Below are 54,559 nucleotides of genomic sequence, written 5' to 3'. Positions count from 1 at the left end.
CGTCGTCGGCCCACATGTAGTAGTCGCCGTACGGACCGTCGGGGTTGTTGCGCGACTCCTGGAACCACGGGTGCTGGTCGCTGGTGTGGTTCATGACGAAGTCGATGATGACGCGCATGCCGCGCTGGTGGGCGGCGTCGACGAACTCCACGAAGTCGGCGAGGTCACCGAACTCGGGGAGGACGGCGGTGTAGTCGGAGACGTCGTAACCGCCGTCGCGCAGCGGTGACTTGAAGAAGGGCGGCAGCCAGAGGCAGTCGACGCCGAGCCATTGCAGGTAGTCGAGCTTGGCGGTCAGGCCCTTGAGGTCGCCGACGCCGTCGCCGTTGCTGTCCTGGAAGGAGCGGACGAGTACCTCGTAGAAGACGGCGCGCTTGAACCAGTCGGGGTCCCGGTCTTTTGCCGGGGTGTCCTCGAAGGTGTCGTGGACGGGCTCGTTGACAGTCATGACGCGCTGGACCCTCCGCTCTGCGGTGCCGACGGCTGGACGTGGAGCACGTGCGCGGGTGCCCGGCCGGGGGCCAGGCGCACATAGTTGCTCCTGCCCCACTGGTAGGTCTCACCCGTCAGTTCGTCGTGCACCGACATGGATGCGTTCCCGTCCAGGCCGAGTTGCCGCATGTCCAACGAGACCGTGGCCTCCTGGGTGTGGTGAGGGTCGAGGTTGGCGACCACCAGAACCGTGTCCGAACCGGTGCGCTTGCTGTACGCGATGACGGCGTCGTTGTCGGTGGCGTGGAAGCGGATGTTCCGGAGGCGGTGGAGGGCCGGGTGGCGGCGCCTGATCTCGTTCAGCCGGGTGACGAGGGGGGTGATGTTGTCCTTCTCCGTCTCCCAGTCGCGGGGGCGGAGCTGGTACTTCTCCGAGTTCAGGTACTCCTCGCTGCCCTGCCTGAGCGGGGTGTTCTCGCACAGTTCGTAGCCGCTGTAGATGCCCCAGGTGGGGGAGAGGGTGGCGGCCAGGACGGCACGGACCTCGAAGGCGGGCCGGCCGCCGTGCTGGAGGTAGGCGTGCAGGATGTCGGGGGTGTTGGCGAAGAAGTTGGGCCGCATGTAGGCGGCCGCCTCCCCCGACAGCTCGGTCAGGTACTCGGTGAGCTCCTGCTTGGTGTTGCGCCAGGTGAAGTACGTGTACGACTGCTGGAAGCCGATCTGCCCCAGGGTGTGCATCATCGCCGGACGGGTGAACGCCTCCGCCAGGAAGATCACGTCCGGGTCGGTGGCGTTGATGTCCGCGATCACCTTCTGCCAGAACACGACCGGCTTGGTGTGCGGGTTGTCGACCCGGAAGATCCGCACCCCGTGGTCCATCCAGTGCCGCAGCACCCGCTCCGTCTCGGCGACCAGACCGTCCAGGTCCGCGTCGAAGGCGATGGGATAGATGTCCTGGTACTTCTTCGGCGGATTCTCCGCGTACGCGATGGTGCCGTCCGGACGGTGATGGAACCACTCGGGGTGTTTTTGCACCCAGGGATGGTCCGGGGAGCACTGCAACGCGAAGTCCAGCGCGATCTCCAGGCCGTGCCGTCCGGCTTCCTGCACGAAGTGGTCGAAGTCCTCGATCGTGCCCAGGTCGGGGTGGATCGCGTCGTGGCCGCCCTCGGGCGAGCCGATCGCCCACGGCACCCCGACATCGTCCGGACCGGCCGCCAGGGTGTTGTTCGGGCCCTTGCGGAACGTCGTCCCGATCGGGTGGATGGGCGGCAGGTAGACGACGTCGAAGCCCATCGCGGCGATCGCCGGCAGCCGGCGCGCCGCGGTACGGAAGGTGCCGTGCGGGCGTTCGGGGGTGCCCTCGGAGCGCGGGAAGAACTCGTACCAGGACCCGTACAGGGCCCGCTCCCGCTCGACCAGCAGGGGCAGCGGCCCGGAGGCGGTGACGAACTCCCGCAGCGGATGCGCCGCCAGGACCGCGTCCACCTCCGGCGTCAACGCCGCCCCCAACCGGGCCGACACGCTCAGCGAGTCGTCGCGCAGGGCGTCCGCCGCGGCCAGCACCAGCGCCTGACCGGAAGCCTCGGGCACTCCGGCGGCCGCCCGTTCGTAGAGGTCGCCGCCCTCCTCCAGGACGAGGCCGACGTCGAGACCGACGGGGATCTTGATGCCGGCGTGCCGGCGCCAGGTGGCGATCGGGTCGCCCCAGGCCTCGACATGGAAGGTCCAGTGGCCCACCGAGCCGGGGGTGACGTCGGCGCCCCAGCGGTCGGTGCCGGGTGCGAGCTCACGCATCGGCGTCCAGGGGCCCGGCCGGCCCTCGGGGTCGGTGAGGACGACGTTCGCGGCGACCGCGTCATGTCCCTCGCGGAACACCGTGGCGGTCACCTGGAAGGTCTCGCCCTCGACCGCCTTGGCCGGGCTGCTGCCGCCGTCGACGGCGGGCCGGACGTCCCGTACCGGGATACGGCCGATGATCTCGCTCGCACTCATGGGTCTCGCCTCCGCCGTGCCGAGGGCCGGGCCATGGGGCCCGGCCGGGGATCCAAGCTGCGCCGGAAGGGACTACCTCCCCGCGGGAGAACGGGTGAGCTCCACCGGCGGGCCCCGGTGCACCGGGGCGGTGGCACACAGCTGCGTGTCCTGCTCCTGGAGGTACGTGACGACGCCCATCCGCAGATAGCGTTCGGCGGCGTCGGCGGCCTCTCGTGCGCAACGCTTCCCCATGAGCACGCAGAGGGTGTAGCCCGAGTCCTCGAAGGTGGCCCGGACCGTGCGGTCGGCTGGGGAGGCGAGCATCACGCGCTCCCAGGCCCGGTACCGCCGCAGTTGCCGGGCGACTTCGGCCTTGGCCGGTAGCAGCATGGCGCGGTTCACCTTCCGTGGGGGGGGTCTCACTCATGGTGCACGTGCGACGACGCAGCGTCTTGTTGGATCTTCAACCATCGCGCATCGGACGGCGATCCAGCCGTTGATCTGCTCGTGTTGCACGAATGGCGTAGCGACCGCACGCTTGAGGTCACTCAGGAGCGATCACTGCTCACGCTGCGCGTTCGGGGCTCGGCCCGCCAGGGTCGAGGTGAAGGCGGAGCTTCGCCGGTGAGGAGCGAACGAAGATGAAGACCGCAGTGCCCTGCTACTACCACCTCGACGTGGAAGTCACCCCGGAACGGGTCGGCCAGGTCAAGCGAATTCTGGCCGCTCATCTCCGGTACTGGGATCTCGACACCCTCGTCGAGCCCGTCTGTCGCGGTGCCGAAATGCTGCTGAGGGCCATCGACGAGCACGCGACCGACAAGGAGACCTCGATCGAGATGTGGTGGAACGGCCAGCATCTGATCACCGCGATCGGTGACAACGACCGCGACCTGCGCCCGGACCAGGACCTGCGCAGCTGCCTGGCGCACATCGCCGCCATGAGCGACGGCTGGGGCTGCTGCGCCACCGAGACCGGCAGCAAGGTCATCTGGTTCTCGCAGCGCGCCCGCGCCGGCGAGCGTGTCCCGCTGGTGCCGACGGCCCCCGCGCCGAGCCTGCGCGAGGTGCTCCAGGTGCCCCGCGAGGAACCGGTCGTGGGCGGCGTCCTGGAGGACGCACGGTGACCGCGAAGCGCCGACGCACGGCAGGGGTGCCCGTCTGGAACGGGCACCCCTACCCGTTGGGAGCGTCGTTCGACGGCAAGGGCACCAACTTCGCGCTGTTCAGCGAGGTCGCCGAGTGCGTGGAACTGGTCCTCGTCGACGACGACGGCAGTCACCACAGCGTCCCGCTCGCCGAGGTCGACGGCTTCGTGTGGCACTGCTACCTGCCCGGGATCGGTCCGGGGCAGCGCTACGGCTACCGGGTGCACGGACCCTGGCATCCGGAACTCGGCCACCGCTGCGACCCGGCGAAGCTGCTCCTGGACCCGTACGCCAGGGCGGTGGACGGCGACATGGACAACGACCCCTCGTTCTACGCCCCCGAGGCCGACAGTGCCGGGCACACCCTGCTCGGCGTGGTCACGGACCCCGCCTTCGACTGGGGCGCGGACCAGCCGCCGCGCCGGCCGTACGCCGACACGGTCATCTACGAGACCCACGTCCGCGGCCTGACCCGCACCCACCCCGACGTCCCCGCCGAACTCCGCGGCACCTACGCCGGGTTGGCCCACCCCGCGGTCGTCGAACATCTGACGTCCCTCGGGGTGACCGCGGTCGAGCTGATGCCCGTCCACCAGTTCGTCCACGACGGCGTCCTCCAGGACCGCGGTCTGTCCAACTACTGGGGCTACAACACGATCGGCTTCTTCGCCCCGCACAACGGCTACGCCGCCCACGGCACCCGCGGCGGCCAGGTCGCCGAGTTCAAGTCGATGGTGAAGGCGCTGCACGCGGCCGGCCTCGAAGTGATCCTGGACGTCGTCTACAACCACACCGCCGAGGGCAACGAGAAGGGCCCCACGCTCTCCTTCCGCGGCATCGACAACGCCTCCTACTACCGTCTGGTGGACGGCGACTGGAGCCACTACTACGACACCACCGGCACCGGCAACAGCCTGCTGATGCGGCACCCGTACGTCCTTCAGCTCATCATGGACTCGCTGCGCTACTGGGTGACCGAGATGCATGTCGACGGCTTCCGCTTCGACCTCGCGGCCACGCTGGCCCGGCAGTTCCACGAGGTGGACCGGCTGTCGGCGTTCTTCGACCTGATCCAGCAGGACCCGGTGATCAGCCGCGTCAAGCTGATCGCCGAGCCCTGGGACGTCGGTGAAGGCGGCTACCAGGTGGGCAACTTCCCGCCGCTGTGGTCGGAGTGGAACGGCAAGTACCGGGACACCGTACGGGACTTCTGGCGCGGCCAGCCCGGCTCGCTGGGCGAGTTCGCGTCCCGGCTGACCGGCTCCTCCGACCTGTACCAGCGCAGCCGGCGCCGCCCGCGCGCCAGCGTCAACTTCGTGACCGCGCACGACGGTTTCACGCTGCGCGACCTCGTCTCGTACAACGACAAGCACAACGAGGCCAACGGCGAGGGCAATCGCGACGGCGAGAGCACCAACCGCTCCTGGAACTGCGGCGCCGAGGGGGAGACCCGCGATCCGAAGATCCTGGAGCTGCGCGCCCGTCAGCAGCGCAACCTCATCGCCACCCTGCTGCTGTCCCAGGGCATCCCGATGCTCAGCCACGGCGACGAACTCGGCCGCACCCAGCGCGGCAACAACAACGCCTACTGCCAGGACAACGAGGTCTCCTGGATCGACTGGCGGCTGACCGGCGAACAGCGTGATCTCGCCGACTTCACCCGCTACGTCGTCGCCCTGCGCGCCGCCCACCCCGCACTGCGCCGCCGCCGCTTCTTCCGCGGCGAGACCGTGACGTACGCGGGCCAGCCACTGCCCGACCTGGTGTGGTTCGCGCCGGACGCCCGCGAGATGACCGACGGCGACTGGATGCGCCCCGACGCGCACTCCGTCGCCGCCTTCCTCAACGGTGACGCCATCGCCGAACCCGACGCGTGCGGCCGTCCGGTGGTCGACGACTCCTTCCTGCTGCTGCTGAACAGCTACTGGGAGCAGGTGGACTTCCGGCTGCCGGAACCGGCGTACGGCGAACGCTGGACGACGCTGATCGACACCGCGCAGCCCCAGGGCGCGGACGAGGCGGAGCACAAGGCGGAGTCGGTGGTGAGCGTCGGGGCGCGCAGCCTGGTGCTGCTGTCGCGACCCTCGGCGAGCGCTCCGGTCAGCGGGCGGGACGCGACGTCACGGTGAACTGGGCACCGTCGGGGTCGCGCAGCACCGCCTCGTCGCCGGTCTTCGACAGGACACTGCCGCCGTGGATCTCCGCGGCGCGGGCGCAGGCGGAGACGTCCGACACGGCGAAGTGCACCTGCCAGTGCGGACGGATGGTCGGGTCGGGTGCCGCGCCGAGAGCGCCCGACTCGATCCGCGCCACGATCTCGCCCTGGCTGCGCAGTACGACCTCGCCGCCCTCGTAGGTGACCTCGCAGCACCCGGGACGGTCCGAGGCCCAGTCGAGGATCTCGCCGTAGAAGATCGCGGCGTCGAAGGCGTCGCGGGTGTGCAGCCGGATGAAGGCGGGGGACGCGCGCCGCCAGCTCTCCCAGTCGGAGAAGAGCTCGCCCTCCCAGATCCCGAAGGCGGCTCCGTCCCGGTCGGCCAGCAGCGCCGCCCGTCCCGGCGGGAAGGACAGCGGGCCCACCGCGGCGGTGCCGCCCCGTTCCTGCGCCCGGGCCACGGCCTCGTCGGCGCTGGCCACCGCGAAGTACGGCGTCCAGGCGACGGCCATCTGCCACATCGTGGCCACCGCGGCGATCCCCGCGACCGGCGTGTCGTCCACCACCGCCATCCGGAACCGGTCGCCGAGCTTGGCCGGCCGCCACTCCCAGCCCAGCACCGCGGTGTAGAAGCCCTCGGTGGTCTCCAGGTCGCGGCTGGCTAGGCTCACCCAGCAGGGTGCGCCGAACACGGAGTGCGTGGAGACGACATCCGTCGTCCCACGGGGAAGTTTCATGTCGTGATTCATGGCAGTCGCGTCCTGGTCTCGCCGGCCGGGCAGCCACAGGGCTGTCTCCAGTGTCCAACGGGAACTGTGCCGGGCGCCTGTCGAGTACCCGCGCGGCGCGCCCGAAACGACTGCGCAGGTCCGGTGGCATTGCGCCGGTGGAGTGAGCACCATGGAGCCGTGACCCCCGCATCGAGTGACTCTTCCGACGAGGCCGACCGCATCTTCGAACTGGAGGAGCAGGTCGAGCAGCTGAAAGAGGCTGTCGCCTCGCACGCCGTCGTGGACCAGGCGATCGGGATGATGGTGGCGCTCGGCCGGGTGACGCCGGACGAGGGCTGGGAGGTCCTGAAGGAGGTCTCCCAGCGGACCAACATCAAGCTCCGCAATGTCGCCGACCTCATTCTGATCTGGGGCCGGGACGGACGGATGCCCCCGGAGATCCGCGCCGAGCTGGAGGCCGCTCTCGACCGGCACGGCCCGACCCAGATCCCCGGGGCCCCCTCGGAGTGACCGCTCAGCGTGCCTCCGCCTCCAGTTCCGTGCGCAGCCTGGCGAAGCAGGCGCTGAGCAGCCGGGAGACGTGCATCTGGGAGATGCCGAGCAGCTGCGCGATGCTGCTCTGGGTCATCCCCTCGAAGAAGCGCAGGTAGAGGATGGTCTGCTCACGCTCCGGCAGGGCCAGGAGGCAGGGGGCGACGGACACCCGGTCGACGACCACGTCGTAGCCGGGGTCGGGGCCGCCGAGGGCGTCGCCGAGGGCGTAGCCGTCGGTGCCGGGCATCTCCGCCTCCAGCGACAGCGCGGAGTAGCACTCCAGCGCCTCCATGCCGGTGCGCACCTCGTCCTCGGTCAGCTGGGCGTGCTCGGCGATCTCGGCGACGGTCGGGACACGTCCCGGGATGGTCTGCGCCAGCTCCTTGGCGGAGCGCCGGACGCGGTTGCGCAGGTCCTGGACCCGGCGCGGCACGTGCAGCGTCCACATGTGGTCGCGGAAGTGCCGCTTGATCTCACCGGTGACGGTCGGGACCGCGTACGCCTCGAAGGCGTGGCCGCGCTCGGGGTCGTAGTGGTCGACGGCCTTGACCAGGCCGAGGGCGGCGACCTGGTACAGGTCCTCCAGGGACTCGCCGCGGCCTTTGAAGCGGACGGCGATCCGCTCGGCCATGGGCAGCCACAGGCGGATCAGCTCGTCGCGCAGGGCGCGGCGCTCGGGGCCGTCGGGCAGTTCGCGCAGGCGGACGAAATCGTCGGCGGTGTCGGGTGCGTCGTCATGCGGGTGCGGCTTCGTCCTGGTCGTGACAGGCATCGTGCGCACCTCCTCAGCGGGGTGCCGGCGGGACGGACACCATGGGAGGAGGTCTGCGCGGACGACAGGCGGAGGTCGCCGGGGCCGAGGAGCGGCTCCCATGGACGTGCCTCCTGTCCGAAGCACATAAATGCGAATTCCCGCTACAAACCGATCCAAACACGTCGCGGCCGCGGAGCTCGCCTCGGCCTTGACCGTCCTTTGGGTTCATTACCTCTGCTACAGAGCTAATCTCGATGGTGTGGAGCACGAGACCTTTCCGGAGGAGCTGGCCGACGCGCTCGTCGGGGTCCAGCGGCTGATCCGGCGCCGGCTGCGCCGGGAGATGCCCGCGCCGCCACTGCGGGGCGCCGAGGTGGAGCTGCTGCGGCTCGTCGTGGCCCGGCCCGGCATCCGCATCTCGGACGCCGCCAAGGACCTCTACCTGGCGGGCAATTCGGTGTCGACCCTGGTCAACCAGCTGGCCCGGCAGGGCTATCTGGTGCGCGAGACCGACCCCGCCGACCGGCGGGCGGCCCGGCTGCTGCCGACCCCGGCGGCCGAGGCCCGGCTCGTCGCATGGCGCCGGCGCCGCGCCGACCTCGTACGCCAACAGCTCGCCAGGCTCGCCGAGGCGGATAGGGAGGCGCTGGTCGCGGCGGTCCCGGCGCTGCGGCTGCTGGCCGAGAACCTGCGTGAGGAAGGGGAGGAGCCATGACACCGGACGCTGTCGCCTGCACCGGGCTCGCGTACGCCTTCGGCGGCACCCGCGCCGTGGACGGACTCGACCTGACCGTGGCCGAGGGCGAGGTCTTCGGACTGCTGGGGCCCAACGGCGCGGGCAAGACCACCGCCATCCGCTGCATCACCACCCTGCTGCCGGTACCGGCGGGCATGGTCCGGGTCTTCGGGCACGACACCGCCGGGGACCGGATGGCCGTACGACGTCTGCTCGGCTACGTGCCGCAGCAGCTGTCCGCCGACCAGGGCCTCACCGGCCGCGAGAACGTCGCCCTGTTCGCCCGCGTCTTCGACGTGCCCCGCCGCGAGCGCGCCGCACGCGTCGCACAGGCCCTCGCCGCCGTCGACCTCACCGACGCCGCCGACCGGCTCGCGGGGACCTACTCCGGCGGCATGGTCCGCCGCCTCGAACTCGCCCAGGCCCTGGTCAGCGCACCCCGGCTGCTGATCCTCGACGAGCCGACCATCGGCCTCGACCCGATCGCCCGCACCGGGGTGTGGGAGCACATCAACGCCGTCCGCGCGGCCACCGGGATGACCGTCCTCGTCACCACCCACTACATGGACGAGGCCGACCAGTACTGCGACCGCGTCGGCCTCATGCACCACGGCCGCATCCGCGCCCTCGGCACCCCCGAAGAACTGCGCCAGGGCCTCGCCGCCCGCCGCGGCACGACCACCCTGCCCACCCTCGAGGACGTCTTCCGCGAGGTCGCGGGCAGCGGTCTCGACGACGAGTCAGGAGACTTCCGCGATGTCCGAAGCACCCGCCGCACCGCAGGCCGCGTCGGCTGACGGCATCGGCCTGCTCCTCCAGGCGCCCCGGCCCCGCGCGGGCTGGCGGCTGCTGCCCGCCCGGGTCGGCGCGATGTGCGCCGTGGAACTCCAGAAACTGCGCCATGACCGCACCGAGCTCTACACCCGTGCCGTCCAGCCGGCCCTCTGGCTGCTGATCTTCGGCCAGACCTTCACCCGCATCAAGGCGATCCCCACCGACGGCATCCCCTACATCGACTACCTCGCGCCCGGGATCATCGCCCAGTCCGCGATGTTCATCGCCATCTTCTACGGCATCCAGATCATCTGGGAGCGCGACGCCGGCATCCTCAACAAGCTCCTCGTCACCCCCACCCCGCGCTCGGCGCTGATCACCGGCAAGGCCTTCGCGGCCGGCGTGAAGTCGCTCGTGCAGGCCGTGGTCGTCGTCCTCATCGCCGCCGTGCTCGGCGTCGCCCTGACCTGGAACCCGCTGAAGCTGCTCGGCGTCGCCGCCGTCGTCGTCGTCCTCGGCTCGGCCTTCTTCTCCTGCCTGTCGATGACCATCGCCGGCATCGTCCTGAGCCGCGACCGGCTGATGGGTTTCGGACAGGCCATCACCATGCCGCTGTTCTTCGGCTCCAACGCCCTCTACCCGCTCTCCGTCATGCCGGGCTGGCTCCAGGCGGTCAGCAAGGTCAACCCGCTCAGCTATCAGGTGGACGCGCTGCGCGGCCTCCTCCTCGGCACGCCCGCGCATCTCGCTCCCGACTTCGCGGTGCTCCTCGTCGCCGCCGCGCTCGGCATCGCCGCGGCCTCCTCACTGCTCGGCCGGCTCGCTCGCTGATCTTGCGCACCGACGTGATGTGCGGCACGCCCGAGCACGGCCCGAGGAGCGCTCCGGGCGGATTCTTCCTGCGCACGGCATGATCGCTGATCAAAGGGGGTGAATGGGCTGGCCACAGCGCATTCTGCTCATTTGACAGTGCACTGAGCACACAGATAGGAAGCAGCTCTCTGAGGGTGGAGAGGTGGATCGTGTACGAGCCGAACGTGGTCGGGGACTGGCAGGAGTACGAGGAGCATGCCGGTCTGCGTGTCCGCGTCCACCGCCTGGAGGCCGCGGAGCCACCACGCGGACGGGACGACGCCGCCGAGGGGCTCACGTACTTCTGTGTGCGGGTGACGATCGAGAACCGCGGTGCCCGGCACTCCACGATCCATCTGGAGGACGGTCAGATCGACGTGCGGATCGGCCCCGACGGCGAGAGCGCCTTCATCGACTGGCGCAACTCGCAGTTCATCGAGGGCTTCGACGTCTACCCCCTGCGCCGGGCCACCGCCGTGCTCTACGCGGCCGGACCGGAGGCCGCGCTGAGCCAGGTCGACGTGCAGATCCAGCTGCGCGTCGACGACGACTGGGCCGACCGGCGGCTGTGGGCGGGCGGCATCGGTCTGCTCGACGGGGCCGTGCAGCCGGGGGCGGCCCGTGAGGGCCTGGCCTGCCAGGTCAGCAACTTCCTGCGGGACCAGGCCGAGGAGGGCACCGCCTGACCGTCGCCCCGGTCAGTGCGGAATGCCGTCGATGATCTCGCGGGCGCCCTGACGCAGCAGCGCGACGGCCACCGACGTGCCGAGCGTGGCCGGGTCGAGGCGGCCCGCCCACTCGTGGGCGTTCAGCCTGGTCTTGCCGTCGGGCGTGAACACACAGGCCCGCAGCGACAGTTCGCCGCCGCGGTCCACGCGCGCGTACCCGGCGATCGGGCTGTTGCAGTGCCCCTGCAGGACGTGCAGGAACATCCGCTCCGCGGTGGCCTCCCGATGCGTGTCCGGGTCGCCGAGACCGCTGACCGCGTCGATCAGGTCGGTGTCGCCCTCCCGGCACTGCAGGGCGAGGATGCCCGCGCCGATCGGCGGCATCATCGTCTCGGGGGAGAGGATCTCGCTGATCACGTCCTCGCGGCCGATGCGCTCCAGGCCGGACACCGCGAGCAGCAGCGCGTCCGCGTCCCCGGCCGCCAGCTTGGCCAGCCGCCGGTTGGCGTTGCCGCGGAACGGCACGCACTCCAGATGCGGGTGCGTGGCGGCCAGTTGGGCGACCCGGCGCACCGAGGAGGTGCCGATCCGCGTCCCCTCGGGCAGCTCGTCCAGCGTGAGCCCGCCGGGATGGATCAGCGCGTCCCGGATGTCGTCGCGCTTGAGGAACGCGGCGAACGTCGTGCCGGCCGGGAGCGGCCGGTCGGCCGGCACGTCCTTCACACAGTGCACCGCGAGATCCGCCTCGCCCGCCAGCAGCGCCGCGTCGACCTCCTTGGTGAACGCCCCCTTGCCCTCCACCTGGGACAGGTCGCCCAGCCACTTGTCACCGGTCGTCTTCACCGGCACGACCGCGGTGCGCACACCTGGATGAAGGACGCCCAACTCGGCGCGGACACGCTCCACTTGGGCCAGCGCCATGGGCGAGTCGCGGGAGACGATACGGATCAGCTCGGGCACGGACATGCGGGACACGATAGACCCTTCCGGTGGACGGTCCGTGCCGTACCGGTGGGATCAGACCAGCGGATCGCTCATCTCCACCGCGCGCAGCGCCGCCGCCAGCGCCTGCTCGTCGCCGACGTCCAGGGCCGTGTCGGCGAGTTTGATGACGTGTTCGTCGCCGTGCGCGAGGGCGCGTTCCAGGACCTCCTCGCCGGTGAGACGGGCCGGTGGCGTGTAGGCGACCGGTTCGACCGGGCCGTACATCGCGGTCACCGCCGCGGACGCGGTCCACGCGGCGTGCAGGCTCGGTGCCCACAGGTCGCGGGGGAGTGAATCGAGGGTGCGCAGCACGGCGTTGGGGGCCGTGGCCGCGTGCACGAGCATGGTCGGCTCGCCGTGGCCGTGGGTGGCGTAGCGGTGGGTCGCGGCGTGCACCAGCTCGGTGAGGCGGACGCGCGCGGTGTCGGGGTCGGTCACGTCGTCGGCCCAGACGGGGAGTTGATGCACGGCGGCCAGACGCTTGCGGAAGCCCACGTTGCCGGGCGCGATGGCCGGTACGGCGTCCAGGGCCTGGGCGGCCGTCGGCGCACCCGGCACCGTGGTGATGCCGGTGAGCGGCTGGTGCCGTGCCGCCCAGTAGCCGAGGGCGTGCGCGAACTCCGCGACGCGGGGCGGGGTCTCGGCGGCTTCCAGGGCCCGTACGGCGTGGCCGACGCGGATGACGGTGTGCGTGGCGCCGCCGTACAGGCCGGACAGCAGCCGCGGCCACCAGGTCGCGAGGACGTCCCGCCAGGGCCGCTCGGCGAGCATCCGGGCGTAGTAGTCGGTCCAGTCCGCTATGCGGCGCGGATCGCCCAGCGCCTCGGCCCAGTTGACGTCCGTGACCGGCTCCCAGCGGTCCGGGAAGTCGTCCAGCCTGTCCTGGTAGAGGTCCAGCCAGCGGTGGACCGCGCCTGTCTGTCCGTGCGTCGCCAGTGCCTCGACGACCATGGGGGCGTGGTTCGTGAGCCAGCCGTCGAACTCCGGGCCGGCGGCGTGGACCCGTTCGAGGGCTTCTTCGAGGTGTCCGGTCGTGGTCATGATCGGACCGTATGCCGGGCGCGAGGGTGCGGTGATCGGGCGCGGGACGGAATCCCGGCGGTGCGTGGGACCTAGGTCCCACGCCCGAGGACCGTACTGATCAGGCGTTCGGGTCGAACGCGATGCCGGACGGCTTGGCCGAGCTGAGGTGCGCGGCGAAGTTGGCGTCCTTCAGGCCGAAGTTGGCGCTGCCGAAGTCGTAGGCGCTGAGCTTGTCGCGCAGGGCCGTCGACGGGTAGCCGTTCCAGCCGACCAGCGGCGGGTACTGCCAGGTGCCCTTGGCGTTCTCCGGCGGCTCGTCGCCCGAGCCCGCGAGCCGGAAGCAGTGGGTGCTGATGCCGTCCTTGTGGTAGACGACCTTCGCGTGGGTGCCCTCGAAGCGGACACTGGAGGCGGCACTCACCGTGAACGAGCCGTGGTTGGACGTCGACACGTACTGGACCGTGCCGTTCTGCACCCAGATCACGACGTGCTCCCAGTCGTGCCGGTGGCCGCCGATGCTGCTGTTCGCGAGGGCCTGGTCCTTCTCGAAGTACAGGCCGTACAGGTAGGCGCACCAGCCGTTGTTGCACTTGTAGCGCGAGTAGGTGTTGGTGTTGTTCAGGTCCGAGAGGTCGTGGCAGTCGCCGCTGAGCGAACCGGTCGGCTTGAGGCCGCCGTTGATGGTGCCGTCGGGACCGATCGCCGATGAGGAGTAGCAGCCGTCCGTGTCGTAGTCGAAGGCGGGCTGGTACGTGTACTCGGCGGCCTCGGCGTTGCTCGGCAGCGCCGCGGGCGGGGCGGCCAGGGCCGTGCTGGGGAAGGCGAGCACCAGGGCGGCGGCGCCGGCCGCGCCGATCGCCCATCTCTTGCGGTGCGTTCCGGAAGGATTCGACGACACTGCGTCCTCCTTTTGGTGCGGGCGCAGCCCAACGGCTGTGGGGGAGAGGGAAGTTGGGGGTTCCACTTCCCGGGCCAGGACAGCTTCCCGGCTTTTCATGTCCGCGCCAAGAGGTCGTAAGCAACTCACAGGTAACAACAGTCCGAACGCTTGGATGGCGTCCGGGATCTCAGACGGAATCGTCCGGTAGGTCGGCGGCCGACTCCTCCGGGGTGAGGTCCGGCCGCAGGCGCAGCCAGGACGGTTGGCGCAACAGGCCCGCGCGGGTGCGGGTGCTGTAGCGGACCTCGCCGACCAGCCAGGGCAGCACCCAGTGGGCGCCGGCGACCCGGGGCGCCGGGCTGAAGGGGCAGGTGTCCGTGGCGGCGGCGTCCAACAGCCCGGCGAGGTGGGTCCGTTCCGCTTCGCTCCACCCGGTGCCCACGCTGCCGACGTACCGCAGTCGCCCGGCGGCTCGCTGGCCCACCAGGACCGCGCCCGGCAGGCCGGTGAGCCGCCCCTTGCCGGGCAGCCAGCCCCCGACGATCACGTCCTCGCTGTGCATGTTCCGGATCTTGATCCAGGCGCGGGAGCGCACCCCCGGTTCGTACACCGAGTCCAGCCGCTTGCAGACGAGGCCCTCCAGGCCGTGGGCGCGCGTGGCTTCCAGGGCCTGGGCGCCGTGCCCGACGAGGGCGCCCGGCGTGGACCAGAACGGACCGTCCAGGCCCAGTTCCTGAAGCTGTGAGCGCCGGCGTACGTAGGGGAGGGCGATCATGGGCCGGCCCGCCAGGTGCATCACGTCGAACAGCACCAGGTGCACGGGCGTTTCGGCCGCCTTCCGCGCTGCCCGGGCGGGCGCGTGGGCCAGCCCCATCCGGGACTGGAGCAACTGGAAGTCGGCACGGCCCTGTGCGTCGAGCGCCAGGATCTCGCCGTCGAGGACGGCGGACCGGCGGCCGAGCGCGTCGCCCAGCGACCGCAGTTCGGGATAGGCGGCGGTGATGTCCTCCCCCGACCGGGCGCGCAGCGTCACGCTCCCGTCCCCGGCCAGGTAGGCCACGACACGCTGGCCGTCCTGCTTGGTCTCGTAGGCCCACCGGGCGTCCTGCGCGGCGGGCGGCAGGGTGCCGGGGGTGGCCAGCATGGGCGGGATCAGGGGGAGGCTCACGGCTCAGTTGTCGACGGGCCTGCGCCCCGGCACGCCCGCCGACGAGCTGTTTCGCCTGAACGGCGGCCGGCGGGCCCGCCTCAGATGATGCCGCCGTTGGCCCGCAGCACCTGCCCGTTGACCCACCGTCCGCCCGGGCCGGTCAGGAACGACACCACGGCGGCGATGTCCTGCGGGGTGCCGAGCCGCTCCAGCGGGGGCTGCGCGGCCAGCCGGGCGACCGTCTCCTCGTCCTTGCCGTTCAGGAAGAGGTCGGTGGCGGTCGGGCCGGGCGCCACGGCGTTGACCGTCACGTCACGGCCGCGCAGTTCCCGCGCGAGGATCAGCGTCAGCGCCTCGACCGCGCCCTTGCTCGCGGCGTACGCGCCGTAGCCGGGGAAGGCGAGGCCGACCACCGATGACGAGACGTTCACCAGAGCCCCGCCCGGGCGGAGCCGGCGGGCGGCCTGCTGGTCGACGGCGAACGTGCCGCGGATGTTGGTGCGGTACAGCGCGTCGAGGTCGGCAAGGTCCAGCTCCGCGATCGGGGCCAGCGGCATCCGGCCCGCCGCGTGCACCACGGCGTCCACGCCGCCGTACACCGTCTCCGCCTGGTCGAACAGGGCGGCGACCTCGGTCTCGTCGCCGACGTCCGCGCGGGCGGCGAAGGCGCTGCCGCCCTCGGCCTCGATCTCGCGCACGACCTCGTCGGCCGCGTCCTTGCTGCCCGCGTAGCCGACCACGACGGCGAAACCGTCGGCGGCGAGCTGCTTGGCGACCTGACGTCCGATGCCGCGCGAGCCGCCGGTCACGATCGCGACGCGCTGTCCGGTGCCGGGTTCGGTGGTGGTCATGATGGCTCCCTCATGAGTTAGCAACGCTACGTTCATCTCGTAGCGACGATAACACGGGACCGTAGCGATGCTATTCCCCATTCGTATCGCCGCTACGGATGGCGTACCGTGCACCCATGGACGCGAGGGAAAAGATCCTGGAAGCCGCCGCGAAGCTGCTGGCCGAGGCGCCGGCCGCCGAGGTCTCGACGCGAGCCGTGTGCGAGGCGGCCGGGGTCGGGGCGCCGATGCTCTACCGGCTCTTCGGCGACAAGGCGGGACTGCTGGCCGCCGTGGTGGACCGGGGCTTCGAGCAGTACCTCGCCTCCAAACGGGCGGCCCGGCCCGGTGACGATCCCGTCGCCGACCTCAGGAACGGCTGGGACAACCACATGCGCTTCGCGCTCGACCACCCCCACCACTACCGGCTGATGTACTCGCCCGAGCTGACCGTCCCGCCCGCCGCGGCGCGCGAGGCCCACGCCCTGCTGCACGCGATCCTCGAACGCTGCGCCGCGGCCGGACGCCTCACCGTCCCGCCCGCTGTCGCCACACAGGTGATCATGTCCGCCAACGTCGGGGCGGCACTGTCCATGCTCACCCGGCCCGAGCAGTACCCGGACCTCGGGTTCTCGACGCGGCTGCGCGACGCGGTGATCGACTCGCTGACCCGCTCGGCGGCGCCCGCGCCGCCGGACGGCGTGCCGGTCGCCGCCGCCACCCTCGCGGCCCGGCTGCGCGCCGCGCCGCCGAAGACGTTCACCGCGGCGGAGTCGGGCCTGCTCCAGCAGTGGCTGGAGACCCTGGCGGAGGGCTGAGTCGGCTGGGCGGCGCGACCTCCATGAGCCCCGACCGGTAGGCGATGACGACGAGTTGGGCGCGGTCCCGGGCGCCCAGTTTCGTCATCGCGCTGTGGACGTGGGTGCGTACGGTCAGGGGACTGGCCACCAGCCTCTCGGCGATCTCCTCGTTGGAGTGCCCCTCGGCCACCCACGCCATCACCTCGCGCTCCCGTGCGGTGAGCGCGGCCAGGTCCCCCGGCATCGCCGCCGGGCTGCCCGGGACCGGGGCGGCCAGGAACCGTGTGATCACCGTGCGGGTGGCGAGCGGCGACAGCAGGGACTCGCCCGCCGCCACGGTCCGCACGCCCGCCAGCAGCGCGTCCGCGGTGACGTCCTTGCCGAGGAAGCCGCTCGCTCCGGCCCGCAGGGCCTGCGCCACGTACTCGTCGATCTCGTACGTGGTGAGGATCAGCACCCGGGTGTCCCTGAGCTCGGGATCGGCGCAGATGGCGGACGTGGCGGCGAGACCGTCGGTGCCGGGCATCCGGATGTCCATCAGGACCAGGTCGGGACGGTGGGTGCGGGCGAGGCGGACGGCCTCGTCGCCGTCGGCGGCCTCGCCGACCACCTCCATGTCGTGGCAGGAGTCGACGAGGATCCTGAAGGTGGCCCGCAGCAGGGCTTGGCCGTCGGCGAGGAGTACGCGGATGGTCATGGGGTCCGTTCTTCCGGTTCCGGTGCGGTGGGGGGCGTGGTGGGGGACAACGGGGGGCACCGCCTGCTCGGCAGCGAACAGGACCATCATCCAGACCGGGACCGGCCGACGCGGGGACGCGCCCGGGGACGGACCCCGCGGGTCGCGGATCCGGCCGGAATCGTGAACGGCGCACGTCGACGCGGCTCACCGTCCCGGGCGGACGCGAGACCGCTGAGGCCCTCTGACGTGCTGTTGCGTAGGCTTCCCCCGCGGTACGACAGCACGGCGGAACGCCGGCGCGGCGAACGGAAGGCGACGATGGCGGCAGACAGGGCGGTACGGGCGGAGCAGGTCAGCGCGACGCGGGAGCTGATCCTGACGGCGGCCGAGCGGCTGTTCGCCGAGCGCGGCGTCTACGCCGTCTCCAACCGCCAGGTCAGCGAGGCCGCCGGACAGGGCAACAACACCGCCGTCGGCTATCACTTCGGCACCAAGGCCGACCTGGTGCGCGCCATCATCCGCAAGCACGCCGCGCGCATCGAGGAGATCCGCGTCCGGCTGCTGGCCGGGATCGGCGACTCCACGGACGTACGGGACTGGGTGGACTGCCTGGTGCGCCCCGTCCCCGAACACCTGGCCGCGCTGGGCAGCCCCACCTGGTACGCGAGGTTCTGCGCCCAGGTCGCCACCGACCCGGCCCTGCACCAGATCATGGTCGAGGAGTCCCTCGCCTCGCCGTCGCTGCGGCAGATCGTCGAGGGAGTCAGGCGCTGTCTGCCCGAGCTGCCCGCCGAAGTCCGCGCCGAACGCGGGGAGATGGCCCGCCATCTGATCCTGCACGTCTCCGCCGAGCGCGAGCGGGCGCTGGCCGACAACAGCCCCACCCCGCGGGCCAGTTGGCAGGCGGCCGCCTCCGGTCTCGTGGACGCGGTCGTCGGAATGTGGCTGGCACCGGTGACGCCGGAGCGCCCACAGCAGATTACTTGAGTTACGCAACGAGATGGTAAAGTGGCTCGTATGGCCACACCACCGCGCCCCGAGATCGCCGACACCCCCGCGTCCGCGGAAGTCGTGGAGATCGAGCGCGCGCTGAACCGCATCACGTACCTGAGCACGCGTGCCCGGCAGCACGAGCGGCTCATGGCCCTGGCCGGGGTGCCGCTGGACCGCGCCGCCGTGGCGCTGCTGCGGCAGGTCGCCGACTCGGAGCCGCTGCGGCCGGGGGAGCTGGCCAACCGGCTGGGTGTGGAGGCCTCGCATGTGACCCGCACGGTGCAGCAGCTGCAGAAGTCCGGCCATGTCACCCGGGTCCCCGACCCCGACGACCGGCGCGCCCACCGCATCGAGCTCACCGGCGCCGGCCGCCAGGCCGTCGCCCGGGTCCGGGCGGCGGGCGCCCGCGGCATGATGCTCGCGCTGGCGGACTGGTCGCCGGAGGAGCTGGGACAGCTCGCCACGCTGTTCCACCGCATGGTCGACGACTTCCTGGCCTACGCCGTCGAGGAGGAGCCGGACCCGGCGGGCACGACCTGAACCTCGGGGCCCGGCTCCCGCAGCCCGCACAGCAGCGGCAACGCGATGAGCGGGCCAGCGCGATCCGGAGGGGCGTGGCACCCACAACCGGCGTTCCCCGTAAGGGAAGAGGCCGCCGTACGACCTGTTTGTACGGTCCAGTAATATCCCGCGGCAGACCCCCATAGGAGGAACCGTGCCGCGGTCCCAACGCTCGCCCCTGCTGCTCGCCGGCCTGCTGGCCACAGCGGGTGTCGCCCACTTCGCCAACCCCCGCCAGTTCGACGCCCTCGTCCCCCGCGCCCTGCCGGGCGAGCCGCGGACCTGGACGTACGCCAGCGGCGCCGTGGAGCTGGCGCTGGCCGCCGGGGTGGCGCTGCCGCGGACCCGGCGCACCGCCGCGCTCGCCACGGCCGCGTTCTTCGTCGGGGTCTTCCCCGCCAACGTGAAGATGGCCGTCGACTGGCGCGACCGGCCCGCCCCGCAGAAGGCCGCCGCCCTGGGACGGCTGCCGCTGCAACTTCCCCTCGTGCTGTGGGCACGCAACGTCGCGAACAACGGAAAGGGCCGGGCATGAGCAAGGTGATAGCGGTCGGTGACACGATCGAGGACTTCGAGCTGCCGGACGAGACCGGCACGCCCCGCAGCCTGACCTCGCTGCTGGCGGACGGGCCGATCGTGCTGTTCTTCTACCCGGCCGCGATGACCCCCGGCTGCACCGCGGAGGCCTGCCACTTCCGCGACCTGGCCGCCGAGTTCGCCGAGGCCGGCGCCCGCCCCGTCGGCATCAGCGGGGACTCCGTGGAGCGCCAGCAGGAGTTCGCGGGCGCCCACTCGCTCGGCATGCCCCTGCTGTCCGACGCGGACGGGACCATCCGGGAGCGGTTCGGCGTGGCCCGCGGCTTCTCGCTGGCCCCTACCAAGCGGGTCACCTTCGTCATCGCGCAGGACCGCACCGTCCTGGAGGTCGTGCGCAGTGAGCTGCGGATGAACACCCACGCGGACAAGGCCCTCGCAGCCCTGCGGGCCCACCGGAAGTGACGCCCGGGTCCCGAAGGCCCCATCGCGGTTGATGCGGTGCGGCAAAGGGACCATCCTGGACGACATGGAGCACGCCTCCGCCGCGGCGATCATCGACGCCCGCGGCACGGTGACGGGGTGGAGCGACGGTGCCCGGCGACTGACCGGCTACCCGGCCGAGGAGGCTGTGGGGCGGCCGGTGCGTGAGCTGCTCGCCGAGGACCCGCCGCCCGAAGCTGTGGCCACGCTGGCCGGCACCGTCGTACTGCGGCACCGCGACGGATCGTCCGTCGCCCTGCGCGTCACGGCGTGCCCCGTGCTGGGCGAGGACGGCGGCCCCGCCGGACACGTGATCACCGTCGCGTCGCCCGAGGACCGCGAGCCCTCCCTGGCGGAGCGGGCCTTCCAGCAGGCCTCCATGTCGTTGTCCGTGTTCGACACGGGCCAGCGCTATCTGCGGCTCAACGAGGCCTCCTGCCAGGTGATGGGGGTGCCCGCCGAGACCCTGCTGGGCCGGTACTTCATGGACACCGTTCTGGACGTCGGGTACAACCGGGGATTCCTGCGGCATCTGGAGCAGGTCATCGAGACGGGCAGACCGACCCGCTACGAGAGCTACGCGCACGCGCCGTCCTCGAACCGGGAGCACGCCTGGACCACCGAGATGTGGCCGGTGCGGGACGCCGACGGGAATCTCGTCGGAACCGGCATGGCGGCCTTCGACAGCACCGAGCAGTACTGGGCCCGCCAGCGGCTGGCCCTGCTGAACGAGGCGGCCGCCGCCATCGGCACCTCCCTTGACCTCGTGCGCACGGCGGAGGAGCTGATCGGGGTCGTCGTACCCCGGTTCGCCGACTTCGCCAGCGTGGACCTGTTCGACTGGGTCCTCGGAGCCGAGGAAGGGCCGGCGCTGACCGACACGGAGGTCCCGCTGCGCCGCGTCGCCCACGGCTCCCGCACCGGGGGCACCCCCGAAGCGGCCGTGCACCTGGGCGAGATGGACTTCTATCCCTCGTTCTCACCGCCCGCCCGGGCGATACGGGAAGGGCGGGTCATCGTCAGCCAGGCCGGCGAGCCCGCCTTCATGCGGTGGGTCGCGGAGCGCAACGCGCGCGCCCCCGCCGGACAGCGCCACCGTGCGGGCGTCCACTCGATGATGGCGGTACCCCTGCGGGCCCGCGGCACCACCCTCGGAGTGGCGGTCGTCGTCCGCATCAGCCAGTCCGACGACTACGGCCCCGACGACGCCGTGTTCGCCGAGGAACTCGCCAGCCGGGCCGCCGTCTGCGTCGACAACGCCCGCCGCTTCGCCAGGGAACGCACCACCGCGCTGGCCCTGCAGAACAGCCTGCTGCCCAAGGGCCTGCCCGGACAGGCGGCCGTCGAGGTCGCCCACCGCTATCTGCCGTCCGGCTCCCTCGCGGGCATCGGCGGCGACTGGTTCGACGTGATCCCGCTCTCCGGCGGCCGTGTCGCCCTCGTCGTCGGCGACGTGGTCGGCCACGGCATCTCGTCCTCGGCGACGATGGGCCGCCTGCGCACGGCCGTGCGCACTCTCGCCGACGTCGACCTGCCGCCCGACGAACTCCTCACCCACCTCGACGACCTGGTCACCCACCTGGGCGCCGACGACAGCGACGACGAGGTCGCGGAACTCGGCGCGACCTGTCTCTACGCCGTCTACGACCCCATCTCGCGGCGGCTCACCTTCGCCGCCGCCGGTCACCCGCCGCCCGCCCTCGTGCTGCCCGACGGCACCGCGGAGTGCGTCCCCATGATCGCGGGACCCCCGCTCGGCGTCGGCGGCCTGCCCTTCGAGGCCGGCGAGGTGGAACTCCCCGAGGGCGCGATCGTCGCCCTCTACACCGACGGCCTCGTCGAGGACCGCGACCGCGACATCGACCACACGACGAGCGAACTGTGCCGGGCCCTGACCGCGCCCGCCAGCTCCCTCGACGCCCTGTGCGACACGATCCTGAAGGCCGTCCTGCCGGAGGAGCCCAGCGACGACGTGGCCCTGCTGCTGGCCCGCACCCGGGCGCTCGGCGCCGACCGCGTCGCCACCTGGGACATTCCGCCCGACCCGGCCCAGGTGGCCCAGGCCAGGCAGGCCGCCACCGAGCAACTGACCGTGTGGGGACTGGACGAGGCGGCCTTCGTCACCGAACTCGTCGTCAGCGAGCTCGTCACCAACGCCATCCGGTACGGCGAACCGCCCGTCCAGCTCCGGCTGATCCGCGACCGGACCCTCATCTGCGAGGTCTCCGACGGCAGCTCCACCTCGCCGCACCTGCGCCGCGCCCACGCCTACGACGAGGGCGGGCGCGGACTGCTGCTGGTCGCCCAGCTCACCCACCGCTGGGGCAGCCGGCAGACCGGCTCCGGCAAGACGATCTGGGCCGAACAGCCCCTGCCCCCGGGCTGATCGCCGGGACCCCTCACTGGAAGGGGCAGCCCGGGTTCGGCACGTCCTCGGAGAACGGCGAGCCGTGCGGCAGCACGTACAGCACCTCCAGGACGAGCGGGGTGTCGCCGAGGTTGCGCCCGAGGTGGATGTCGCTCGGCCCGCCCGGCTCGCGGACGACGGTGCCCTGGGTGTAGACGCCGTCGACGGCGCAGTCGGAGTGGTAGTGCGTGAGCGTGCCCTGCTTCACGTACCCGTACACGACACCGTCGTGGAAATGCCATCCGGTCGTCTGGCCGGGCGGCACGGTGATCTCCCGGACCGTGTAGTCGGTGCCGCCCACGGTCTTCTGGGCGATCAGCTTCGCGGTGACCCCGGGACCCGGCGGGGTCGCGCGGGCGACGGTGCCCCCGGCGAGGGCGGTGACCAGGGCCAGCGTCCCGGCGGTGGCTACGCGGAGCGGGGTGCGCATACGGGGGCCTCCAGAGGCTCGGGCGGACGATCACGGCGTACCGCTGCGAACATAGAGGCAGAGAAGGGCAGTTGGGGGCGGATTCAGCAGACTGTCATCAGCCGTTCCCGGCGAACTGGGCGGGCGTCCGGGTCAGCCGTTCCCGGCGACCTGGGCGAGCGTCCGGCCGGAGCGGACCGAACGGGCGCGCCGCGGATCGGGGGTGCCCTGCCGCCGGGCGTGATCCGCGGAGCCCTTCACCAGCAGCCAGGACTCGTCCTTCCCGGTGCGGAACCGGGTGAGCGCGTACTCGCCGCGCAGCTTCTCCCCGTGCAGCCGGAAGGTGGCGTGCCCGTGCTCCAGCGACTCCGCGAAGTCGACGGGCCGCCCCTTCCGGTCGTGGCTGAGCGGCTCGTACGTCCCGCGGTCCCACACGATCACGGTCCCGCCGCCGTACTCGCCCCGCGGGATCACCCCTTCGTACTCCTCGTACTCCAGCGGATGGTCCTCGGTCGGCACGGCGAGCCGCTTGTCCCGGGGATCGCCGGACGGCCCCTTGGGCACCGACCAGGACTTCAGTACGTCGCCCACCTGCAACCGGAAGTCGAAGTGCAGGGTGCTCGCGTCATGGATCTGCACGACGATCCGGGGTGCGTCGCCCGAGGGCGCCTGCCGCCCCCGCGGTTCACCGGTCCGGCCGAAGTCCCTCTTGCCGTGGTAGTCCCGCAGCGGGTCCCGCTCAGCCATCCGCGACTCCTTCCGTCCGGCCGCACGGAGTACCTGTGGTTCGCACCGGGTACCCCGTGGGCTCAGAACTCCTCGTGCGTCTCCGGATCGCCGCCCTGTCGCACATGCTTGCGGTCGGCGATCGCCGCCAGCTGGTCCGGGTCCAGCTCGAAGCCGAAGACGTCGAGGTTCGCGCGCTGCCGCCCGGGGTCGGACGACTTCGGGATGGGCACCGCGCCGAGCTGGGTGTGCCAGCGCAGGACCACCTGGCCGGGTGTCACCCCGTGCGCCTCGGCGATGCCGGCCAGCACCGGGTCGTCCCGCAGGTCGGCACGGCGGCCCAGCGGACTCCAGCTCTCGGTGACGATGCCCTTCGCGGTGTGGAAGGCGCGCAGCTCCTGCTGCGGGAAGTGCGGGTGCAGTTCGATCTGGTTGACGGACGGCAGCACGCCCGTCTCCTTCTCCAGCCGCTCGATGTGCTCCGCCGTGAAGTTGGAGACCCCGATCGACCGCACGAGACCGTCCTCGCGCAGCTTGATCATGGCCCGCCAGGAGTCCACGTACTTGTCGACGCGGGGGAGCGGCCAGTGGATGAGATACAGGTCGACGTAGTCCAGGCCGAGACGCCGGCGGGACTCCTCGAAGGACGCCAGGGTCTCCTCGTACCCGTGGTGGCGGCCCGGGAGCTTCGTGGTCACCACGACCTCCTCGCGCGGGACCCCGCTGCGGGCTACGCCGAGGCCGACTCCGGCCTCGTTGCGGTAGTTCGTCGCCGTGTCGACCAGGCGGTAGCCCAGGCGCAGGGCCTCGGTCACCGCCCGTTCCGCGTCCGCGTCGTCCAGGGGCCAGGTGCCCAGGCCGATCGCCGGGAAGCGCGTGCCGTCGTTGAGTGTGTGTACCGGGACGTTGCTCACTGCCGGACCTTTCCCTCGACCATGTCGTCCCTCCAGCGTCACGGATAGGGTGAGCGGTGATCAAGCGGACGGCGGGACGAGGACAGCGGACGGCATGGGCAGCACCGAGGAGCAGCAGCCGACGGGCAAGCAACGCCCCACGTCACGGGACGTGGCGCGGCTCGCCGGCGTCTCGCACACCGCGGTGTCCTTCGTGTTCAACGGCCGCGCCGAGGGCAACCTCTCGCCCGCCACCCAGGAACGCATCCGCCAGGCCGCCGCCCGGCTCGGCTACCGCCCCGACCCCGTCGCCCGTGGCCTGCGCCGCCGCCGTACGGCCGTGATCGGCCTGGTCACCGACGAGATCGCCTCCTCGCCGTTCGCGGGGCGGCTGCTGCGCGGAGCCATGGAGACCGCCTGGGACAGCGAGCACCTCGTCCTGACCGTCGACTCCGGCGGCGACCCGGCCAAGGAGGACGCCGCGGTCGCCGAACTCCTCGACCGGCGCGTGGACGGCATCATCTACGCCGCCTTCTCCCTGCGCCGGGTCCGCGTCCCCGAGGGCCTGCACCGCACCCACTCCGTGCTCGCCAACTGCATCCCCGAGGACGACTCGCTGCCCGCCGTCATCCCCGCCGAGCGCGCCGGAGGCCGTACGGCGGCCCGGCTGCTCCTCGCCGAGGGGCACCGCAGGATCGCCCACATCGGCGGCCTCGACGACATCGCCTCCGTGGAGCGGCTGCGCGGCTTCCGCGACGCGCTGCGCGCCGAGGGGATCACCGTCCCGAAGGAGTGGGTCGTCCGGACCGGCGGCGAGATCTCCGGCGGCCACGAGGGGGCGCTCAAGCTGTTCGACGGGGTGCCCGCCGACCGCCGCCCCACCGGCGTCTTCTGCTACAACGACCGGGTCGCGGCGGGCGTCCTGCACGCCGCGACCCGCCTCGGGCTGTCCGTCCCCGAGGACCTGTCCGTGGTCGGCTACGACGACCAGGAGCACATGGCCGCCTATCTGTCCCCGCCCCTCACCACGGTCGCGCTGCCGCACCGGGCGATGGGCGAGGCGGCGACGCGGCTGCTCCTCGACGCGATCGACACGGGCAAGACGCCGCCCGCGACGGTACGGCGTCTCGCGTGCCCGGTGATCAGCCGTGCGTCGGTGGGACCTGCTCCCATCCGATGACGGTCGCCCCGGGTCCCGACACGGTGAGCTCCGGTACCTCGCCGTCGCGCCGGTAGACCCGCTCGGTGACCGTCGCCCGGTCGTCGACGAACACCTCCACGAGCGAGCCGTCGACGAGAACGCGCACCTGCCGCGCGGGCGCCCGCACGACGACGGGCGCCGGACCGCCGGCGCCGCGGTCCACGGTCACCCTGCCCTCGTCCGGATCGAGGACGACGGTCAGTCCCGTGCCGTCCGCGGAGCGCAGCAGACCGACGGTCGTCCGGGTGCGGGCGGTGACCGTCAGGTCGTACGACCGCGGCAGCGGGGTCCGTTGGTCCGGCGCGGTCACGAACGGCTCGGGTGCGCGCAGGAGTTGGAGCTCCGGTGCCGGTACGACGCTCAGCGCGCCGTCCGGGTGGACGCCCACGACCCTGGGCGCGGTGAGGGTGCCGGCCCAGCCCGCGCGGTCGATCGCGCCCTGGTCGCGGGACTCCCAGGACCAGCCCCACATCAGGGCCCGTTCCTCCTCCTGCAGCACGGCGGGGGCGTAGAAGTCCCGCCCGTGGTCGAGTTGGCCGCCACCGCGTGCCGCGAACCTCAGTCCGCCGTCGCCGTCGGGGTCCAGACGGCCCGTCAGATACCCGGTGCTCATCGGGTCGCCGTCCCACAGCGACACCACCAGCACCCATGTGCCGCCCGCCGTCGCATACAGCTGCGGGCACTCCCAGCCGACCGCCTTGTCGCCGAACACATCCGTCGCGACCGGGTCGTTGCCGTCCAGCAGCACGCCCGCGAACCGCCAGTCGGCCAGGTCGTCGCAGTCGTAGAGCAGGACCGAGGGTGTGCCGTCGGCGTGGCCCGCGCCGACCAGGGCCCAGCGTCGTCCGGCGGCGCGGAAGACGAACGGGTCGCGGAACATCACCACGTCCAGGCCGTCCGGCGGGCCGCTCACCACGGGTGTCGGCAGCGGCTTCCAGTCGGTGAGGGTCTCGTCGTCGGGGACCACGGAACGGGCCAGGCAGATCGTGCCGACGCCGGTGTGGTGATGGTCGATGCCGGTGTAGACGGCGGTCGGCACGCCGTTGTCGTCGACCACGCAGCCCGACCAGCAGCCCGCCTCGTCGGGGCCGCCGGGCGTCGGGGTGAGCGCGATCGGGTGGTGCTCCCAGTGAGCGAGGTCGGGGCTGGAGACATGGCCCCAGTGGACGTTCGTGTGGACGGGGGCGTCGGGGTTGTGCTGGTAGAAGAGGTGGTACCGGTCCCGCCAACGGAACGGCCCGTTCGGGTCGTTGATCCAGTTGGCGGGCGGGCGGACCCTGAAACGCGGGGCGTCGGGGTCGACGTTCAACGGTTGACTCCTGCGGACGTGATGCCCTCGCGCAGAGGGCGCTGGCCGACGACGAACACGGCGACGGCGGGGATCATGGAGAGCACGACACCGGCGAGGACCACCGAGATGGAGCCGGTGCCGAGGTTGCCCTGGAGCGAGACCAGGCCCAGCGGCAGGGTGTAGTTCTGGCCGGAGGTCTCCAGGATCAGCGGCCGGAAGAACTCGTTCCAGTGGTAGTTGAAGGCGAGCACGCCGACGATCGCGAGGCCGGGCGTGGCCAGCGGGGCGTAGACCGACCGGAAGGTCCGCCAGGGCCCGCAGCCGTCCAGCATCGCCGCCTCGCCCAGGTCCTTCGGCATGCCGAGGAAGTACTGCCGCATCAGGAACGTGCCGAAGGCGGTCGGGAACGCCGGAACGATCAGACCGAGCAGGGTGTCGGTCAGACCCATCGACTTGAGCACCAGGAACACCGGAACGATCGTGACCTGCAAGGGGACCATCATGGTCGCCAGGACCAGACCGAACAGCGGCTTCTTGAAACGGAACTCCAGGCGGGCGAACGCGTACCCCGCGAGCCCGGCCGTGATCATCTGGCCGACCGCGATCAAAGCGGTCACCAGCGTGGAGTTGAGGGCCAGCAGCCACACATCGATCTGATCGAAGACGCCGCGGTACGACTCGATCGTCGGACTGGTCGGAATGATCTTCGGCGGCAGGTCGAAGGACTCCGCCGGGGTGCGCAGCGAGGTCGAGACGGTCCAGATGACCGGTCCCAGGGTCAGCAGTGCGCAGACCGTCAGTCCGGCGATCCGCGCCCAGGGCGCGAGGGTGTGCCGTGCCCGGCTCGCGGTCAAGGTCGCTTGGCTCATAGGGAGTTCACCCGGCTCACTGGTAGTGGACGAAACGCCGGCTGAGCCGGAACTGGAGGGCGGTGACCGCCATGACGAGCACGAACAGCAGCACGCCCACCGCGGACGCCTCGCCGAAGCGCAGCTGCTCGAACGCGGTCTCGTAGATGACCATCACGACGGTGCGGGTGGAGTCGCCCGGCCCGCCGTTGGTCAGGACGTACGGCTGCTCGAAGACCTGGAGCGCGTTGATGATGCCGACCACCGAGGCGACCAGCAGCGTCGGGGACAGCAGCGGCAGCGTGACGCTGAGGTGCTTGCGCAGTCCGGTCGCGCCGTCGAGGGAGGCGGCCTCGTGGATCTCCTTCGGGATGTTGTTCAGACCGCCGACGAACAGCAGGAACGAGAAGCCGAACTGCTGCCACACATAGACCAGGATGACCGCCGCCATCGCGGAGTTCTCCGAGGTCAGCCAGGGCACGGGAGCGATCCCGATCAGCCCCAGCAGCCAGTTCACGAGCCCGAAGTCCTGGTTGAACAGGTACTTCATCACCACGGAGATCGACGCGGCGGACAGGATGAGCGGGAAGAAGAACGCCGAGCGGAACACCGACCGCAGCCACACCGGCATGCGTCCGTTCACGGCCAGGGCGAGGGTGAGCGCGATGAGCAGCTGGAGCGCCACCGCGAGCACCATGAACACGAGCGTGTTGCGGAAGGAGACCAGAACGGTCGAGTCGTTCATCATCTCGCGGTAGTTGGCCGCTCCGGCGAAGGTGGGCGAGTCGATCACGTTCCAGTGGAAGAGGCTCAGCACGATCGATCCGACGATCGGGACGACCGTGAAGATCACGATCCCGACGATCGTCGGCGCCAGGAACAGCGCGGCCAGCAGCCGGGTCCCGCGCTCGCGGGCGGACGGCCGGGGCGCGGGCGCGGCTTCGGTCACCTTCTGCTGCGGCGGTGCGGCGGGTATCTGGGTGTTCGTCATACGTCACGCTCCATGGCCTTCTCCAGATCGGACTGCATCCGGCGCAGCGCGGGGGCCACCGAGCGGCGCGAGGCCAGGGCGGTCCCGGTGTGCTTGAGCAGCACCTGCTCGACCTCGGCGACCTGCGGCGGGGCGGGGATCGGCCCGGTGTCGGGGAACTTGTCGAGGGTGTCGTAGAAGACCTGCCAGTGGCTGGGGCCCATCTCCCGGTAGCGGTCGGCGGTGAGCATCGAGCGGCGGGCCGGGGTGGTCTGGTTGGTCTCGAAGAGCCGCATCAGGGTGTCCCTGCGGGACGCGAACTTGATGAACTCCCAGGCCTCGTCCTGGAGTTTCGAGGTGCGCAGCAGGGCGTAGCCGGCGGCGCCGAACTGCATGCGCTGGGTGCGCCAGCGCGGGAAGTACTGCACGTCGAAGCTGCCGGGTTTCATGCCCGCCAGGTTCAGGCCGCCCGCCCAGAAGCCGCCGGCCGGGGTGACACCGACCCGGCCGGTGGAGAACACGCCGATGAGGTTCTGGCCGTTGCCGCCCTCGGGGCGGGTGCACAGGTCCTCCTGGATGAGGGAGGCCAGATAGTCGTAGGCCTCCTCGACGCGTTCGTGGGTGGCCTGCGGGGTCGTCCACCGGTAACCGCCGCCGCGGCCCTGCCGGTCGGCGGCCGGGTAGAAGGAGTCCCACAGCCAGGACCCGCCGGGCGCCTTGGACTCGCTCAGCAGGTTGGTGCCGTTGGCGAACAGCCACGGCACGACCCCACCCCACAGCCGGTTGGTCCAGAAGTACGGCGTGAACTGCGAGCCGCTGGACTTCTTCATGTCCCGCAGCAGCGCGGTGAAGTCGTCGCGGGTCCAGTCGGCCGCCGGGAAGGAGGCGCCCGCCCGCTTCAGGACCTGGTTGTTGAGGTAGATGTCGGCGGCGTTGAACTCGACGGGGAGCTGGTAGAGGCTGCCCTCGTACATCATCGACTCGACCAGCGAGGGGTGGACGTCGGCGAAGTAGTCGCGCAGCTCGTCCGCGTCCCGCTTCACCCACTTGTCGAGGGCGACACCGAGGCGCTGGGCGAACAGCTGGACGCCCTCGGTGGCGACGTAGACGAGGTCGGGGGCGGTGCCCGCCGCGATCTGGGTGAGGATCTTGGCGAAGAAGTCGGACCAGTCGGTGGCCTGCACCGCGTTGATCCGCAGCTTGATGTCGGGGTGGACCTTCTTGAAACCCTCGGTGAGCGTGCGGATGGCCGCCGGGCCGTAGGCCGGGCCGAGGGTGGCGACGACTAGGGAACCGTCGTCGCGGCCGGGTATGTCGGCTCCGGTGAGCCGGTCCCAGCTCGCGGCGGTGCCGGCCAGCGCGGCGGCACCCGCGCCGTAGGCGCCGTACCGCAACAGCGAGCGGCGGGAGAAGTGCGAGTCGGTCATCCAACGGGCCTAACTCGTGTTAGTTCAGGGTTGATGCCCCAGATGATGGGAACCGTGCCACGTCCCTGTCAAGAGTCGTGACGGCTCCACCTTTAACGAGTTAGAAACCTTGACCTTTAACGTGTTAGGCCGCACAGTCCTGTGGCCATGAGACTTTCCAGCCTTTCCAGAAGAGCGCTCTTCGCGGGATCGGCGGCCGGCGTGGCCGGTGCGCTGCTGCCGGTGTCACCGGCCGCGGCGAAGCCCAAGTCGGCCGGGAACTGCGCCAGTTATCGCGCCGCCTACCACTTCACCGTCCCCGACCAGTGGAAGAACGACCCCCAGCGGCCGGTGTGGATCGACGGCGAGTACCACTACTACTACCTCTACAACCCGGACTACCTCACCGCCGGCACCGAGGCGGGCACCGCCTGGCGGCTGGCCACCAGCAGGGACCTGGTCTCCTTCACCGACCGGGGGGTCGCCGTCCCGAAGGACACCACCGTCAACGGTGACGTCTGGTCGGGCTCGGCGGTCGTCGACACCGACAACACCGCGGGCTTCGGCGCGGGCGCGGTGGTCGTCCTGGTCACGATGTCGCCCGGCGGCGGCACCGACCACCAGGAGCAGTTCCTGTACTACTCCACCGACGGCGGCCGCACCTTCCGCAACCACGGCACCGCCCCCGTGCTCCCCAACCCCGGTGTACGCGACTTCCGCGACCCCAAGGTGATCCGCGACGAGGAACGCGGCCGCTGGGTGATGGCCCTCGCCGAGAACACCAAGGTCGGCTTCTACCACTCGGCGGACCTCAAGTCCTGGACGTACGTGGGCGGGTTCGTCAAGGACGGCATCGGCGTCCTGGAGTGCCCGGACCTGTTCCGCATCACGGCCTCGGACGGCACCGTGAAGTGGGTGCTGGGCGTCAGCGCCAACGGCAAGGGGTCCGGGCTGCCCAACACGTACGCCTACTGGACCGGGTCCTTCGACGGCACCGCCTTCACCCCCGACGCGAGCGACCCGCAGTGGCTCGACCACGGCTGGGACTGGTACGGGGCCGTCACCTTCGAGAAGCGCGGCGCGAACGGCACCCTGGACCAGCGCGCCCGCTACGCGATCGGCTGGCTCAACAACTGGGACTACGCCAACACGACCCCCACCATCGACTGCGACGGCTTCAACGGGACGGACTCGATCGTCCGCGAGATCACCCTGAAGCGCGCCGCCACCGGTACCTACTACCTGGCCTCGCGCCCGATCGCCGCCCTGGACGACCACGTCTCGCGCACGATCGACCTCGGCGACCTGTCGGTGTCCGGCACCCGCGTCCTCGACTACCGGGGCATCTCCTACGAGGTGACCACCGAGGTGACCTGGGAGTCGCTGACCGGCGCGGGCTTCCAGCTGCGCCGCTCCGCCGACGGGGGCCGGCACATCGACGCCGGTGTCTACGGCGACTACGCGTTCCTCAACCGCCGCAACACCGTCAACCCCGACACCTCCGGCAGGTGGCAGGAGAGCCACAGCCCCTTCGACCGCTCCGCCCGCACGGTCAGGCTGCGCATCCTGGTCGACCGGACGTCCGTCGAGATGTTCGTGGACGACGGACGGTACGTGCACTCGTCGGAGGCGTTCCCGTATCTGGTCGACACCGGGCTCGCGCTGTTCACGATCGACGGGACGGCGGTGTTCCGGAACACGGTGATACGGGAGTTCACCGTGTGAGGTCATCTATGGTCGATGAGATGCGCGTACTGCTCATCGGAGGGACCTCCCACACCGGCAAGTCGACCGTGGCCCAGGCCGCCGCCGAGCGGCTCGGGTTCACGTACCGCCCGACGGATCTGCTGGCCCGGCACCCCGGCCGCCCCTGACGGACGCCGGACCGGGAGGTGCCGCCGCACGTCGCCGAGCACTACGGCACCCTCGGCGTCGACGAGCTGATCGACTCGGTGCTCGACCACTACGCCCGGCTGTGGCCGCGCATCGAGGAGCTCATCACCGAGCACGCCGAAGGCCAGGGACCGGGCCTGGTGCTCGAAGGCTCGGCGCTCTGGCCCAGCCGGGTCGCCGCGCTCGGCACCCCGCACACCGAGGCCGTCTGGCTCACCGCGGACGACGAGGCGCTGGCCGACCGGATGCACGCGTCGGCGCGGTACGCGCAGGCGAGCGCCGAGGAGCGGCACCTCGTGGACCGGTTCCTTGCCCGCGCACAGCGCTTCCAGGAACTGGTGCGGGAGTCCGTCGACGCGGCCGGGCTGTGCCGTGTCGACGCGACCGGGCGGTCCGTGGCCGACCTGGTGGAGGAGATCCTCGGCAGGCGCTGTCGCCAGGGCCCGTGATCGCTGACACGATCTTCGCCATGACGACGAATGCGGACAGGGACCCGACGGCGGCGGAGGCGGTGTCCGGGATCGAGGTGAAACCGGTCGCCGGGCACATCGGCGCGGAGATCACGGGCGTCGACCTGGCCGGAGAGCTCGACGACACCGTGGTCGCCGCCATCCGTGCGGCGGTACTGCGGTGGAAGGTGGTGTTCTTCCGGGACCAGAAGCTGGACCACGCGGGGCATGTGGCGTTCGCGCGCCGGTTCGGCGCGCCGGTCGTGCTGCGCAAGCGGGGCAGCGCCTCGCCGCCCGACTTCCCCGAGGTCGAGACGACCGCCGACCGGCTGGAGCTGGGCGGGAAGTTCGGCATGGAGCACGACGAGTGGCTGCAACGCCGCCGGCACACCCTGCTGCGCGGCTGGCACTGCGACCACGGCGCCCGCGTCGATCCGCCCGCCGCGACGATCCTGCGCGCCGAGACCGTCCCGCCCTACGGCGGCGACACCACCTGGTCCAACCTGGCCGCCGCCTACGCCGGACTCTCCGCGCCCGTACGGCAGTTCGTGGACACACTGCGCGCCGAGCACCGGCTCGGCGTCGGCTACCAGCCCCGCCCCGGAGACGACGCCTACGTCCGCCATCTCCTGGACCACCAGGTCGCCACGCTGCATCCCCTGGTCCGCGTCCATCCGGAGACGGGGGAGCGGATCCTGTACGTCAACGGCTACTACGTCGAGCAGCTCGCCGACGTCTCCCGCGCGGAGAGCCGGGCCCTGCTGGACATGCTGCTGGAGCAGGCGGTACGGCCCGAGTACACGGTCCGCTTCCGCTGGGAGCCCGGCAGTGTGGCGTTCTGGGACAACCGGGCCACCATCCATCTGGCGCCGAGCGACAACGCCCACCTCGGCTTTCCCCGGACCATGCACCGGGTGATGCTGGCCGGGGACGTGCCGGTGGGCGTGGACGGAAGGCCGTCGGAGCCGATCGTCGGGACCGAGGTGGGGCGGTGGTGAGTCAGCCGGCCGGCTGCCAGCCGAGCGCGGGGCCCAGGTGCGTCGCCATGTCGGTGAGGATCTGGACGTAGTCCTCGTGCTCGAAGGTGAACGGCAGCGCGAACGCGACCTCGTCGATCTCCCGGAACGCGGCGTGCGCGTGCAGCCGCTCGGCGATCTCCTCCGAGGTGCCGACGATGTCCGGCGCGAACATCAGCCGGGCCGGGCCCTGCGGTGACGTGGTGCGAGGGGTGCGCTTGGCGGCGAACTCCTCGTACTTCGCGCGCTGTGCGGGTGAGGCCGAGTCGGTCGGGATGACGACGAGCCCCTGGGAGACCCGGGCGGCCTCGCCGTCGGGGTGGGCGGCCCGGAAGGCGCGGATGTGGGAGAGCTGGATCTCGGCGAAGTCCGTGGTCTCCTCGGGGTGTTCGGCCTTGACGACGCTGCTGGTGAGGAAGTTCATGCCGTGCTCACCGGCCCAGCGCGCCGAGCCGAGGCTGCCGCCGCCGTACCAGAGACGGCTGCCGAGGCCGGGAGACTGCGGCTGCACCCGGTCGGAGAACACCTCGAAGCCCTCCACGCCGCTGAAGTCGGTCGCCGACTTGCCGCGCACGAAGTCCAGCAGCCGCCGCACCCGCTCGTAGGAGAAGTCCTCGGCGTCCGCCGTGTCCGGGTAGAGGGCCTCCTTGACCTGGTCGTAGTGCATCGGCGGACCCACGCTCACCCCCGGGTTGACCCGGCCCCCGGACAGCAGGTCCACCGTCGCCAGGTCCTCGGCCAGCCGCAGCGGGTTCTCCCAGCCGAGCGGGATGACCGCGGTGCCCAGCTCGATGCGGCGGGTGCGCTGCGAGGCGGCGGCGAGGACGGCGACCGGGGACGAGATGCCGTACTGGAGGTGCCGGTGGCGCAGCCAGGCGCTGTCGAACCCGAGCCGCTCGCCCAGCTCGATGATCTCCAGCGTGGACTCGTGACCGCGGCGAGGGTCGGCCTCGTCGAACAGTCCGATGGTGAGGAAGCCCAGCTTGCGCAGGGGACGAGAGGTGGGTGGCACGGGCCCCTCCACGGGTCATGGATCAACGTCGTACGACTGTGCCAACTCGGGCCCGTCCCGTGGTGTTCCCGTCAGGTCAGGTCAGGTCAGGGCGATGGTGACCTCGTCCTCGACCGGCGGGTCCAGTTCCTGGGCGAGGTTCCCGGTCGCGGCGTGGCAGCGCAGCGTGACCGACTCCGGGGTGACGTCCAGGCGCAGGAAGCACTTGAAGAACGGCGGGCTGTAGGTGGCCGAGCTCGGCGAGAACAGCTGGGTGTAGATCTTGCGCACGGGGAGCCGGAAGCGCTTGGCCTTGTCGGGACGGCGGCCGGTGCCCAGCAGCCCGGCGACCAGACGGGTGCGGCGGGTGATGCGGACCTCCGGTCCCGGGGCGCGCCCCGGCCGAATTTGCAGCCGCTCACCGACGACGGCCGCCGCCTCGGCATCGGTGAGGGTGAAGAAGCGGCGCAGCCGCAGCCGGCGGCCGTAGAGCCTGCTGTAGAAGGCCAGGGAGTCGCCGCGCAGCGGATAGCAGCGGAAGGTGTCCTCGGTGACACCCGCGATGTCGACCCGGGGGATGGTGTGGGTGGCGTGCATGAAGGCACCGCCGCCGCCCGAGACGACGTACTGGATGGTGCGGCCGTCCACGTCGACGGGGTAGCGCTGGTAGTTGTGGATGTCGCCGCCTATCGCCGCGACGTAGTGGTGCGCCGGGTCGCGGACCACGTCGTCGACCGTGCCGCCGCCGTCGATGGGGCAGGGGTGGTGCTCGCCGTCCACGTACAGGGGCGAGCCGGTGACCAGGATCTTCGGGCGCGGACCCTGGGACACCTCGCGCAGCCAGGCGCCCTGTTCGGCGTCGAGGGTGCCGAGCAGTCCGGTGTCGATGCCTATGATCCGCAGCGGCCCGGCGTCGATCGCCCAGTACGGGCCGGGCTGGACGGCCTGTTGGGCCGGGGCGGACCGCAACTTCCGCACCTCGTCCAGACGTTGGCCGTCGTGGCGGCGCGGTCGGTGCCAGAGCAGGGAGCGCAGCCAGGCGCGGGTCAGAGGGCGCGGGGCGGGTTCGGGGGCGAGCGGCGGGGCGTCGTCGCAGAAGACGCGCATGAACCCGCCGAGGTCCTCGTACCAGTCGTGGTTGCCGGGTATCGCGTAGATGGGCGCTCGGTAGTCCTGGTACGGGCGGAAGAACTTGGTGCCGTAGTCGTCGGCGCTGCCGACGGGATAGATGACGTCACTCGCCAGGACCGTGAACCTGGTGTCCTGACCGACCTTCAAGAAGCCCGGCATAACAGCGTATTGGGGCGCGTCTCCCTCGCCGGTGTCGCCGATGACCATGAAGGAGAAGCGGTCCGGGTCGTCACGCCGGATCACCTTGTCCGCGGGGGCGCCGGCCGCGGCGCGCTGGGCGACCCAGCGGCTGCGGGTGCGGCCCGTCGGGTCGCCGAACCAGGAGGCCAGTACGCCGTTGCGGGCCGCCCACAGCATCCTGGGGTCGAGCCACGAGATCTTCTCGACCCGGGTCGGCATCAGGCGCTCGTAGGCGCCGCGTTCCGCGGCGCCCCAGCCGGCGCCCTCGGCGGTATCGCGTGAGGAGTCAGACACCGGTGAACCGTAACAACGATCTAGGGAAGGCCGGTCGGCGGGGAGCCCGAATGCCAATGAACGAACCTGGGGACGGCGGATGTTGGGGCCGGTGTCACCACTCGGCGGCGCGCTGCGGGGTGTCGTAGGGGTGCTGGCGTGCGCGTGAGGGGCCGACGGGGGTCTCGAAGGGCGAGCTGTGTGCCGGCGCGAGTGCCTCTTCGGCGGGCGGAACGGCGGGCTTCCGGCGGGCGGTGGCGCGGCTCCAGTCGGCGTCGCCCAGCACCAGCAGCGGGTCGAACATCACGACCACACCGGCCAGCACGAGGAAGATGACCGGCCCCACCAGCATCGGCAGCAGCAGCGAGGACGCCGAGGCGCCGGCCCAGGAACCGCCCGTCGTGCCGTGCACATGGACGCTGACGGCGGCCATCGCCGTGTAGTGCATGCCCGAGACGGCCACGCCCATGACGAGACTGGCTCCGAGGCTCGTCAGGAAACCCCGGACGGTGACGGCCGCCCAGAGGGCCGCGGTGGCGGCGACGATCGCGATCAGGACGGAGAGGGCGACGGTGAACACGTCATAGTCGATGGCGCCGTTGAGGCGCATGGCGTACATGCCCAGGTAGTGCATGGCCGCGACGCCGAGCCCCGTGACGATGCCCGCGAAGGCGAGGTTGGCGGTGCCGGCGCCGCGATAGCCGACGATGAACACGCCGACGCCGACCACGACGATCGCCACGGCCAGACTGAGGAGGGTCAGGCCCGTGTCGTAGCGGATCCGGGTCTCCTCGACCTGGAAGCCGATCATCGCGATGAAGTGCATCGTCCAGATGCCGCACCCGATCGAGGCGGCACCGAGGGCCAGCCAACCGGGCTTCCACGACTCGGCGTTGAGCAGCGACCGCACGATGCAGCGCAGCCCCAGGGCCCCACCCAGACACGCCATCACATACGCCGCGACCGGCGTCACCGCGCCGTAGCGAAATCCGTCGACGGTGCCTTCCATACGCCAACTCCCCCCAGAGCCACCGTTTGTGGTGGGGCAAGGTCTACGCCGTAAGACCCGCGTAAAGCAAGCATTACCGGTAGTAACCAATTAACTCTGGACTATCGCGTGTTCACTTCGGTCACGCGGGGGCGGTATTGAGCCATGAACGACTTTCGCCGGAGCGAGCCGGCTCGACAGGTCAGTCGAACCAGACCACCAGCCGCACATGCTCCGCCCCGTGCACCCCGCCGAGGGTCTGCATCACGTCCCACACCGGCCCCCAGTGCGTCGCGGCGCCGGCGGCGGCCTGGCGGCTTTTCCTGCCCGACTCGTCGGTCTCGTCCCAGTCGGCGGTCTGCAACTCGGCCCAGGTGATCCAGGTCGTTCCCCAGGCGGAGTCCGGCCCGCCCCAGCAGGCGAACCTCTCCCGCACTCCGTCGGAGGCGTCCTCGGGCAGGCCGCGTCCCTCGGCGAGCGGTCGGAACCCGAAGGAGTTGCGGACGCCGAAGAGACAGGCGAGGGCGTCGTAGGCATTGCCGGTGTTGAGGAGATCGAGGTCGATCGCGGCCTGCCACACCGCGTCCTCGTCCTCCACGCCCCAGATGCGGCCCAGGGGCCTGCATTCGATCGTGCCGGTGAACTCCGTGGTCATGGCGGCATTCTGTCGGGCGGCTGAGGGACGGTCGCCGCCATTTTGCGGCTCGGTGGGGCGTGAGGGGCGGCGGAGCTCTAGCGTGGGCGATCATGAGGATCCTGATCGTCGGCGGCAGTGGGTTCCTGGGGCGTGAGGTGGCTCGGCTGGCCATCGCCGCCGGGCATGGCGTGACGGCGACCTTCGCCAGCCGTGCGGGGAGTCTGCCCGGGGTGCACTGGCTGCCGCTGGACCTCTTGCGGGCCGGTGAGATCGAGGCCGTGGTCGGGGAGGTGCGGCCGGATGTTGTCGTCAACGCGGCTTATCGCAAGGGTGATTGGGGCGTGACGGCCGACGGTGCGGTCCGGTTGGCGGTGGCCGTGGGAGCGTACGGCTCCCGGTTGGTGCACGTGTCGAGTGACGCTGTTTTCTCCGGCTCTGATGTCCGCTACGACGAGTCCGCCGTGCCGGATCCCGTCACGCCGTACGGCGCCGCGAAGGCCGCCGCCGAGACGGCGATCCGGGTGCTCGCCCCCGACGCGGTCATCGCCCGTACCTCACTCATCGTCGGCGACGGAGGCTCGCCGCACGAGGACTTCGTCCACGAGCTGGCCGAGGGGCGGCGCGAGGGTGTGCTGTTCACCGATGTCATCCGTTGCCCCGTCCATGTCACCGACCTCGCGGCGGTGCTGCTGGAGCTGGCCGCCACCGAGCGCACGGGCGTGTGCCATCTGGGCGGTCCCGACGCGGTCAGCCGCCACGAGCTCGGCGTCCTGATCGCCGCACGCGACGGACTGGACGCGGCGCGGCTGCCCGCCGGACGACGCGCCGACGTGCACACCCCGGGTGCGCTGGACGTCCGCCTGGACAGCGCACGCACGCAGCGCACCCTGCGGACGAGGCTGCGCGGGGCCCGTGAATTCCTGCGGCGCCCCGACTGAGGCCGCGCTCACACCACCGGTTCCCCGATGCCCAGCAGATTGCCCTCGCTGTCCCGGAACCACGCGGCGCGTTCCCCTCGGGCCCCCTTGCTCGGGTAGTTCCCGTCGACGTCGGCGATCCCGTCCTTGGTCCGCAGACCCGGCACGTCGACCTCCTCGAACGTCACGCCCCGTTCCCGGAGCTGTGCGACGACCGTGTCGAGGTCGTCGACCTCCCAGCCCATCTGGGTGAACGTGCCGGGGGCTGCCCCCGTCGAACTGAACACGGCGAACTCCGTCCCACCGCACCGGTACAGCAACCCACCGGGCCGCTCGTCGACCGGCTCCAGACCGAGCACCTCGGAGTAGAACCGCCGCGCCCGGTTCAGGTCCTGCGCCGGCAGCCGGGTGGCCACGCGGCCCCGGGCCAGAATGTTCCTGTCGTCTGCGTCCATCCCCCCACTGTGCGCCTTCGCCCGCTCGGCGGCAGCTCTACGGCCGCACCGCCACCGCGTCCACCTCGAACAGCATCCCCGGCAAGGCCGGCGAGGCCACGCCGCTCAGTGTCTGGGCCGGCAGCCGGTCACCGAACCGCGCGTGCAGCGCCTTGCCGAGGGTCTGGAGCTTGTCGAGGTCGTGGTCGACGATGAAGGTCCCGAGCCGGACCAGCTGCTCGTACCCCCACCCGGGGGTTGGTGATGGCGCGCTGATCGTTGGTCATGTGCGTCCCAACAGCACGCACCGGACTGGTCATTCCGGCGGGCTCAGCTCAACGGGTCCAGGGTCAGGTACGCCTGGAGCGGGTTGCCGTCGTGCACCAGGGACTCGTGCTGCCCGACGTCGTCGAAGGCGAACGCGTACGCCTTGCCGTCCGCCATTTGGCTGTGGATGACCCGGGCGTAGTGGTTGGTCACCGCGTCCTGGTAGAAGCCCGCGGACGAGGTGTCCGGCTGGTTGGGGTTGGTCAGCAGGGTCGAGCGGTTGAAGCCCGCGCACAGGGTGCGGGAGATCGGGCCGCGGACGGCGTCGTTGGGGGCGTCGAGGAGCTTGTGGCAGCCGAAGACGCTGCTCGCGTCCGGCTTCTGGAAGCTGGTGACGACCGCGCCGGACGCGTTGGTGAAGTTCATGACGCCGCCGGAGACCCGGCCGTAGTACTTGGTGTTCGGCTGGTCGGCGAACGGGGTCACCGTGAGGGTCGACGTGGCGTACTTCTGCCAGACCCGGTTGATGTAGTCGTCGAGGACGGAGGCGGGCAGCGCTCCGGTCTCCAGGCCGTAGGCGGGGGACAGGGCACGCAGCACCGTGCCGTCGGCGCGGGTCTGGACCAGGCCGCCCCAACCGCCCGACTGCGCGCGCAGGGCGCTGAAGACGGCGTTGTAGCCACCGGACTTGAGGCGCCCGGTGCTGACCGTGCTGCCGTCGGAGCGCTGGACGCCGACCGCGTACGGGGCGGAGAACATGTCGACCTGGGTGCTGTTGAGCCACAGCCCCGAGTCGTTGAGCGTGTACTCCGACCAGTTGAAGAGGATGGTGCGGTTCGGGTCGCTCGGGTTCTGCACCGCCGGCTGCACGAGGCCGCCGGTGGTGAGGCGGAAGTCCAGCTTCTGGCCGTACGAGAAGTAGATGCGGCCGGAGAACTTGGGGATGCGGATCGTCTTCGACTGGCCCGCCGCCGGGCCGGCTATCGACGCGTCCGGTGCCGGGGTCGGCGGGTTGCCGCCCGCGGGCCAGGCGTGGAACGTGCCGGCCGCGTCCGCCCAACCCTGCTGGCCCGTGGCCAGGTTGGTGCCGAGGTTGTAGACGTAGACCGCGTCGCCGCGGCCGGAGTTGTTCGTCACCTTGAGCGGGATCGTGGCGGGCACCGCGCCGCTCGCAGTGGACGGCGAGCCGAGTGTGAGCAGCGTGCCGAGCAGAGCGGCCGATCCTGCTGCGGCGAGGAGCCGATGCCTGAGTCGTCCGAGCACTCTCCACCTCCGTGGGGGGATAGGGGGAGGAACGGGATTGGTCCGTACCTGTTCTGAGAGCGCTCTCAGGGTTGCGCTGCGGCGCGGGCATGTCAATGAAGTCGACGGAATGCGCCCGTCGGCAAATGCGTGGCGGCGCCCACCTGTTGGGTGAGCGCCGCCGGCCGGGACCTTCCTCAGAACGTGCGCTTCAGCAGTTCCAGCAGCGCCGCCCAGTGCCGCTCGGCACCTTCGCGGTGGTACGCCGCGGTGTCGGCCTGCGTGTAGCCGTGGTGGGCGCCGGGATAGACCTCGCTGCGGTGCCGTACGCCCGCCGCGGTCAGGGTGTCCTCCAGCAGCCGGATCTGCTCCGGCGGCATCGAGGCGTCCTCGTCGGCGTGCCCGAAGTACAGCTCGGCGGTGACGTGCTTGGCGACCAGGTGCGGGCTGTCCGGGGCGTCGGTGGCGAGGCGGCCGCCGTGGAAACCGGCCGCGGCCGCCACCCGGTCCGGGTAGGTGCCCGCGGTCAGCAGCACGAGCCGGGCGCCCATGCAGTAGCCGGTCAGCGCCACCGGACCGTCGGCCACGAAGGGGCTCTCGGCCAGCCAGGCCAGGTACGCGTCGGCGTCCCGCATGGCGAGCTCGGGGGTGAGGGACTGCATGACCGGGCCGATCGCGTTCCACAGGTCGGGCCGCGCGTCGGTGTCGATGAACTCCGGCAGGTCGAAGACGGGGGAACGGCCGTGCCGGTAGAAGACGTTGGGCACCAGGACCGTGTACCCCTCGCCGGCCAGCCGGTCGGCCATCGACCTCAGGTGCGGGCGCAGTCCGAAGGCGTCCTGGTAGAGCAGGACACCGGGACGGGGCAGCCCGTCCTCGGGGTGGGCCAGATAGGCGTCGGCGACGCCGTCCGCGGTGGGGACGTCCACGGCGGTTCCCTGTACGGAGGTCATGGGGGGTGCCTCTCTGTGCATGTGACGGCGAGCAGCTCGCCGGCCCGGCGGGGTCGGACCGTGAATATCGTTTCACGCACCATGCAAGCGGCCTGCGAGGACCCCCTCGTCCCCGGCTCTCCTCACTCGAACCGTGAGATGTCGCCCGCTCCCCGCCGTACGATCTCCGCCTCGCCGTCGGAGAAGTCGATCACGGTGGTCGGCTCGGTGCCGCACTCGCCCGAGTCGACCACCGCGTCCAGCACATGGTCGAGGCGGTCCTTGATCTCCCAGCCCTGGGTCATCGGCTCGTCCTCGTCCGGCAGCAGCAGGGTGCTGGACAGCAGCGGTTCGCCGAGCTCGGCGAGCAGGGCCTGGGTGACCACATGGTCGGGGATGCGGACGCCGACCGTCTTCTTCTTCGGGTGCTGCAGCATGCGCGGCACCTCCCGGGTCGCCGGCAGGATGAAGGTGTAACTGCCCGGCGTCGAGGCCTTGATGGCCCGGAACACGTCGTTGTCCACGCGTACGAACTGGCCCAGCTGTGCGAAGTCCTGGCACACGAGGGTGAAGTGGTGCCGGTCGTCCAGCTTGCGGATCGTGCGGATCCGCTCGATGCCGTCCCGGCTGCCCAGCTTGCAGCCGAGCGCGTAGCAGGAGTCCGTCGGATATGCGATCAGTGCCCCGGCCCGGATGCTGTCCGCTACCTGGGAGATGGTGCGCGGCTGCGGGTTGTCGGGGTGCACGTCGAAGTACTTCGCCATTCACCGAGCTTATGCCGTAGGCGGGCGCCGACCGCGCAGGAGGACGGTGCCGGCGCAGCGCCGCAGGGTTCGGTCCCTCGCATCGCCGTTCGGCCCCTCGTACCGCCTGCCGGACGGGGAGACCCTCGCCCGGGTCTGAGGTACGGTCCCGTGACCGGCAGGGCGAGGTCGACGCGAGGACGAGGAGAAGGGCGACGTGGCGGGCAGTGAGAACGGCGTGCGGAGGGCGCACGCCGAGGTGCCGTGGTCTCAGGAACTGCTGGAGCAGCTGCGGCCCGCCGGGCGGGACGTCCGGCGCGTGGTGGACTGGCTCGCGGACGGCGTGCGGGGGACGGCCGTGCTCCAGGACGACACCGGGAACCTCCTCGCCGGCACCCCGATCCCGCTCGACGAGACCCTGGTCGCCGACATCGGCACGGGCCGGATCGCCTCCGCCGCCTGGGAGGGCGAGGGGCGCCACCAGCGCCTGGTCAGGGTGGGACAGCCGCGCTCGGCCACGGCGGGTGTGCTGGCGGTCTCCCGTGACGTCCCGTTCGACCGGCGGGCCGCCGACATGGTGACGCACACCGCCCAGGTCGTCGAACTCCTGCTCAGGGCGCGTGAGTCCACCGCCGCGGGACACCGGCTGCGACGGGCCACGGCCGACCTGCGACTGGCGATCCTCCAGCTGCTCATGGTGGAGGACATCGTCTCGGCCCGCCGGGTGGCCGCCGGGCTGTGGCCGGGGCTGCTCGACACCGACTCGGCCTGCGTCTACGTCATCGAGGGCGCCGCCGCGGAACGCGACCGGCTGCTGGAGGAATGCCTGCACGTCACCGCCGAGCAGGCCCTCGTCGTGGGCTGCCCGGCGATGCAGCAGCACGTCATCGTCGTCACCCCCGGCGAGGTCGCCGCCCGTGAGCTGCTGACCGTGATCGACCGGCGCCCCGGCACCTTCCTGGGCGGCAGCACTCGGCAGAGCCTCGCCCGCACCGCCACCGCCTACGGACAGGCCGTCAGCGCCCTCGCGGTGGCCCACTTCCGGCCGGACCACGCGGCGGTCTACGCCGAACGCACCCACCCCGAACGCCTGATGGACCCCGAGCTCCTGCACGGCTGGGCGGCCCACCTGCTGCGCCCCCTCGACGCGCTGGCGCACCACACCCGGGCCGAACTCCTCGCCACCACCCGGCTCGGCCTGGAGTTCACCGCGGTGAACGCGGCCAAGGTCCTCGGCGTCAGCCGCAACACCGTGCGCGCCCGGATGGAGCGGGTCGAGGGCCTGCTCGGCGTGTCCTTCTCCGACCTCACCGCCCGGGCCGTCGTCCATCTGGCGTTGAACACCCAGGTGGGCCTGGAACTGGCGCCCGCCGTCCCCGCGGCGGAACGAGGGAGGGCCGCAGGCTTGGCGCAGGTGCTGTCCGGACCCGCGCTGCGCACCTGGGCGCACGACCTCGTCGGACGCCTCGCCCCGGACGCCCGCGACCTGCGCCGCACCCTGCGCACGTGGATCGCCGCCGGCGGGAACTCCGAACGGACCGCTCAGGCCCTCGGCGTGCACGCGCAGACCGTGCGCGAACACGTGCGCAGCGCCGAGCCCGTGCTGCAACGTCAGCTTCTCGCGGGCGGCAGCGACCTGTACGAGGTGGTCCTCGCCCATCTGGCGACCGGCGACGTTCCGTCACCTCGGCTCGCCGGGTAGCCGCGCGCTCATCTTCGTAAGAAAGTGCGCTATTCGGACTCACCTGTGCACAGGTGAGTGCCCGAGGTGGCCCATCTGGCATGAACGCGATTCACAACCGCGCTGTCATTCACGTAAGTTCATCGAGCCGCAGGGGCGTGACCGGAACGGGGGACCGGTCGCGCCCCTGCGGTCGTTTCACTTCCGCGCAATATGCTGACGCTCGAATCGAGCGTGGCGACAATCGAATCAGTTGCTGCTTCTTGAGATCGGTGCGTTTTCCGTCGTACGCTGACGTCGATCAGTCGGCACTCACCTCCCGGGGTACCCATGGACCGCACCCGCCTGCAGCACCTCCTGGCCCGCGAGAGGGCGGAGGCCGAGCGGCGCTGCCCACGTTCCCGGGAGGCCTACGCGCGCGCCGGGCATCTCTTCGGGCGGGTCCCGATGACCTGGATGAACAAGACGGCCGGGCCCTTCCCCCGCTACCTGGACAGCGCGCGGGGCGCCCGGGTCACCGACATCGACGGCCATGAGTACGTCGACTTCTGCCTCGGCGACACCGGTGCCATGGCCGGACACTCGCCCGCTCCGGTGGCCGAAGCCGTCCAGCGCCGGTTCGCCGACCTCGGCGGGGCGACGGCGATGCTGCCCACCGAGGACGCCGAGTGGGTCGGCGCCGAGCTGACCCGCCGCTTCGGACTGGCACGCTGGAGCTTCTCGCTCACCGCGACGGACGCCAACCGATGGGCGATCCGGCTGGCCCGGGCCGTCACCGGCCGCTCGAAGATCCTCGTGAACAGCTACAGCTACCACGGCAGCGTCGACGAGTCCCTCATCGTCGTCGGACCCGACGGCGAGGGCACGGCCCGCCCCGGCAACGTGGGCGCACCCTGCGATGTCACCCTCACCAGCCGGGTCGCCGAGTTCAACGACCTGGAGCAGCTGGAACGCGAACTCGCCCACGGCGACGTGGCCGCCGTCCTCATGGAGCCCGCCCTCACCAACATCGGCATCGTCCTGCCGGAGCCCGGATACCTGGCGGGCGTGCGGGAGTTGACCCGCCGGCACGGCACGCTGCTGATCAACGACGAGACACACACCCTCTCCGCCGGCCCCGGCGGCTGCACGGCCGCCTGGGACCTGGAGCCCGACCTCCTCACGGTCGGCAAGGCCATCGGCGGCGGCATCCCCGCCGGCGCCTACGGCCTGTCCGCCGAACTCGCCGACCGGCTGCTGGGCCGCGCCGACCTCGACCTCGTCGACATGGGCGGCGTCGGCGGCACCCTGGCCGGGAACGCCCTCTCGGTCGCCGCGATGCGCGCCACCCTCGAACACGTCCTCACCGACGACGCGTTCGCCCACATGACCAAGCTGTCGGAACGCTTCGAGGCGGGCGTCCGCGCGGGCATCGACGCCCACGCCCTGCCCTGGTCGGTGAGCAGGCTCGGCGCCCGCACCGAGTACCGCTTCGCCGCCCCCGCACCCCGCACCGGCACCGAGTCCGCGGCGGCCGGCGACGAGGAGCTCGAGGACTTCCTCCACCTCCACCTCGCCAACCGGGGCATCCTCCTGACGCCCTTTCACAACATGGCGCTGATGTGCCCCGACACCACCGAGCGCGACGTCGACACCCACACCGAGGTCTTCGCCGCCGCCCTCGCCGAGCTGGCGGGCTGACGGCATGGACGAGATCGACCGGGCCATCCTGCGCGAACTGCAGACCGACGGCCGTATCGCCTACGCCGACCTCGGCCCCAAGGTCGGCCTCTCGGCGTCCGCCGCCCGCCAGCGCCTGCAACGCCTGCTGGACTCCAAGGCCGTCCAGGTCGTCGGGGTCACCGACCCGATGGCCATGGGCGGACAGGCCATGGCCCTGCTCGGCATCGGCGTGGACGGCGACCCCCGTGCCGTCGCCGACGCACTCGCCGACCGCGCCGAGGTGGTCTACTCGGTGCTCACTTCCGGCGGCTTCGACCTGTTCGTCGAGGTCGTCACCCCGGGGCCGCGGGACCTGCTGGACTTCGTCAACGACGTCGTACGCGCCGTCGAAGGGGTCCAAGAGGTCCGCTCGTTCCCCTACTTCGGCATCCACACGCACCGGTTCCTGTGGGACGTCGGCTGACCGACCCGCGCGGAGGCCGATCGAGCAACGCGCTGCGCCTGGAGTCGTACATCCAGGACGCCGAACGCGACAAGGACACCGAGGTCGCCGACCTCTTCCGCGAGGCCCGGGCGGACAGCCGCAAGGGCGCGGAGATCGGCAAGGGACTCCTGCGTGCGCGGCTGAACGGCGGCTGATCCCGGTTCACCACGGCGCCCGGCACGGTACTCCCGGCCGGGCGTCGCGCCATGGGCGGACCCGGGGGAGGGGCAGTGGCCCACGGCACGGTGACGCCGGCCCGGCGGGCGGCTACCGTACCGGTCAGTAACCCACGGGACCGCAGGGAGGCCGCCATGCCGCAGCTCGAAGTCGACGGCGCAGCGCTGACGTACGACGACGAGGGCCCCCGCGACGGCGAGGGCGTGCCCCTGGTGTTCGTGCACGGCTGGACGGCCGACCGGCACCGCTGGGACCACCAGCTCGCGCACTTCGCGGCGAAGCGCCGGGTGATACGGCTGGATCTGCGCGGCCACGGCGACAGCAGCGGGGCCGGAGTGCGCACGATCGCGGAGCTGGCCGACGACGTCCTCGCCCTCCTCGACCACCTCGCCGTCGAGCGCTGCGTCCTCGTCGGCCACTCCATGGGCGGCATGATCGCGCAGACCATCACGCTGGCCCACCCCGAGCGGGTCGAACGCCTGGTGCTGGTGAACTCGATCGGCCGCATGACCTACAGCCGGGGCAGGGGCCTGCTCATGGGCGTCTCGACGCTGGTCCCCTTCAAGTTGTTCGTCGCCGCCAACATCCAGCGCGCCTTCGCCCCCGGCTATCCGCGCGACGAGATCCGGGCGTACGTCAAGGCCTCGGCGAACACCCCGCGCGAGGTGGTCATGACGCTGTACGGCGCCATGCGCGCCTTCGACGTCCTGGACCGGGTCGGCGAGATCCGCGTCCCCACCCTGATGGTCCACGGCTACCACGACATCCAGCTGCCGGTACGGCAGATGCTGCGCATGGCGAAGGCGTACCCGGACGCCGAGGTCCGCATCATCGACGCGGGTCACGAACTCCCGGTCGAGAAACCGGAGGAACTGACCCGGACGCTGGACCGGTTCGTGAGCGTCCCGGCCTGAATCAGCGGCCGGGCGAAGGGCTCCTCCCAGAGGGCGACGGGGGGAGTCTGCTGATGCCCGGACCATGGGGCGACACGGCCGAGCGGCGCAGGCGGCGCGAGATCCGCAGGCGCAGGGCGCGCGTTCGAGAGGCGCGCCGCTCCCGGGAGCACGCCGAGCGCCGCCGGACCGAGGGACTGACGTACCAGGAGATCCGTCGCCGCCGACGGGCCGTGTGGCGCCGGGTGTGGGGGACGGGCGCGGTGCTGGTGGGCGCCTTCACCGTGCTGACCGCGCATGAGGTCTGGGCGACCCGGGACGACCCGGCGTTCGACGCCGCCCTTGCCCTCGCCGTGCTCGCCGCCGGGCTCTACGGCGTCGGCGCCGGCGGTGTCGTCGTGTTCCGGGCGCGCCGCGAACTGCCACGCTCGCTCGCCGGATGGGGCCTCGTCACCTGGTTCGCCGTGGTCCTCGCGCTCCCGTCCTACAAGTACGGCGACCTGATCGGCGGGCCGGTCGCGGTGACGGGGGTGTGGCTGGCGGTCGTCGGCGCCTCGATCCGGTATCTGCTCCGGGAGACCGGCGACTGAGCCGACCAACGTTCTTATATAAGAGTTGCCTTATATAAGTGGCTCGTGGCATAGTCGGGATCGTGCACGCCTTCGACGTACTGGGAGATCCGGTCAGGCGCCGGATATTGGAGCTGCTCGCCACGGGTGAGCAGACGTCGGGCGAGGTCAGCGCGGTGATCCGGAGTGAGTTCGGGATCTCCCAACCGGCCGTCTCGCAGCATCTGCGGGTGCTGCGGGAGAGCGGATTCGCGTCCGTGCGCGCCGAGGGAACGCGACGGCTGTACGCCGTCCAGGCCGAGCCCCTCCGGGAGGTGGACGTCTGGCTGGACCGGTTCCGGGGGTTCTGGGAGCAGCGCCTCGACGCGCTGGGGACGGAGCTCGCGCGCGGTCGGCGTGAGCGCAGGCTGAGAGAGGAAGCGAGCGGAGATGACTGACTTCGTCGAGGAGATCAAGCGGCTGCACCGGGAGGTCGGCACCCGCAAGGTCGACGCGGGTGACGCCCGCACCGTCCTGCTGCGGCGCACCTACGACGCCGGCATCGCCGACGTCTGGGACGCGGTCACCTCCCCCGAGCGGATCAGCCGCTGGTTCCTGCCGGTCAGCGGGGACTTCAAGGTCGGCGGCCACTATCAGCTGGAGGGCCAGGCGGGCGGCGAGATCCTGGAGTGCGAGGCGCCGGAGCGGCTGCGGGTGAGCTGGCTGTTCGGACCCGACCCGGGCTTCAGTGAGGTCGAGGTGCGGCTGACGCCCGAGGGCGACGGGCGGACCGTGTTCGTGCTGGAGCACGTCGCCGTCGTACCGGACGCGTTCTGGGACCAGTACGGCCCGGGCGCCACCGGAGTCGGCTGGGACCTGATGTCCCTCGGTCTCGGCCTGCATCTCGCGGGCGGAGCCATGACCCAGGAGGAGTCGGTGGCCTGGCAGCTCTCCGACGAGGGCAAGCGGTGCGCGACGATCTCCGGCAACGCCTGGGGCACGGCGTACCGTGCGTCGGGCGCCGACGCCAAGGCGGTCGAGTCCACGACCGCGGCGACGATCGCCTTCTACACGGGAGCGTAGGACTCGGCGGTTCACCTCCAGGTGTGGGCGACGTCCACCACGATCCGGTCGTCGACGCGCTGGACCCGGAACGGCAGCCGGGCGCGGACGCCGAGGCCGAACTGCGTGTCCCCTTCGAAGCTGCCGACGAAGCGGGCGTCCCGGAAGGTGCGGTATCCGTCGAGGTCCACGCCGGGGAGCGGACGGCCCGTGCGGCCGGGATAGGTGGGGGAGCCGGTGTCGATGTCGTACGCGGGTGCCGTGACCCGCACTTCCAGGACCGCTCCGCCCGTCACCGGGACGACGCGGCCGGAACCGTCCTGGCGGACCTGGCTGACGTACCGGACGGAATAGCCGAGCTCGGCCTTGTCGGCGCCGGGTATGTCGACGACGAGCCGGTCGTAGCAGGTGTGGCTGCCGGTCCTGGCGTTGGTCACCGAGTCCGTGCTGCCGACCGCGCGGCTCTTGTCGAGGCTGCCCCAGCCGGTGGGGCAGCTGGTGGTGGCCTGTGCGGGCCCCGTGGCCACGGCGAGTGCCGCACCCATGAGGGCGACGGTGGCCCATGTCGTTCTGCTGCGTCGCATGATGTCCCCCGGGATTCATGTGCCTGTGCCTGATATCTGTTGAGACAACCGGGTTGAGGAAAAGGTTGCAGCTTGTCCGGATATCAATTTCGGGGGATGCGTGCGTTCGGTGCGCCGGGCCGGCGGTTCAGGCCGTGTGGAGCGTCTTCCTCGCCAGCTCGAACGCCGGGAACATGTCCTGGTGCTCCGCGGTGTCCGCGCCGCCGAGGTGGACGACGACCGGTCCGTCCGGGGTGACGACGGCGAAGGCGCTCTCCTGCTTCGTCTCGTCCAGCAGCTCGCTGGTGGCGAGGTACTCGACCTCCGCACCGGCCAGGCCGCCCGCCTCGAAGGCGCTGTACCTCGCCTTCCGCGCCCCGTCCTGGGCGGTGACGAAGGCCTCCAGTACGGCCCGGGCGTCGGTGTGCTTCTTGCCGGCCTCCCCGGTGAACACCCGGAGGAAGCCGAGGTGCCCGGCGGGCTTGGCGTCGATCTCGCACACCAGGCTGACCGGTCCTTGGCGCAGCAGGGCCGCCATGTCCTCGTCGGCAGGAGATGCTCCGCCTGCGTCCGCCGTCGAGCCGTCGATGGCCTCCGCCTTCCATTGGGCGGCGAGGTCGAAGCCGACCGGCAGCAGACAGGCGGAGCCGGCCCCGCCGACCGTGCCGGCGCTCTCGGCCTTCCCGGAGGCGCTCACCGAAGGACTCGCGGACGGCCCGGCGTCCTTCCCGCCTGCCCCGGAGCAGCCTGCCACCACGCTCACCAGCACGGCCGCACAAGCCGTCCGCCGCCAAGCCTTCCCCACCCCGACCAACACCGCGCCGACTCCCCTGCGCCGAAAAATGTGATGACCGCATCCTCGCAGGTCACCACAATGAGGGCACACGACCCCGCCCCGAGGAGAGGTGACCGACCATGCCCGTCCCGAACGTCCTGCTGTCCGGCATCGTCGGTTCCACCGCCTACGGCCTCGCCCACGCGGGCTCAGACGTGGACCGCCTCGGCATGTTCGCCGCGCCGACCGAGGCCCTGCACGGCCTGCACCGGCCGAAGGAGTCGCACGTCAGCACCGCCCCGGACAGGACCCTGCACGAGGCCGCAAAGTGGTGCAGGCTCGCCCTCGGCGGCAACCCGACCGCGATGGAACTCGCCTGGCTGCCGCCGGAGTTGTACGAGGTCCGTACCCCGCTCGGCGACGAACTCATCGGCCTGCGCACCGCGTTCCTGAGCGCCAAGCGGGTCCGGGACGCCTATCTCGGGTACGCCACCCAGCAGTTCCGCCGCCTGGAGGGCCGCGCGGCCGACGTCCGCACCGCCAAGCACGCCCGTCATCTCAAGCGGCTGTGCCACCAGGGCCTGGAGCTGTACACCACCGGTCGCCTCACCATCCGCCTCGAGAACCCGCAGGAGTACGTCGAGTTCGGCGACCGTGTCGCCGCCGACCCGACGGCCGCGCGCCCGCTCCTCGCGCACTACGAGTCGGCGTTCGCCGAGAGCCGCCCGGCCCTGCCCGAGCAGCCCGACGAGGCGGCCGTGGAGGCGTGGCTGCGGCGGGTACGCGCGCATTTCTACGCGACGGCCGGCGTGTAGCCGGAGGGCAGGTCCCGAGGTCTGTCTGTCCCAGGTGGCCACCGACGACGACCGGTACTACGTCCCGTTCACCGAGACCGTCGGCTCGCGCCCGCTGTGGATCAACGTCAAGGACAACTCGTGGGCGGACATCCTGCCCGCCAAGGAGGCCGGGCTCGTCAACCGGCACTACCACCCGCATGAGGTCTTCGCCTACACGATCTCCGGCAAGTGAGGCGATCTGGAACGGCCCTGGACGGCACACGCCGGTGACTTCGTCTACGAGGCACCGGGGGAGGGCCACACCCTCGTGGCGTACGAGAGCGACGGTCTGCTCGCCACCCAGACCAACTACCGGCTGGGCGGCCTGCGGCTCGCGAGGACCTCCCGAAGGACTCGGTCTTCGTCAGCCTGCTCGCCGACGGTGAGGCGGTGTTCTTCCACGAGGGCGGCTGCCTCACCGTCCGAGCGGGCGATGTGGTCCTCTACGACACCCGGCGTTCGTACCTCTTCGGTTTTCCCACCCGCATGCGCCAGCTCCTCATGGACATCCCGCGCGAGATCTTCGCCGAACGATGTGCCCACGCGGAGCTGTCGGCGCCGGTGCTGGACCTGGTCCGCTCGCTGACGGCGCCCCGACTCGGCGGAACCTCCGCTCGTTTGGCGATGGCCCGGTCCTACATCGACCGGCATCTGAGCCGCGTCTTCGCGCCGACCGGCGTGACTCCCGCCCGGCACATCCTCGAACAACGCCTGGCCCGGGCCCACGAGCAGCTGGGCGATCCCGGCTCCCGTCAGCTGACGGTCGCCGAGATCGCCCACCGCTGGGGATTCGCCGGCCAGGCGCACTTCACCCGGGTCTACCGCGGCCGCTACGGCCGTACGCCCGGTGCGGCGCGCCCGCGCTGATCAGCTCACCCGACCTCCCTCGCGTACGGCGCGACCGTGATCCGGTCGATCAGTGGCGCGTACCGGGAGCGGAGCAGTACGCCGGGGAAGGTGTCCGAGGCGTAGGTCGTGCCGTCGAAGTTCGGCAGCTCCTCGGAGCGGAAGGTGACGGTGTTCGCGCCCTTCTTCAGCTGGACCGGGACGGTCAGCTCCCAGAAGTTGTTCTGATGGAAGCTGTGCGGGAAGCCGACCCGCCGGGTCTCGCCGCCGTTGACGCTGATGTCGGCATGGCGGGCGAGCGGGTCCGGGTTGTAGTGGGTGGCCTCCGACTGCTCGGGGTTGGAGTAGCGGATGCGCAGGGCGTAGAGGCCGGCCCGGTCCGCGGAGACGGTGAACCGCGCGGTGTTGGCGTTGCCCGGGGCGCCGCCGATCCCGGTGATCGCCGTGCCGTCGGTGGCCAGGGACAGCGGGGTCAGCGTGGCCGAGCCCGCGAGTACGGCGTCCTTGGCCTCGTACGTCGTCACCGGCAGGGTGCCCTCGGTGGGCGTGACCGAGAGGCGGTCGACCAGCACGGGGCTCGAACTCCCGGTCAGTGTCACCTTGTTGACGCCGCCCGAGAGGGAGACGGCGACGGTGCTGCGGTCCTTGGCCAGACGCAGGACGTCGTGGCCGTTGACGGAGAGCCGGGCGCCGGTGCCGTCGAGGGTGTCGACCTTGAGGGTGGCCTCGCGGTCGGCGGGGGAGTAGACCCAGAACGTGGCCGTCTGGCCCTTCGCCAGCCGGGCCGCGCCCGATCCCGTGGCGGCCCGCTTCGGCAGGTCGTACACGGGGCGCGCCCCGCCGCCCAGCCAGGCCAGCTCACCTTCGTACACCCGCGTGTCTGCGGACGGGTGCGGCAGCGTCAGGGTGAGGCGGTCGACGATGGCGTCGCCCTTGGTCACGCGTTTGCCGTCGAGACTCCTGGCGGCGAGCGTCAGGGTGTGCTTGCCCTTGGTGAGGTGGACCTGGGTGTCGGTGTGGTCCCAGACCACCCACTTGTAGCCGAGCGGCAGGTTGAGTTCCTGTTCGCCGTCCGCCTTGCCGTCCACGCGCAGGAACACGTTGGTGGGGCCCTGCTCCTTCACCTTGTCGTAGGTGTTGAGGGAGTTGGCGAAGACGCTCAGGTCGTAGGTGCCGTCCTCGGGGACGTCCACGGTGAAGTCGAGCGTGACGTCCGAGCCGGTGCGCAGCCCGCCGACGTCGTAGCCGCCCGAGGTGTAGAACTTCGACACGTCGCGCGGGGACCCCTCCGGGCCGTTCTTCGAGTAACCGGACCCGGTGTGGGCGGCGTCCTCCGCCTCGTAGGACCCCTGCCAGCGCACCGGCGCGGTCTGCGTGCTCCTCGCCTTGCCCGCCGGGCTGAGGACGATCTCGTACGCCGAGGACTCCTTCAGCGTCGGCAGGGTGCCGTCGCCGAAGTCCACGACCACCTTGCCGTCGTCACCGACCTTGAGGTTGGTCTCGGTGAGGAGCTTCGGGCCGGAGTTGTCGCCGACCTGACCGCTCCACTCGATCTCCCGTACCCAGGCGTGGACTTGGGAGCCGAAGAGCGTCTTCGGCACGTGGTCGAAGGTGATGTGGCCCTTGCCGGTGGACCCGCCGAAGATCAGCCGGGCCTGCTTCTTCTGCGCGTCGAGGGTGCCGACACCCTGCATGGTGTAGTTCTCGCCGGGGAACGGCGGGGTCACCGCCACCGTGTGCCCGGTCATCGACGCGTACGCGTTCAGCAGCCACCACTGGCCGTTGCCGCGGTTGGACTGCACCGCGGAGTCGGAGAGGTTGCCGTCGATGTTCCAGTACGCGATGTCGGCGTCGACCTTGGACTCCTCGATCGCGGACACCCACTGGATCATCTGGCCTGGAACCGAGGTGTGGTAGTTGAAGGCGTACTCGTTGATGTTGACGGGGAGTTGGGTGCCCTCCCGGGCCGTTCCCTTGAACAGGTCCTTCTCCCACGCCCGGTACTGGGCGACGCTCTCGCGCACCGCCTCCGGGTGGCTCAGCTCGTGCCAGGTGATGACGTCGGGGAGGGTGCCGGCGGCCAGGGTGTGGGTGAGGAAGCCCTTCACCTGGTCGTACAGGACACTGGTGTTGGGGCCGGCGATCCGGGCCTCCGGCATCCTGTCCTTGATGAGCCGGTACGCGGAGTCCCATGCGGCGAAGTAGGCGTCGGGCTTGCTGAGCCAGCTGACCCGGTCGTAACTCCACTGCCCGGTACCGAACATGTTGCCCTCGGGCTCGTTGAACGGCACGAAGACGATGTTGTCCTGGTACTCCTCGGGCAGCCGGAGCACCTGGTCGACCTGCTTGGCGAGCTTCTCCTCGTAGAGCTTGAGCTTCTCGGCCGGGGTGTCGCCGGGCCACTCGTACGGGAAGCCGCGGTGGATGTCCGTCATGTAGATGTAGACGTCGCCGTCGGTGGAGTCGGCCAGCGGCTTCACCACCTCCAGCGCGTCGGCACCCGGGTGCTGCGGGCCGTCCTGCGCCTTGGTGGAGACCGTGCGCAGGCCCATGCCCGCCATCAGGTTGTTCGTCGGGACGTCCGGTCCGTACACGCCGTACAGGGTGCCGGAGGCGCCGCCGTGGAAGGCGCCCGTGTCCGAGCCGAGGTCGACGGTCAGCGCTCCCTCCCGAACCACGGTGACCTCCGCCTCGACACTCCGCCCGGCCGCCTTGCCCGCCACGGTGAAGGTGCCGGGGCGCGCGTACTTCTCGGACGGTACGGCGTCCCAGGTGACGGGTGTGTCGCGGTCGTAGCCGTCGGAGAAGGCGGCGCGGACGACGGCGGGCAGGGACGGGGCGGTGCCCGCGGTCGTACGGACGTCGAAGGAGGTCCGCGAGAGCTCGCCGACGGTCGGCACCGCATCCACCAGACCGGCCACCTGCTCGGCGTTCAACGCCGCGTGCCACACCGTGAAGTCGTCGATCACGCCCTTGAGGAGCGGGTCCTGGTGGAAGGACTTGCCGATGTACCCGGCCGCCGTGGCCGAACCGTCCAGCAGGTCCTTGGCCTTGATGCCGGTCGCGGCGGAGGAGACCGCGACGCCGTCGAGGTAGGTGGTCAGCCGGCC

General features: G+C 71.3%; 59 protein-coding genes and 1 pseudogene (2 of these 60 cut by a window edge). 30 read left to right on the top strand and 30 right to left on the bottom strand.

Going from position 1 to position 54,559, the window contains the following annotated elements:
* From treS to CRP56_RS03060, 3 genes are all read right to left on the bottom strand, one after another.
* A protein-coding gene (gene treS / locus CRP56_RS03070) for a maltose alpha-D-glucosyltransferase (RefSeq protein WP_097259902.1) crosses the window boundary here: on the bottom strand, positions 1–448 show its start. Its footprint begins 1,271 nt before the window's first position; only the first 448 of its 1,719 coding nucleotides appear in the window; the start codon lies at positions 446–448; its stop codon lies beyond the left edge, outside the window.
* The gene (locus CRP56_RS03065) at positions 445–2,427 is read right to left on the bottom strand and encodes an alpha-1,4-glucan--maltose-1-phosphate maltosyltransferase (RefSeq protein ID WP_097259900.1); all 1,983 of its coding nucleotides are present in this window, start codon (positions 2,425–2,427) and stop codon (positions 445–447) included. Before CRP56_RS03065 ends, treS begins: the two co-directional genes overlap by 4 nt.
* A 72-nt stretch (positions 2,428–2,499) precedes the next feature.
* On the bottom strand, positions 2,500–2,799 hold the full coding sequence (locus CRP56_RS03060) for a DUF5133 domain-containing protein (protein ID WP_097259898.1): 300 nt from the start codon (positions 2,797–2,799) through the stop codon (positions 2,500–2,502).
* A gap of 251 nt (positions 2,800–3,050) precedes the next feature.
* Here CRP56_RS03060 and CRP56_RS03055 point away from each other — a divergent pair, with 251 nt between their 5' ends.
* Positions 3,051–3,536: a pep a2 gene (locus tag CRP56_RS03055; protein WP_097259896.1), complete on the top strand. Its 486-nt coding sequence runs from the start codon at positions 3,051–3,053 to the stop codon at positions 3,534–3,536.
* Entirely contained in the window at positions 3,533–5,686 is a 2,154-nt protein-coding gene (gene glgX, locus CRP56_RS03050; protein WP_179850938.1) for a glycogen debranching protein GlgX, read from the top strand. Before CRP56_RS03055 ends, glgX begins: the two co-directional genes overlap by 4 nt.
* Here the strand turns inward: glgX and CRP56_RS03045 are convergent.
* Positions 5,658–6,461, bottom strand: coding sequence for a VOC family protein (locus CRP56_RS03045; RefSeq protein ID WP_097259894.1), 804 nt, complete (start codon positions 6,459–6,461; stop codon positions 5,658–5,660). The two genes, glgX and CRP56_RS03045, sit on opposite strands and share 29 nt — an antisense overlap.
* 159 nt (positions 6,462–6,620) lie before the next feature.
* Here CRP56_RS03045 and CRP56_RS03040 point away from each other — a divergent pair, with 159 nt between their 5' ends.
* Positions 6,621–6,953: an ANTAR domain-containing protein gene (locus CRP56_RS03040; RefSeq protein ID WP_097259891.1), complete on the top strand. Its 333-nt coding sequence runs from the start codon at positions 6,621–6,623 to the stop codon at positions 6,951–6,953.
* A gap of 4 nt (positions 6,954–6,957) precedes the next feature.
* Here the strand turns inward: CRP56_RS03040 and CRP56_RS03035 are convergent, their stop codons facing one another.
* Positions 6,958–7,749, bottom strand: a complete 792-nt coding sequence (locus CRP56_RS03035; protein WP_097259889.1) for a SigB/SigF/SigG family RNA polymerase sigma factor — start codon at positions 7,747–7,749, stop codon at positions 6,958–6,960.
* A gap of 241 nt (positions 7,750–7,990) precedes the next feature.
* On the opposite strand from CRP56_RS03035, the gene CRP56_RS03030 reads away from it, so the two are divergent.
* The 4 genes from CRP56_RS03030 (at position 7,991) to CRP56_RS03015 (ending at position 10,779) form a co-directional block, all read left to right on the top strand.
* A complete protein-coding gene (locus CRP56_RS03030; RefSeq protein WP_097259888.1) occupies positions 7,991–8,446 on the top strand; it encodes a MarR family winged helix-turn-helix transcriptional regulator in 456 nt (151 codons plus the stop codon).
* Positions 8,443–9,264: an ABC transporter ATP-binding protein gene (locus tag CRP56_RS03025; RefSeq protein ID WP_097259886.1), complete on the top strand. Its 822-nt coding sequence runs from the start codon at positions 8,443–8,445 to the stop codon at positions 9,262–9,264. Before CRP56_RS03030 ends, CRP56_RS03025 begins: the two co-directional genes overlap by 4 nt.
* Entirely contained in the window at positions 9,224–10,072 is an 849-nt protein-coding gene (locus CRP56_RS03020) for an ABC transporter permease (protein WP_097259884.1), read from the top strand. The genes CRP56_RS03025 and CRP56_RS03020 overlap by 41 nt, the downstream gene beginning before the upstream one ends.
* A 191-nt stretch (positions 10,073–10,263) precedes the next feature.
* Positions 10,264–10,779, top strand: a complete 516-nt coding sequence (locus tag CRP56_RS03015) for a hypothetical protein (RefSeq protein WP_097273666.1) — start codon at positions 10,264–10,266, stop codon at positions 10,777–10,779.
* 12 nt (positions 10,780–10,791) lie between these two features.
* Here the strand turns inward: CRP56_RS03015 and hemC are convergent, their stop codons facing one another.
* The 5 genes from hemC to CRP56_RS02990 all read right to left on the bottom strand — a co-directional run bounded on the left by hemC (position 10,792) and on the right by CRP56_RS02990 (position 15,649).
* Positions 10,792–11,727, bottom strand: coding sequence for a hydroxymethylbilane synthase (hemC, locus tag CRP56_RS03010; RefSeq protein ID WP_097259882.1), 936 nt, complete (start codon positions 11,725–11,727; stop codon positions 10,792–10,794).
* A gap of 51 nt (positions 11,728–11,778) precedes the next feature.
* Complete coding sequence (locus tag CRP56_RS03005) at positions 11,779–12,786, bottom strand: questin oxidase family protein (RefSeq protein WP_097259879.1); 1,008 nt, start codon at positions 12,784–12,786, stop codon at positions 11,779–11,781.
* Between the two features lie 100 nt (positions 12,787–12,886).
* Positions 12,887–13,666 carry an NPP1 family protein gene (locus tag CRP56_RS03000; protein ID WP_097259878.1) on the bottom strand — a complete coding sequence of 260 codons (780 nt, stop codon included), beginning with the start codon at positions 13,664–13,666 and terminating at the stop codon, positions 12,887–12,889.
* A gap of 169 nt (positions 13,667–13,835) precedes the next feature.
* Positions 13,836–14,816, bottom strand: coding sequence for a non-homologous end-joining DNA ligase (gene ligD / locus CRP56_RS02995; protein ID WP_097259876.1), 981 nt, complete (start codon positions 14,814–14,816; stop codon positions 13,836–13,838).
* An 80-nt stretch (positions 14,817–14,896) separates the two neighbouring features.
* Positions 14,897–15,649: an SDR family oxidoreductase gene (locus tag CRP56_RS02990; RefSeq protein ID WP_097259874.1), complete on the bottom strand. Its 753-nt coding sequence runs from the start codon at positions 15,647–15,649 to the stop codon at positions 14,897–14,899.
* 116 nt (positions 15,650–15,765) lie between these two features.
* Here CRP56_RS02990 and CRP56_RS02985 point away from each other — a divergent pair, with 116 nt between their 5' ends.
* Entirely contained in the window at positions 15,766–16,446 is a 681-nt protein-coding gene (locus tag CRP56_RS02985; RefSeq protein ID WP_097259872.1) for a TetR/AcrR family transcriptional regulator, read from the top strand.
* Here CRP56_RS02985 and CRP56_RS02980 read toward each other — a convergent pair.
* A complete protein-coding gene (locus CRP56_RS02980) occupies positions 16,388–17,125 on the bottom strand; it encodes a response regulator transcription factor (RefSeq protein WP_097259870.1) in 738 nt (245 codons plus the stop codon). The two genes, CRP56_RS02985 and CRP56_RS02980, sit on opposite strands and share 59 nt — an antisense overlap.
* A 300-nt stretch (positions 17,126–17,425) precedes the next feature.
* On the opposite strand from CRP56_RS02980, the gene CRP56_RS02975 reads away from it, so the two are divergent.
* The 5 genes from CRP56_RS02975 (at position 17,426) to CRP56_RS02955 (ending at position 22,064) form a co-directional block, all read left to right on the top strand.
* Positions 17,426–18,094: a TetR/AcrR family transcriptional regulator gene (locus CRP56_RS02975; RefSeq protein WP_097259868.1), complete on the top strand. Its 669-nt coding sequence runs from the start codon at positions 17,426–17,428 to the stop codon at positions 18,092–18,094.
* A 30-nt stretch (positions 18,095–18,124) separates the two neighbouring features.
* Positions 18,125–18,640: a MarR family winged helix-turn-helix transcriptional regulator gene (locus CRP56_RS02970; RefSeq protein WP_097259867.1), complete on the top strand. Its 516-nt coding sequence runs from the start codon at positions 18,125–18,127 to the stop codon at positions 18,638–18,640.
* Positions 18,641–18,815: 175 nt separating this feature from the next.
* A complete protein-coding gene (locus CRP56_RS02965) occupies positions 18,816–19,196 on the top strand; it encodes a DoxX family protein (protein WP_097259865.1) in 381 nt (126 codons plus the stop codon).
* The gene (locus tag CRP56_RS02960; RefSeq protein ID WP_097259864.1) at positions 19,193–19,660 is read left to right on the top strand and encodes a peroxiredoxin; all 468 of its coding nucleotides are present in this window, start codon (positions 19,193–19,195) and stop codon (positions 19,658–19,660) included. Before CRP56_RS02965 ends, CRP56_RS02960 begins: the two co-directional genes overlap by 4 nt.
* A gap of 64 nt (positions 19,661–19,724) precedes the next feature.
* Positions 19,725–22,064: a SpoIIE family protein phosphatase gene (locus CRP56_RS02955; RefSeq protein ID WP_097273664.1), complete on the top strand. Its 2,340-nt coding sequence runs from the start codon at positions 19,725–19,727 to the stop codon at positions 22,062–22,064.
* Between the two features lie 13 nt (positions 22,065–22,077).
* Here CRP56_RS02955 and CRP56_RS02950 read toward each other — a convergent pair whose 3' ends face one another.
* The 3 genes from CRP56_RS02950 to CRP56_RS02940 all read right to left on the bottom strand — a co-directional run bounded on the left by CRP56_RS02950 (position 22,078) and on the right by CRP56_RS02940 (position 24,134).
* Complete coding sequence (locus tag CRP56_RS02950) at positions 22,078–22,515, bottom strand: cupin domain-containing protein (protein WP_097259862.1); 438 nt, start codon at positions 22,513–22,515, stop codon at positions 22,078–22,080.
* A gap of 132 nt (positions 22,516–22,647) precedes the next feature.
* Positions 22,648–23,241: a DNA polymerase ligase N-terminal domain-containing protein gene (locus CRP56_RS02945; RefSeq protein ID WP_097259860.1), complete on the bottom strand. Its 594-nt coding sequence runs from the start codon at positions 23,239–23,241 to the stop codon at positions 22,648–22,650.
* Between the two features lie 62 nt (positions 23,242–23,303).
* Positions 23,304–24,134 carry an aldo/keto reductase gene (locus CRP56_RS02940; RefSeq protein ID WP_097259858.1) on the bottom strand — a complete coding sequence of 277 codons (831 nt, stop codon included), beginning with the start codon at positions 24,132–24,134 and terminating at the stop codon, positions 23,304–23,306.
* A 94-nt stretch (positions 24,135–24,228) separates the two neighbouring features.
* On the opposite strand from CRP56_RS02940, the gene CRP56_RS02935 reads away from it, so the two are divergent.
* Complete coding sequence (locus tag CRP56_RS02935) at positions 24,229–25,293, top strand: LacI family DNA-binding transcriptional regulator (RefSeq protein ID WP_097259855.1); 1,065 nt, start codon at positions 24,229–24,231, stop codon at positions 25,291–25,293.
* On the opposite strand, the gene CRP56_RS02930 is transcribed toward CRP56_RS02935, so the two are convergent.
* From CRP56_RS02930 to CRP56_RS02915, 4 genes are read right to left on the bottom strand one after another with little or no spacing between them, the layout of a single operon-like run.
* Positions 25,256–26,623, bottom strand: coding sequence for a glycoside hydrolase family 32 protein (locus CRP56_RS02930; protein WP_097259853.1), 1,368 nt, complete (start codon positions 26,621–26,623; stop codon positions 25,256–25,258). The genes CRP56_RS02935 and CRP56_RS02930 overlap by 38 nt on opposite strands.
* Positions 26,620–27,474, bottom strand: coding sequence for a carbohydrate ABC transporter permease (locus tag CRP56_RS02925; RefSeq protein ID WP_097259851.1), 855 nt, complete (start codon positions 27,472–27,474; stop codon positions 26,620–26,622). The genes CRP56_RS02930 and CRP56_RS02925 overlap by 4 nt, the downstream gene beginning before the upstream one ends.
* Positions 27,475–27,490: 16 nt before the next feature.
* The gene (locus CRP56_RS02920) at positions 27,491–28,444 is read right to left on the bottom strand and encodes a carbohydrate ABC transporter permease (protein WP_097259849.1); all 954 of its coding nucleotides are present in this window, start codon (positions 28,442–28,444) and stop codon (positions 27,491–27,493) included.
* Entirely contained in the window at positions 28,441–29,850 is a 1,410-nt protein-coding gene (locus CRP56_RS02915) for an extracellular solute-binding protein (RefSeq protein WP_097259847.1), read from the bottom strand. Before CRP56_RS02915 ends, CRP56_RS02920 begins: the two co-directional genes overlap by 4 nt.
* 147 nt (positions 29,851–29,997) lie before the next feature.
* Here CRP56_RS02915 and CRP56_RS02910 point away from each other — a divergent pair, with 147 nt between their 5' ends.
* From CRP56_RS02910 to CRP56_RS02900, 4 genes are read left to right on the top strand one after another with little or no spacing between them, the layout of a single operon-like run.
* A complete protein-coding gene (locus CRP56_RS02910) occupies positions 29,998–31,554 on the top strand; it encodes a glycoside hydrolase family 32 protein (RefSeq protein WP_097259845.1) in 1,557 nt (518 codons plus the stop codon).
* 20 nt (positions 31,555–31,574) lie between these two features.
* Positions 31,575–31,703, top strand: a complete 129-nt coding sequence (locus CRP56_RS49030) for a hypothetical protein (protein WP_306459435.1) — start codon at positions 31,575–31,577, stop codon at positions 31,701–31,703.
* Between the two features lie 18 nt (positions 31,704–31,721).
* Positions 31,722–32,171, top strand: coding sequence for a hypothetical protein (locus CRP56_RS02905; RefSeq protein ID WP_306459434.1), 450 nt, complete (start codon positions 31,722–31,724; stop codon positions 32,169–32,171).
* Between the two features lie 20 nt (positions 32,172–32,191).
* The gene (locus CRP56_RS02900) at positions 32,192–33,169 is read left to right on the top strand and encodes a TauD/TfdA dioxygenase family protein (protein ID WP_097273662.1); all 978 of its coding nucleotides are present in this window, start codon (positions 32,192–32,194) and stop codon (positions 33,167–33,169) included.
* A gap of 1 nt (position 33,170) precedes the next feature.
* Here CRP56_RS02900 and CRP56_RS02895 read toward each other — a convergent pair whose 3' ends face one another.
* The 4 genes from CRP56_RS02895 to CRP56_RS02880 all read right to left on the bottom strand — a co-directional run bounded on the left by CRP56_RS02895 (position 33,171) and on the right by CRP56_RS02880 (position 37,405).
* Complete coding sequence (locus CRP56_RS02895) at positions 33,171–34,199, bottom strand: LLM class flavin-dependent oxidoreductase (RefSeq protein WP_097259842.1); 1,029 nt, start codon at positions 34,197–34,199, stop codon at positions 33,171–33,173.
* An 81-nt stretch (positions 34,200–34,280) separates the two neighbouring features.
* Positions 34,281–35,783 (bottom strand): metallophosphoesterase family protein, encoded by a 1,503-nt coding sequence (locus tag CRP56_RS02890; protein ID WP_097259840.1) that lies wholly within the window; start codon positions 35,781–35,783, stop codon positions 34,281–34,283.
* A 94-nt stretch (positions 35,784–35,877) separates the two neighbouring features.
* A complete protein-coding gene (locus CRP56_RS02885; protein WP_097259837.1) occupies positions 35,878–36,771 on the bottom strand; it encodes an MHYT domain-containing protein in 894 nt (297 codons plus the stop codon).
* Between the two features lie 181 nt (positions 36,772–36,952).
* Positions 36,953–37,405, bottom strand: coding sequence for a hypothetical protein (locus CRP56_RS02880; protein ID WP_097259835.1), 453 nt, complete (start codon positions 37,403–37,405; stop codon positions 36,953–36,955).
* A 92-nt stretch (positions 37,406–37,497) separates the two neighbouring features.
* On the opposite strand from CRP56_RS02880, the gene CRP56_RS02875 reads away from it, so the two are divergent.
* Positions 37,498–38,325: an SDR family oxidoreductase gene (locus tag CRP56_RS02875; RefSeq protein ID WP_097259834.1), complete on the top strand. Its 828-nt coding sequence runs from the start codon at positions 37,498–37,500 to the stop codon at positions 38,323–38,325.
* A gap of 8 nt (positions 38,326–38,333) precedes the next feature.
* Here the strand turns inward: CRP56_RS02875 and CRP56_RS02870 are convergent, their stop codons facing one another.
* The 5 genes and pseudogenes from CRP56_RS02870 to CRP56_RS02850 all read right to left on the bottom strand — a co-directional run bounded on the left by CRP56_RS02870 (position 38,334) and on the right by CRP56_RS02850 (position 41,943).
* Positions 38,334–38,759 (bottom strand): VOC family protein, encoded by a 426-nt coding sequence (locus tag CRP56_RS02870; RefSeq protein ID WP_097259833.1) that lies wholly within the window; start codon positions 38,757–38,759, stop codon positions 38,334–38,336.
* A gap of 37 nt (positions 38,760–38,796) precedes the next feature.
* Positions 38,797–38,991: pseudogene (locus tag CRP56_RS48230) on the bottom strand (RidA family protein); the annotation flags it as partial.
* A gap of 77 nt (positions 38,992–39,068) precedes the next feature.
* A complete protein-coding gene (locus CRP56_RS02860) occupies positions 39,069–40,268 on the bottom strand; it encodes a glycoside hydrolase family 64 protein (RefSeq protein WP_097259832.1) in 1,200 nt (399 codons plus the stop codon).
* A gap of 176 nt (positions 40,269–40,444) precedes the next feature.
* Positions 40,445–41,200, bottom strand: coding sequence for a dienelactone hydrolase family protein (locus tag CRP56_RS02855; RefSeq protein ID WP_097259831.1), 756 nt, complete (start codon positions 41,198–41,200; stop codon positions 40,445–40,447).
* 122 nt (positions 41,201–41,322) lie between these two features.
* Positions 41,323–41,943 (bottom strand): L-threonylcarbamoyladenylate synthase, encoded by a 621-nt coding sequence (locus CRP56_RS02850; protein WP_179850937.1) that lies wholly within the window; start codon positions 41,941–41,943, stop codon positions 41,323–41,325.
* Positions 41,944–42,139: 196 nt separating this feature from the next.
* Between CRP56_RS02850 and CRP56_RS02845 the strand changes: the two genes are divergently transcribed.
* The 8 genes from CRP56_RS02845 (at position 42,140) to CRP56_RS02810 (ending at position 48,450) form a co-directional block, all read left to right on the top strand.
* On the top strand, positions 42,140–43,624 hold the full coding sequence (locus tag CRP56_RS02845; protein WP_097259830.1) for a helix-turn-helix domain-containing protein: 1,485 nt from the start codon (positions 42,140–42,142) through the stop codon (positions 43,622–43,624).
* Between the two features lie 309 nt (positions 43,625–43,933).
* Positions 43,934–45,283, top strand: coding sequence for a transaminase (locus tag CRP56_RS02840; protein ID WP_097259829.1), 1,350 nt, complete (start codon positions 43,934–43,936; stop codon positions 45,281–45,283).
* A gap of 4 nt (positions 45,284–45,287) precedes the next feature.
* A complete protein-coding gene (locus CRP56_RS02835; protein WP_097259828.1) occupies positions 45,288–45,728 on the top strand; it encodes an Lrp/AsnC family transcriptional regulator in 441 nt (146 codons plus the stop codon).
* Positions 45,713–45,904: a hypothetical protein gene (locus CRP56_RS02830; RefSeq protein WP_101924573.1), complete on the top strand. Its 192-nt coding sequence runs from the start codon at positions 45,713–45,715 to the stop codon at positions 45,902–45,904. The genes CRP56_RS02835 and CRP56_RS02830 overlap by 16 nt, the downstream gene beginning before the upstream one ends.
* Before the next feature lie 156 nt (positions 45,905–46,060).
* The gene (locus CRP56_RS02825) at positions 46,061–46,840 is read left to right on the top strand and encodes an alpha/beta fold hydrolase (protein WP_097259827.1); all 780 of its coding nucleotides are present in this window, start codon (positions 46,061–46,063) and stop codon (positions 46,838–46,840) included.
* Positions 46,841–46,893: 53 nt separating this feature from the next.
* Positions 46,894–47,409 (top strand): hypothetical protein, encoded by a 516-nt coding sequence (locus tag CRP56_RS02820; protein WP_143664889.1) that lies wholly within the window; start codon positions 46,894–46,896, stop codon positions 47,407–47,409.
* A 62-nt stretch (positions 47,410–47,471) separates the two neighbouring features.
* Positions 47,472–47,825, top strand: a complete 354-nt coding sequence (locus tag CRP56_RS02815; protein ID WP_097273658.1) for an ArsR/SmtB family transcription factor — start codon at positions 47,472–47,474, stop codon at positions 47,823–47,825.
* On the top strand, positions 47,818–48,450 hold the full coding sequence (locus CRP56_RS02810) for an SRPBCC family protein (RefSeq protein WP_097259825.1): 633 nt from the start codon (positions 47,818–47,820) through the stop codon (positions 48,448–48,450). Before CRP56_RS02815 ends, CRP56_RS02810 begins: the two co-directional genes overlap by 8 nt.
* Before the next feature lie 11 nt (positions 48,451–48,461).
* Here CRP56_RS02810 and CRP56_RS02805 read toward each other — a convergent pair whose 3' ends face one another.
* Together CRP56_RS02805 and CRP56_RS02800 are read right to left on the bottom strand one after the other, a co-directional pair.
* Positions 48,462–49,013 carry an AMIN-like domain-containing (lipo)protein gene (locus CRP56_RS02805; RefSeq protein WP_097259824.1) on the bottom strand — a complete coding sequence of 184 codons (552 nt, stop codon included), beginning with the start codon at positions 49,011–49,013 and terminating at the stop codon, positions 48,462–48,464.
* Positions 49,014–49,140: 127 nt separating this feature from the next.
* Positions 49,141–49,689, bottom strand: coding sequence for a lipoprotein (locus CRP56_RS02800; RefSeq protein WP_373559624.1), 549 nt, complete (start codon positions 49,687–49,689; stop codon positions 49,141–49,143).
* Between the two features lie 218 nt (positions 49,690–49,907).
* On the opposite strand from CRP56_RS02800, the gene CRP56_RS02795 reads away from it, so the two are divergent.
* The 3 genes from CRP56_RS02795 to CRP56_RS02785 all read left to right on the top strand — a co-directional run bounded on the left by CRP56_RS02795 (position 49,908) and on the right by CRP56_RS02785 (position 51,470).
* Positions 49,908–50,582: a nucleotidyltransferase domain-containing protein gene (locus tag CRP56_RS02795; protein WP_097259822.1), complete on the top strand. Its 675-nt coding sequence runs from the start codon at positions 49,908–49,910 to the stop codon at positions 50,580–50,582.
* 34 nt (positions 50,583–50,616) lie between these two features.
* Positions 50,617–50,796, top strand: coding sequence for a hypothetical protein (locus tag CRP56_RS02790; protein ID WP_179850900.1), 180 nt, complete (start codon positions 50,617–50,619; stop codon positions 50,794–50,796).
* A 197-nt stretch (positions 50,797–50,993) separates the two neighbouring features.
* Complete coding sequence (locus CRP56_RS02785) at positions 50,994–51,470, top strand: helix-turn-helix transcriptional regulator (protein WP_257039997.1); 477 nt, start codon at positions 50,994–50,996, stop codon at positions 51,468–51,470.
* 5 nt (positions 51,471–51,475) lie between these two features.
* On the opposite strand, the gene CRP56_RS02780 is transcribed toward CRP56_RS02785, so the two are convergent.
* Positions 51,476–54,559: the 3' portion of a LamG-like jellyroll fold domain-containing protein gene (locus tag CRP56_RS02780; RefSeq protein ID WP_097259821.1), read on the bottom strand. It continues 597 nt past the right edge of the window; 3,084 of the gene's 3,681 nt are visible here — the last part of the coding sequence; its start codon lies beyond the right edge, outside the window; it ends in the stop codon at positions 51,476–51,478.

This window comes from Streptomyces sp. TLI_55, from assembly GCF_900206255.1.
Lineage (GTDB): Bacteria > Actinomycetota > Actinomycetes > Streptomycetales > Streptomycetaceae > Streptomyces > Streptomyces aquilus.
Note: the sequence above shows the minus strand (reverse complement) of the source record. Positions and strands in the feature narration are given on the sequence as shown.

What these genes read in the sequence shown, in the direction of transcription:
- CRP56_RS02960 (WP_097259864.1), top strand. Translation starts at nt 19,193, where the DNA reads ATGAGCAAGGTGATAGCGGTCGGTGACACGATCGAGGACTTCGAGCTG.
- CRP56_RS02975 (WP_097259868.1), top strand. Translation starts at nt 17,426, where the DNA reads ATGGCGGCAGACAGGGCGGTACGGGCGGAGCAGGTCAGCGCGACGCGG.
- CRP56_RS02980 (WP_097259870.1), bottom strand. Translation starts at nt 17,125, where the DNA reads ATGACCATCCGCGTACTCCTCGCCGACGGCCAAGCCCTGCTGCGGGCC.
- CRP56_RS02985 (WP_097259872.1), top strand. Translation starts at nt 15,766, where the DNA reads ATGGACGCGAGGGAAAAGATCCTGGAAGCCGCCGCGAAGCTGCTGGCC.
- CRP56_RS02990 (WP_097259874.1), bottom strand. Translation starts at nt 15,649, where the DNA reads ATGACCACCACCGAACCCGGCACCGGACAGCGCGTCGCGATCGTGACC.
- CRP56_RS02805 (WP_097259824.1), bottom strand. Translation starts at nt 49,013, where the DNA reads ATGCGACGCAGCAGAACGACATGGGCCACCGTCGCCCTCATGGGTGCG.
- CRP56_RS02945 (WP_097259860.1), bottom strand. Translation starts at nt 23,241, where the DNA reads ATGGCTGAGCGGGACCCGCTGCGGGACTACCACGGCAAGAGGGACTTC.
- CRP56_RS03005 (WP_097259879.1), bottom strand. Translation starts at nt 12,786, where the DNA reads ATGACCACGACCGGACACCTCGAAGAAGCCCTCGAACGGGTCCACGCC.
- CRP56_RS02875 (WP_097259834.1), top strand. Translation starts at nt 37,498, where the DNA reads ATGAGGATCCTGATCGTCGGCGGCAGTGGGTTCCTGGGGCGTGAGGTG.
- CRP56_RS49030 (WP_306459435.1), top strand. Translation starts at nt 31,575, where the DNA reads ATGCGCGTACTGCTCATCGGAGGGACCTCCCACACCGGCAAGTCGACC.
- CRP56_RS02970 (WP_097259867.1), top strand. Translation starts at nt 18,125, where the DNA reads ATGGCCACACCACCGCGCCCCGAGATCGCCGACACCCCCGCGTCCGCG.
- CRP56_RS03045 (WP_097259894.1), bottom strand. Translation starts at nt 6,461, where the DNA reads ATGAATCACGACATGAAACTTCCCCGTGGGACGACGGATGTCGTCTCC.
- CRP56_RS02825 (WP_097259827.1), top strand. Translation starts at nt 46,061, where the DNA reads ATGCCGCAGCTCGAAGTCGACGGCGCAGCGCTGACGTACGACGACGAG.
- CRP56_RS02910 (WP_097259845.1), top strand. Translation starts at nt 29,998, where the DNA reads ATGAGACTTTCCAGCCTTTCCAGAAGAGCGCTCTTCGCGGGATCGGCG.
- CRP56_RS02820 (WP_143664889.1), top strand. Translation starts at nt 46,894, where the DNA reads ATGCCCGGACCATGGGGCGACACGGCCGAGCGGCGCAGGCGGCGCGAG.
- CRP56_RS03065 (WP_097259900.1), bottom strand. Translation starts at nt 2,427, where the DNA reads ATGAGTGCGAGCGAGATCATCGGCCGTATCCCGGTACGGGACGTCCGG.
- CRP56_RS02925 (WP_097259851.1), bottom strand. Translation starts at nt 27,474, where the DNA reads ATGAGCCAAGCGACCTTGACCGCGAGCCGGGCACGGCACACCCTCGCG.
- CRP56_RS02950 (WP_097259862.1), bottom strand. Translation starts at nt 22,515, where the DNA reads ATGCGCACCCCGCTCCGCGTAGCCACCGCCGGGACGCTGGCCCTGGTC.
- CRP56_RS02885 (WP_097259837.1), bottom strand. Translation starts at nt 36,771, where the DNA reads ATGGAAGGCACCGTCGACGGATTTCGCTACGGCGCGGTGACGCCGGTC.
- CRP56_RS02920 (WP_097259849.1), bottom strand. Translation starts at nt 28,444, where the DNA reads ATGACGAACACCCAGATACCCGCCGCACCGCCGCAGCAGAAGGTGACC.
- CRP56_RS03055 (WP_097259896.1), top strand. Translation starts at nt 3,051, where the DNA reads ATGAAGACCGCAGTGCCCTGCTACTACCACCTCGACGTGGAAGTCACC.
- hemC (WP_097259882.1), bottom strand. Translation starts at nt 11,727, where the DNA reads ATGTCCGTGCCCGAGCTGATCCGTATCGTCTCCCGCGACTCGCCCATG.
- CRP56_RS02955 (WP_097273664.1), top strand. Translation starts at nt 19,725, where the DNA reads ATGGAGCACGCCTCCGCCGCGGCGATCATCGACGCCCGCGGCACGGTG.
- CRP56_RS02870 (WP_097259833.1), bottom strand. Translation starts at nt 38,759, where the DNA reads ATGGACGCAGACGACAGGAACATTCTGGCCCGGGGCCGCGTGGCCACC.
- CRP56_RS02915 (WP_097259847.1), bottom strand. Translation starts at nt 29,850, where the DNA reads ATGACCGACTCGCACTTCTCCCGCCGCTCGCTGTTGCGGTACGGCGCC.
- CRP56_RS02850 (WP_179850937.1), bottom strand. Translation starts at nt 41,943, where the DNA reads ATGGCGAAGTACTTCGACGTGCACCCCGACAACCCGCAGCCGCGCACC.
- CRP56_RS02855 (WP_097259831.1), bottom strand. Translation starts at nt 41,200, where the DNA reads ATGACCTCCGTACAGGGAACCGCCGTGGACGTCCCCACCGCGGACGGC.
- CRP56_RS02880 (WP_097259835.1), bottom strand. Translation starts at nt 37,405, where the DNA reads ATGACCACGGAGTTCACCGGCACGATCGAATGCAGGCCCCTGGGCCGC.
- CRP56_RS02810 (WP_097259825.1), top strand. Translation starts at nt 47,818, where the DNA reads ATGACTGACTTCGTCGAGGAGATCAAGCGGCTGCACCGGGAGGTCGGC.
- CRP56_RS02900 (WP_097273662.1), top strand. Translation starts at nt 32,192, where the DNA reads ATGACGACGAATGCGGACAGGGACCCGACGGCGGCGGAGGCGGTGTCC.
- CRP56_RS02840 (WP_097259829.1), top strand. Translation starts at nt 43,934, where the DNA reads ATGGACCGCACCCGCCTGCAGCACCTCCTGGCCCGCGAGAGGGCGGAG.
- CRP56_RS02835 (WP_097259828.1), top strand. Translation starts at nt 45,288, where the DNA reads ATGGACGAGATCGACCGGGCCATCCTGCGCGAACTGCAGACCGACGGC.
- CRP56_RS03020 (WP_097259884.1), top strand. Translation starts at nt 9,224, where the DNA reads ATGTCCGAAGCACCCGCCGCACCGCAGGCCGCGTCGGCTGACGGCATC.
- CRP56_RS03060 (WP_097259898.1), bottom strand. Translation starts at nt 2,799, where the DNA reads ATGCTGCTACCGGCCAAGGCCGAAGTCGCCCGGCAACTGCGGCGGTAC.
- CRP56_RS03025 (WP_097259886.1), top strand. Translation starts at nt 8,443, where the DNA reads ATGACACCGGACGCTGTCGCCTGCACCGGGCTCGCGTACGCCTTCGGC.
- CRP56_RS02795 (WP_097259822.1), top strand. Translation starts at nt 49,908, where the DNA reads ATGCCCGTCCCGAACGTCCTGCTGTCCGGCATCGTCGGTTCCACCGCC.
- CRP56_RS03035 (WP_097259889.1), bottom strand. Translation starts at nt 7,749, where the DNA reads ATGCCTGTCACGACCAGGACGAAGCCGCACCCGCATGACGACGCACCC.
- CRP56_RS02935 (WP_097259855.1), top strand. Translation starts at nt 24,229, where the DNA reads ATGGGCAGCACCGAGGAGCAGCAGCCGACGGGCAAGCAACGCCCCACG.